Annotated in this window: 54 protein-coding genes, 2 tRNA genes and 1 pseudogene; 30 read left to right on the top strand and 27 right to left on the bottom strand. The window is 68.0% G+C overall.

What is annotated here, in order from left to right; translation table 11 throughout:
• The 9 genes and pseudogenes from D620_RS0108525 to D620_RS0108480 all read right to left on the bottom strand — a co-directional run.
• Positions 1-346, bottom strand: a pseudogene (locus D620_RS0108525) (hypothetical protein); the annotation flags it as partial.
• A 315-nt stretch (positions 347-661) separates the two neighbouring features.
• Positions 662-1,615, bottom strand: a complete 954-nt coding sequence (locus D620_RS0108515; protein ID WP_017665378.1) for a carbon-nitrogen hydrolase family protein — start codon at positions 1,613-1,615, stop codon at positions 662-664.
• A 22-nt stretch (positions 1,616-1,637) separates the two neighbouring features.
• Positions 1,638-2,465: a TIGR04222 domain-containing membrane protein gene (locus tag D620_RS0108510; RefSeq protein ID WP_017665377.1), complete on the bottom strand. Its 828-nt coding sequence runs from the start codon at positions 2,463-2,465 to the stop codon at positions 1,638-1,640.
• Complete coding sequence (locus tag D620_RS0108505; RefSeq protein ID WP_017665376.1) at positions 2,465-3,013, bottom strand: glycine-rich domain-containing protein; 549 nt, start codon at positions 3,011-3,013, stop codon at positions 2,465-2,467. Before D620_RS0108505 ends, D620_RS0108510 begins: the two co-directional genes overlap by 1 nt.
• Positions 3,014-3,017: 4 nt before the next feature.
• Positions 3,018-3,521, bottom strand: coding sequence for a ribosome maturation factor RimM (rimM, locus tag D620_RS0108500; protein ID WP_017665375.1), 504 nt, complete (start codon positions 3,519-3,521; stop codon positions 3,018-3,020).
• Between the two features lie 3 nt (positions 3,522-3,524).
• Positions 3,525-3,998, bottom strand: coding sequence for a 30S ribosomal protein S16 (gene rpsP, locus D620_RS0108495; RefSeq protein ID WP_017665374.1), 474 nt, complete (start codon positions 3,996-3,998; stop codon positions 3,525-3,527).
• A 55-nt stretch (positions 3,999-4,053) separates the two neighbouring features.
• On the bottom strand, positions 4,054-5,541 hold the full coding sequence (gene ffh / locus D620_RS0108490) for a signal recognition particle protein (protein ID WP_017665373.1): 1,488 nt from the start codon (positions 5,539-5,541) through the stop codon (positions 4,054-4,056).
• A 133-nt stretch (positions 5,542-5,674) separates the two neighbouring features.
• Positions 5,675-5,750, bottom strand: a tRNA-Ala gene (locus tag D620_RS0108485).
• Positions 5,751-6,006: 256 nt separating this feature from the next.
• Positions 6,007-6,348 (bottom strand): TIGR02300 family protein, encoded by a 342-nt coding sequence (locus D620_RS0108480; RefSeq protein ID WP_017665372.1) that lies wholly within the window; start codon positions 6,346-6,348, stop codon positions 6,007-6,009.
• Between the two features lie 171 nt (positions 6,349-6,519).
• Between D620_RS0108480 and aroA the strand changes: the two genes are divergently transcribed.
• Entirely contained in the window at positions 6,520-7,851 is a 1,332-nt protein-coding gene (gene aroA, locus D620_RS0108475; RefSeq protein ID WP_017665371.1) for a 3-phosphoshikimate 1-carboxyvinyltransferase, read from the top strand.
• A complete protein-coding gene (locus D620_RS0108470; RefSeq protein WP_017665370.1) occupies positions 7,848-8,120 on the top strand; it encodes a CBU_0592 family membrane protein in 273 nt (90 codons plus the stop codon). The genes aroA and D620_RS0108470 overlap by 4 nt, the downstream gene beginning before the upstream one ends.
• Here D620_RS0108470 and D620_RS0108465 read toward each other — a convergent pair.
• Complete coding sequence (locus D620_RS0108465; protein ID WP_017665369.1) at positions 8,117-8,641, bottom strand: hypothetical protein; 525 nt, start codon at positions 8,639-8,641, stop codon at positions 8,117-8,119. The genes D620_RS0108470 and D620_RS0108465 overlap by 4 nt on opposite strands.
• 114 nt (positions 8,642-8,755) lie before the next feature.
• On the opposite strand from D620_RS0108465, the gene D620_RS0108460 reads away from it, so the two are divergent.
• The 5 genes from D620_RS0108460 to D620_RS0108440 all read left to right on the top strand — a co-directional run bounded on the left by D620_RS0108460 (position 8,756) and on the right by D620_RS0108440 (position 13,741).
• Entirely contained in the window at positions 8,756-9,382 is a 627-nt protein-coding gene (locus tag D620_RS0108460; protein ID WP_017665368.1) for a (d)CMP kinase, read from the top strand.
• Positions 9,383-9,775: 393 nt separating this feature from the next.
• Positions 9,776-11,485, top strand: a complete 1,710-nt coding sequence (gene rpsA / locus D620_RS0108455; RefSeq protein WP_017665367.1) for a 30S ribosomal protein S1 — start codon at positions 9,776-9,778, stop codon at positions 11,483-11,485.
• A 178-nt stretch (positions 11,486-11,663) separates the two neighbouring features.
• Positions 11,664-12,419, top strand: a complete 756-nt coding sequence (gloB, locus tag D620_RS0108450; RefSeq protein WP_017665366.1) for a hydroxyacylglutathione hydrolase — start codon at positions 11,664-11,666, stop codon at positions 12,417-12,419.
• A gap of 3 nt (positions 12,420-12,422) precedes the next feature.
• The gene (locus D620_RS0108445; RefSeq protein ID WP_017665365.1) at positions 12,423-12,761 is read left to right on the top strand and encodes a DOPA 4,5-dioxygenase family protein; all 339 of its coding nucleotides are present in this window, start codon (positions 12,423-12,425) and stop codon (positions 12,759-12,761) included.
• Positions 12,761-13,741: an NADPH:quinone oxidoreductase family protein gene (locus D620_RS0108440; protein ID WP_017665364.1), complete on the top strand. Its 981-nt coding sequence runs from the start codon at positions 12,761-12,763 to the stop codon at positions 13,739-13,741. Before D620_RS0108445 ends, D620_RS0108440 begins: the two co-directional genes overlap by 1 nt.
• Before the next feature lie 61 nt (positions 13,742-13,802).
• Here the strand turns inward: D620_RS0108440 and D620_RS0108435 are convergent, their stop codons facing one another.
• The 8 genes from D620_RS0108435 to D620_RS0108400 all read right to left on the bottom strand — a co-directional run bounded on the left by D620_RS0108435 (position 13,803) and on the right by D620_RS0108400 (position 20,793).
• On the bottom strand, positions 13,803-14,336 hold the full coding sequence (locus D620_RS0108435) for a hypothetical protein (RefSeq protein WP_017665363.1): 534 nt from the start codon (positions 14,334-14,336) through the stop codon (positions 13,803-13,805).
• The gene (locus D620_RS0108430; protein WP_017665362.1) at positions 14,329-14,823 is read right to left on the bottom strand and encodes a hypothetical protein; all 495 of its coding nucleotides are present in this window, start codon (positions 14,821-14,823) and stop codon (positions 14,329-14,331) included. The genes D620_RS0108435 and D620_RS0108430 overlap by 8 nt, the downstream gene beginning before the upstream one ends.
• Positions 14,824-14,912: 89 nt before the next feature.
• Positions 14,913-15,137: a F0F1 ATP synthase subunit C gene (locus D620_RS0108425; RefSeq protein ID WP_017665361.1), complete on the bottom strand. Its 225-nt coding sequence runs from the start codon at positions 15,135-15,137 to the stop codon at positions 14,913-14,915.
• A gap of 65 nt (positions 15,138-15,202) precedes the next feature.
• On the bottom strand, positions 15,203-15,964 hold the full coding sequence (locus D620_RS0108420) for a F0F1 ATP synthase subunit A (protein ID WP_033376522.1): 762 nt from the start codon (positions 15,962-15,964) through the stop codon (positions 15,203-15,205).
• A 102-nt stretch (positions 15,965-16,066) separates the two neighbouring features.
• Positions 16,067-16,414, bottom strand: a complete 348-nt coding sequence (locus D620_RS0108415) for an AtpZ/AtpI family protein (protein WP_017665359.1) — start codon at positions 16,412-16,414, stop codon at positions 16,067-16,069.
• A gap of 457 nt (positions 16,415-16,871) precedes the next feature.
• Positions 16,872-17,258, bottom strand: a complete 387-nt coding sequence (locus D620_RS0108410; RefSeq protein ID WP_017665358.1) for a YdbL family protein — start codon at positions 17,256-17,258, stop codon at positions 16,872-16,874.
• Between the two features lie 62 nt (positions 17,259-17,320).
• The gene (locus tag D620_RS16000; RefSeq protein ID WP_233992030.1) at positions 17,321-17,524 is read right to left on the bottom strand and encodes a YnbE family lipoprotein; all 204 of its coding nucleotides are present in this window, start codon (positions 17,522-17,524) and stop codon (positions 17,321-17,323) included.
• 71 nt (positions 17,525-17,595) lie between these two features.
• Positions 17,596-20,793, bottom strand: coding sequence for an intermembrane phospholipid transport protein YdbH family protein (locus D620_RS0108400; RefSeq protein ID WP_017665356.1), 3,198 nt, complete (start codon positions 20,791-20,793; stop codon positions 17,596-17,598).
• Between the two features lie 77 nt (positions 20,794-20,870).
• Here D620_RS0108400 and radC point away from each other — a divergent pair, with 77 nt between their 5' ends.
• The 13 genes from radC (at position 20,871) to D620_RS0108335 (ending at position 32,413) form a co-directional block, all read left to right on the top strand.
• Positions 20,871-21,605: a RadC family protein gene (gene radC, locus D620_RS0108395; protein WP_017665355.1), complete on the top strand. Its 735-nt coding sequence runs from the start codon at positions 20,871-20,873 to the stop codon at positions 21,603-21,605.
• 1 nt (position 21,606) lies between these two features.
• On the top strand, positions 21,607-23,517 hold the full coding sequence (locus D620_RS15775; protein WP_017665354.1) for an acyltransferase family protein: 1,911 nt from the start codon (positions 21,607-21,609) through the stop codon (positions 23,515-23,517).
• A gap of 58 nt (positions 23,518-23,575) precedes the next feature.
• Positions 23,576-24,886 (top strand): adenylosuccinate lyase, encoded by a 1,311-nt coding sequence (gene purB, locus D620_RS0108385; RefSeq protein ID WP_017665353.1) that lies wholly within the window; start codon positions 23,576-23,578, stop codon positions 24,884-24,886.
• A 76-nt stretch (positions 24,887-24,962) separates the two neighbouring features.
• Positions 24,963-25,352 (top strand): hypothetical protein, encoded by a 390-nt coding sequence (locus D620_RS14965; RefSeq protein WP_017665352.1) that lies wholly within the window; start codon positions 24,963-24,965, stop codon positions 25,350-25,352.
• Complete coding sequence (gene pyrF, locus D620_RS0108375; protein WP_017665351.1) at positions 25,349-26,023, top strand: orotidine-5'-phosphate decarboxylase; 675 nt, start codon at positions 25,349-25,351, stop codon at positions 26,021-26,023. Before D620_RS14965 ends, pyrF begins: the two co-directional genes overlap by 4 nt.
• Positions 26,024-26,037: 14 nt before the next feature.
• Entirely contained in the window at positions 26,038-26,481 is a 444-nt protein-coding gene (locus D620_RS0108370; protein ID WP_033376514.1) for a hypothetical protein, read from the top strand.
• A gap of 4 nt (positions 26,482-26,485) precedes the next feature.
• Positions 26,486-26,848 carry a bleomycin resistance protein gene (locus D620_RS0108365; protein ID WP_017665349.1) on the top strand — a complete coding sequence of 121 codons (363 nt, stop codon included), beginning with the start codon at positions 26,486-26,488 and terminating at the stop codon, positions 26,846-26,848.
• A 2-nt stretch (positions 26,849-26,850) separates the two neighbouring features.
• Complete coding sequence (locus D620_RS0108360; protein ID WP_017665348.1) at positions 26,851-27,366, top strand: GNAT family N-acetyltransferase; 516 nt, start codon at positions 26,851-26,853, stop codon at positions 27,364-27,366.
• A 10-nt stretch (positions 27,367-27,376) separates the two neighbouring features.
• Positions 27,377-28,009, top strand: coding sequence for a phosphoribosylanthranilate isomerase (locus tag D620_RS0108355; protein ID WP_017665347.1), 633 nt, complete (start codon positions 27,377-27,379; stop codon positions 28,007-28,009).
• On the top strand, positions 28,006-29,253 hold the full coding sequence (gene trpB, locus D620_RS0108350; RefSeq protein ID WP_017665346.1) for a tryptophan synthase subunit beta: 1,248 nt from the start codon (positions 28,006-28,008) through the stop codon (positions 29,251-29,253). Before D620_RS0108355 ends, trpB begins: the two co-directional genes overlap by 4 nt.
• A complete protein-coding gene (gene trpA, locus D620_RS0108345) occupies positions 29,250-30,029 on the top strand; it encodes a tryptophan synthase subunit alpha (RefSeq protein ID WP_017665345.1) in 780 nt (259 codons plus the stop codon). Before trpB ends, trpA begins: the two co-directional genes overlap by 4 nt.
• Before the next feature lie 82 nt (positions 30,030-30,111).
• Positions 30,112-30,963 carry an acetyl-CoA carboxylase, carboxyltransferase subunit beta gene (gene accD / locus D620_RS0108340; protein WP_017665344.1) on the top strand — a complete coding sequence of 284 codons (852 nt, stop codon included), beginning with the start codon at positions 30,112-30,114 and terminating at the stop codon, positions 30,961-30,963.
• 109 nt (positions 30,964-31,072) lie between these two features.
• Entirely contained in the window at positions 31,073-32,413 is a 1,341-nt protein-coding gene (locus D620_RS0108335) for a bifunctional folylpolyglutamate synthase/dihydrofolate synthase (RefSeq protein WP_017665343.1), read from the top strand.
• 218 nt (positions 32,414-32,631) lie between these two features.
• Here the strand turns inward: D620_RS0108335 and D620_RS0108330 are convergent, their stop codons facing one another.
• Positions 32,632-33,951 (bottom strand): AmpG family muropeptide MFS transporter, encoded by a 1,320-nt coding sequence (locus tag D620_RS0108330; RefSeq protein ID WP_017665342.1) that lies wholly within the window; start codon positions 33,949-33,951, stop codon positions 32,632-32,634.
• 92 nt (positions 33,952-34,043) lie between these two features.
• Between D620_RS0108330 and D620_RS0108325 the strand changes: the two genes are divergently transcribed.
• The 3 genes from D620_RS0108325 to rsmD are packed head-to-tail and all read left to right on the top strand — an operon-like array spanning position 34,044 to position 36,569.
• The gene (locus tag D620_RS0108325; protein WP_033376512.1) at positions 34,044-35,183 is read left to right on the top strand and encodes an aromatic ring-hydroxylating oxygenase subunit alpha; all 1,140 of its coding nucleotides are present in this window, start codon (positions 34,044-34,046) and stop codon (positions 35,181-35,183) included.
• A 19-nt stretch (positions 35,184-35,202) separates the two neighbouring features.
• Positions 35,203-35,997: a pseudouridine synthase gene (locus D620_RS0108320; protein WP_017665340.1), complete on the top strand. Its 795-nt coding sequence runs from the start codon at positions 35,203-35,205 to the stop codon at positions 35,995-35,997.
• Positions 35,994-36,569 carry a 16S rRNA (guanine(966)-N(2))-methyltransferase RsmD gene (rsmD, locus tag D620_RS0108315; RefSeq protein ID WP_017665339.1) on the top strand — a complete coding sequence of 192 codons (576 nt, stop codon included), beginning with the start codon at positions 35,994-35,996 and terminating at the stop codon, positions 36,567-36,569. The genes D620_RS0108320 and rsmD overlap by 4 nt, the downstream gene beginning before the upstream one ends.
• Here the strand turns inward: rsmD and D620_RS15770 are convergent.
• Positions 36,566-37,069: a hypothetical protein gene (locus D620_RS15770; RefSeq protein WP_051020574.1), complete on the bottom strand. Its 504-nt coding sequence runs from the start codon at positions 37,067-37,069 to the stop codon at positions 36,566-36,568. The two genes, rsmD and D620_RS15770, sit on opposite strands and share 4 nt — an antisense overlap.
• Before the next feature lie 272 nt (positions 37,070-37,341).
• Here D620_RS15770 and D620_RS0108305 point away from each other — a divergent pair, with 272 nt between their 5' ends.
• Positions 37,342-39,648: an ATP-dependent helicase gene (locus D620_RS0108305; RefSeq protein WP_017665337.1), complete on the top strand. Its 2,307-nt coding sequence runs from the start codon at positions 37,342-37,344 to the stop codon at positions 39,646-39,648.
• Positions 39,649-39,652: 4 nt separating this feature from the next.
• On the opposite strand, the gene D620_RS0108300 is transcribed toward D620_RS0108305, so the two are convergent.
• The 4 genes from D620_RS0108300 to D620_RS14955 all read right to left on the bottom strand — a co-directional run bounded on the left by D620_RS0108300 (position 39,653) and on the right by D620_RS14955 (position 43,272).
• Positions 39,653-40,477: a sterol desaturase family protein gene (locus D620_RS0108300; RefSeq protein WP_017665336.1), complete on the bottom strand. Its 825-nt coding sequence runs from the start codon at positions 40,475-40,477 to the stop codon at positions 39,653-39,655.
• Positions 40,478-40,539: 62 nt separating this feature from the next.
• A complete protein-coding gene (locus D620_RS0108295) occupies positions 40,540-41,085 on the bottom strand; it encodes a hypothetical protein (RefSeq protein ID WP_017665335.1) in 546 nt (181 codons plus the stop codon).
• 13 nt (positions 41,086-41,098) lie between these two features.
• Positions 41,099-42,547 (bottom strand): DEAD/DEAH box helicase, encoded by a 1,449-nt coding sequence (locus D620_RS0108290; RefSeq protein WP_017665334.1) that lies wholly within the window; start codon positions 42,545-42,547, stop codon positions 41,099-41,101.
• 146 nt (positions 42,548-42,693) lie between these two features.
• Entirely contained in the window at positions 42,694-43,272 is a 579-nt protein-coding gene (locus tag D620_RS14955) for a hypothetical protein (protein ID WP_017665333.1), read from the bottom strand.
• A gap of 179 nt (positions 43,273-43,451) precedes the next feature.
• Between D620_RS14955 and D620_RS0108280 the strand changes: the two genes are divergently transcribed.
• The gene (locus D620_RS0108280) at positions 43,452-44,921 is read left to right on the top strand and encodes an FAD-binding oxidoreductase (RefSeq protein WP_017665332.1); all 1,470 of its coding nucleotides are present in this window, start codon (positions 43,452-43,454) and stop codon (positions 44,919-44,921) included.
• Between the two features lie 110 nt (positions 44,922-45,031).
• A complete protein-coding gene (locus D620_RS0108275; RefSeq protein WP_017665331.1) occupies positions 45,032-45,826 on the top strand; it encodes a SapC family protein in 795 nt (264 codons plus the stop codon).
• 66 nt (positions 45,827-45,892) lie between these two features.
• Here the strand turns inward: D620_RS0108275 and D620_RS0108270 are convergent, their stop codons facing one another.
• Entirely contained in the window at positions 45,893-46,870 is a 978-nt protein-coding gene (locus D620_RS0108270; protein WP_155800083.1) for an N-formylglutamate amidohydrolase, read from the bottom strand.
• A 138-nt stretch (positions 46,871-47,008) separates the two neighbouring features.
• On the opposite strand from D620_RS0108270, the gene cpdR reads away from it, so the two are divergent.
• The 4 genes from cpdR (at position 47,009) to D620_RS0108250 (ending at position 50,886) form a co-directional block, all read left to right on the top strand.
• The gene (cpdR, locus tag D620_RS0108265) at positions 47,009-47,398 is read left to right on the top strand and encodes a cell cycle two-component system response regulator CpdR (protein WP_017665329.1); all 390 of its coding nucleotides are present in this window, start codon (positions 47,009-47,011) and stop codon (positions 47,396-47,398) included.
• Positions 47,399-47,487: 89 nt separating this feature from the next.
• Positions 47,488-47,562 (top strand) — tRNA-Val (locus tag D620_RS0108260).
• A 220-nt stretch (positions 47,563-47,782) separates the two neighbouring features.
• Positions 47,783-49,006 carry an NADP-dependent isocitrate dehydrogenase gene (locus tag D620_RS0108255; protein WP_017665328.1) on the top strand — a complete coding sequence of 408 codons (1,224 nt, stop codon included), beginning with the start codon at positions 47,783-47,785 and terminating at the stop codon, positions 49,004-49,006.
• 104 nt (positions 49,007-49,110) lie between these two features.
• Positions 49,111-50,886, top strand: coding sequence for a cation:proton antiporter (locus tag D620_RS0108250; RefSeq protein ID WP_017665327.1), 1,776 nt, complete (start codon positions 49,111-49,113; stop codon positions 50,884-50,886).
• Between the two features lie 2 nt (positions 50,887-50,888).
• Here the strand turns inward: D620_RS0108250 and alaS are convergent, their stop codons facing one another.
• Positions 50,889-53,549 (bottom strand): alanine--tRNA ligase, encoded by a 2,661-nt coding sequence (gene alaS / locus D620_RS0108245; protein WP_017665326.1) that lies wholly within the window; start codon positions 53,547-53,549, stop codon positions 50,889-50,891.
• Positions 53,550-53,778: 229 nt separating this feature from the next.
• Entirely contained in the window at positions 53,779-54,846 is a 1,068-nt protein-coding gene (recA, locus tag D620_RS0108240) for a recombinase RecA (RefSeq protein WP_026092051.1), read from the bottom strand.
• Positions 54,847-55,020: the final 174 nt, after the last annotated feature.

Raw genomic sequence — 55,020 nt, 5'->3', positions numbered from 1 at the left:
GGGGGGGGGGGGGGGGGGGGGGGGGGGGGGGGGGCTCGGCGGTTGAGGGGAATGAGCGACCTTCCAGCGCCGCCCCCCCATCCCCAACCCCTTCCCCAAGGGGAAGGGGCTCTCCGATCACACTGTCCAAAGCCCGCGCCAGAACGTCGCACTTCAACACCATCCCCGCCCCGCCGCCCGCAGGGGTATCGTCGACCGTGCGGTGCTTGTCGGTGGCGAAGTCGCGGATCTGCACCGTCTCGCAGTCCCACTTGCCCTCAGCCAGCGCGCGCCCCGCGATGGAATGCCCGAGCGGCCCGGGGAACATCTCCGGGTAGAGCGTGAGGATGGTGGCGGCGAAGGTCATGGTTTTGCCAACCGCCTGGCGACCACGACCCAGCAGATGACGAAAATGACGATGTAGAAGGGCAGCCCGAACACGAACGCTATAACTGCACCGGCGCCATCCAACCGGCTTCCGCCCGCTGCGAATCTGGGAGCCTGTCCAGCAAGGTCGAGGCCATATAGCGCCAACAGCACTGCGACCACGGGCAAGGCCAATGCCATGAGCAAACGAAGCACCTTCGGCACACGCTGCAGATGCCGGGAAAGAAGGTAGGCTCCTAGGAACGCGGTTAGCAAACCGAAGGCAAGTGGAACCAAGAAGAGCGAAGCTACCGCCCTATCCATTCCAAGTCACCCCATCCTTCGCCCGCGTATCCACCGTCAGTTCAAACACATCTGGCCTTGAATAATGCCCGTCGGTATCGAGGTTTGTCAGCCCCTCGGCCACCTCGGCAAGATCGAGCTCGGCGAAAAGCGTCTCCTCACCCTCGCCCGCCTGTGCCAGCACGCGGGTGTCGGGGGCGGCGATCAGGGAGCCGCCGCGGTTGAGCACCTCGGCGGGGATCGCTTCGAACAACTCGCGCGCGGCGGCATCGCCACCCACCCGCTCCAGCCCCTCGAACAGATCGTCGCGCGTCTGCACCAGCCCCGCCGCCAGCACAAAACACCGGCCCTCCATCGCATAGCGCCGCGACGCGATCGCGTGGCTCTCGCGCACCGTCGGCCAGGCAGCGACGTGCACATCCTCGCCGAGATTATGCATTGCCGCGCGGGCGAGCGGCATCCAGTGCTCCCAGCAGATCAGCGAGCCCAAGCGGCCCCATTCGGCCTGATGCACCCCCAGCGTCGAGCCGTCGCCGCGCGTCCAGATCAGGCGTTCGCCGTGGGTCGGGACCAGCTTGCGGTGATCGAGCACCGGCAGGCCCGGCCGGAAAGTCAGCTGGTTGTTGACGAGGCTGCGCCGCACCCGTTCATGCGCGCCGATGGAGATGATCGCCCCGCTCGCATCGGCCAGTTCCTGCAAGGGCAGCAGCCGCTCGTCATTGGCCACCACCGCCTGCTCGAGCATGATCCGGTGCAGCGCCTTCGCCCCCGGGTGATCCCACAAGGCCGCGCCGGGCGCCTCGTCAAGCCACAGCGGATAGCCGCCCAGAAAGGTCTCGCCGAAGGCGACGACCTTCGCGCCGCTCTCCACCGCTTCCCGCGCAAGGCGGACGGCCTTGTCGATCCCGCCCTGGAAATCGAGCGGGACAGGCGCGGCCTGGACAACGGCGACATTCAATTTCGTCATTCCCGCCGCTTACGCCGGGAAGTCAGCCCCCGCAACCGCCGCAGCCGCCCCCGCCGCAGCCCGATCCGCCATCGCTGCTGCCACCATCGCCCCCGCCGCTGCCACCATCGCCTTCCTGCCTGCGCATGGCATGGACCGGCTCCCACGGGGTGCCGACCAGAACGCCGGTGCCAAACAGCGCGACCGCCATCGCCGCCTCGTCAGGCTGCGGCGCGCGGGCGGAGCGATCCTTGCGCGCGCGCAGATCGCGCACCGCCTCGATCCCCGCAATCGTGCGCGGGTCGACGGTGAAGAAGCGCACTGCGGCCAGGATCGCGGTGACGATCATCAGCGCCACCAGAAAGCCGGTCGGCTCGCCCAGCGCGTCACCGGCCCGCTGGCGGTAGAGGCCGAGCAGCAGGAGCGCGGCGAAGGGCGTGACCGAAAGCCAGCGCAGCCGCGTGAAGTCGCTGTCGCGCATCAGCAGCCCCGCACGCTGGAGCTTGGCCGCGATCCGGTCGGCATGGATGCCCAGCGCCTTCCTCGCATCGGCGAGGCTGAGCGGCTCGCGCGCCGCCTGCAATATCCTGGCCGCCTCCGAGACCGGCACAGTGCGGTCGGCGAACAGCAGCTTGCCCTTCTCGCCCTCGGCCAGCGCGCCGTGGACGTAGAGTTCGGCCAGCACCGAATCGGCAAGCCGGCTCTGCCCGCCGGCGAGCAGCGCGACGCTTTCGCTGTCATCGGGACTGGCGCGGCGGCCCGGCTCGCGCAGGAGCGCCGTCATCCACCATGCTCCCGCCAGCGCAAAGGCCAGCAAGACGCTGTAGAACAGCAGGAAATCGCTGCCCGTCCAGGACGAGAACAGCTCCATCACATTATCCTTCCTGCGAGCCATCCCCCGGCGACGAGGAAGAGGCCCAGTGCCTGTGCGACCCGGCGTTCGAGAACAATATCATGCCAAAGGTTAATGCGCACTCCCCGCGGATCGACGGCAAAGCGCCGATGCGCGCCCGGCCAGATCGCGGCAGGCGGCGCGCTGCCGAAAGCGGCCTCGTAAGCGGCGAGGGTTGCGGCGTATTGATGGTAGTAGCGGTCCCGCTCGACCGGGCCGCCTTGCGTCGGGCCATGGTGCAAATCGCGCCCGAGCACCTCGGGGCAGAAGGTCTGCCAGTAATCGCGGCTGTAGGTGAGGTGGAGATGCCAGGCCTGATCGACCGCATCGGACGGCGTCACCTCGCGGCCCGCCGTCATCGCCAGATAGCAGAAGCGCTTGTATTCCCCGATCACGCGCTCGGCGTGGGCGGCGCTCCAGCGGTTTTCGCGCGCGAGACGAGCGGTAAAGGAAAGCGATGCGTCCGCCGGGCCGATGTGGTGGTCGGCGATGCGCTGCCAGAGAGTCTCGTCGACGGGCGAACTCACGCCGTCAATTATCGGCGAAATCCGCGCTGATGACAAGCTTGGTGTCGTCCCACGCGATCACCGCCGCGGGGACCATCGGGACCATGAAGGTTTTCGGGCCCTTGGCCGGGGCGGGGTCGAGCGCGATCTCGATGATGTCGGTCGCGCCGAAGTTCTCGATGGCAAGCACGCTGCCGATCGCGTCGCCCGCGTCGGTCACGACCGGAAGGCCGAGGAGGTCGGCGTGGTAGAACTCGCCCTCGCCAAGCGGGGGCAGCGCCGCGCGCGGGACGCTCAGCACTGTGCCGCGCAGGCGTTCTGCATCGGCGCGCGAGCTGCTCTGGGCGAGCCGGGCGATGGCCCCGCCCTTCCCGTCCTCGCGGATCTTCACAAGAGTAAGCGCGCCGTCATTGAAGCTCTTCTGCTGGGCGAGGGTCGCAATGCCCTCGCCGAACAGCTTGAGGCGCACCTCGCCCGCCACCCCGTGCGCGCCGGCGATGGCGGCAAGGGTGACGGGCTTGGGGCTCATGGCTTAGCCTTCGGCCTGCTCTTCGGCGGCAGCTTCTTCGGCGGCAGGCGCTTCTTCAGCGGCGGGCGCTTCTTCCTCGGCAGGCGCTGCGGCAGCGGCCTTGGCTTCTTCTTCAGCGGCGCGCGCGGCTTCTTCGGCCTCGGCGATCTTGGCGGCACGCTCTTCGGCGCGCTCCTTGGCCTTCTCGCCCGGTTCGCCCTTCTTGGGGTTCACGCGGGCCGCACGCTCCTTGATGCCGGCGGCATCGAGGAAGCGGGCAACGCGGTCGGTCGGCTGCGCGCCGACGCCGAGCCAGTAGCGGGCGCGGTCTTCGACGAGCTTCACGCGGTCGGCCGAATCCTTGGCGAGCAGCGGGTTGTAGGTGCCGATCTGCTCGAGATACTTGCCGTCACGCGGGCTACGGCTGTTGGCGACGACGATGCGGTAATAGGGACGCTTCTTGGCGCCGCCGCGCGAGAGCCGGATGGAAATGGACATGAGATGTTACCTTTCGAGTGAATTGAACTTTAGAACTGAACCGATTGACTTGAAACTATTTCTTGAACCGCGGGGGGCCGCCGAGACCGGGCAGGCCGCCCTCCAAGCCGGGCATGCCGCCGGGGCCGCCAAGGCCCGGAAGGCCGCCGGCGCCGCCACCACCAAGACCGCCCATGCCGCCCATCGGGCCGCCGCCTCCCATGCCGCCGCCGAACATCGCGGCAAGGCCCTTGAGGCCGCCCATCTTCTTGATCTGCTTCATCGCACGGGCCATTTCCTGGTGCATCTTGAGCACCTTGTTGACCGTCTGCACATCGGTCCCGCTGCCCGCTGCAACGCGCTTCTTGCGCTTGGCGTTCATCAGATCGGGATTGGCGCGTTCCTTGGCGGTCATCGAGGAGATGATCGCCTCCATGTGAATCAGCACCTTGTCGTCCATGCCCGAGTTGGCCATCGCGGCCTTGGCCTTCTTCATGCCCGGCATCAGCCCTGCGAGCATCCCGATCCCGCCCATGTTGCGCATCTGGCGCAGCTGCATGGCGAGATCGTCGAGGTCGAACTTGCCCTTTTCGAGGTTGCGGGCGAGCTTTTCGGCCTCTTCCTCCTTGATCGTCGCCGCCGCGCGTTCGACGAGGCTGACGACGTCGCCCATGCCGAGGATGCGGTCGGCGACCGAGCCGGGGCGGAACGGCTCGATCGCGTCGAGCTTTTCGCCGGTGCCGGCAAACTTGATCGGCTTGCCCGTCACGGCACGCATGGACAGCGCCGCGCCGCCTCTGGCGTCGCCGTCCATGCGGGTGAGGACGACACCGGTCAGCGGCACCTCGCCGCTGAAGCTCTGGGCGACGTTGACCGCATCCTGCCCGGTCAGGCTGTCGACCACCAGCAGCACTTCATTGGGCGCCGAGACGCTGGCGACGGCCTTCATCTCGGCCATCAGCGCATCATCGACATGCAGACGGCCCGCGGTATCGAGCAGCAGCACGTCGAAATTCTGGAGGCGCGCCGCTTCCATCGCCCGGCGCGCGATATCGACCGGCTGCTGGCCGGCGATGATCGGCAGGGTCGCCACATCGACCTGCCCGCCCAGCACCGCCAGCTGCTCCTGCGCGGCCGGGCGGTTGACGTCGAGCGAGGCCATCAGCGCCTTCTTGCCATGGCGTTCGCGGATCAGCTTGGCGAGCTTGGCGGTGGTGGTGGTCTTGCCCGAGCCCTGGAGGCCGACCATCATGATCACGACCGGGGGCCTGGCGTCCAGCTTGAGGCCCTCGACCTCCATCCCACCCAGCGTTGCGACCAGTTCGTCATGGACGATCTTGATGACCATCTGGCCGGGCGTAACCGACTTCAGGACATCCTGGCCGACCGCCTTTTCGGTGACGGCATCGATGAAGCGGCGGGCGACGGGCAGCGCGACATCGGCTTCGAGGAGGGCAATGCGCACCTCGCGCATGGCATCGCGCACGTCCTGCTCGCGCAGCGCACCGCGACCCTTCAGCTTGTCGAAAACGCCTCCCAGACGGTCGGACAGCGTGTCGAACATCGCTCACTTCTCCTCGCGCCGCAGGTGCAGGCGCATAATGCGAAAAACGCCGGCGGACGAAACCTCGTCGGCCAGCGTTGCGAAAAGCGTCCCCCCGGGGGAACCGGACCTTTCGACTTTGATCAATGGTGACTGGTGGAGCCTAGCGGGATCGAACCGCTGACCTCAACACTGCCAGTGTTGCGCTCTCCCAGCTGAGCTAAGGCCCCGAGCCAGTCATCATGCGAGCAAGGCGGGTGCCCTGCTCGCGGGAGGCGGCCATTAGATGGGCCGCCCTCCCCTTGCAAGCGAAATTTGATCGACCCGGACCAAAATCCGGAAACGGGATCAGTGGCGGTGACTTCGGTCGCAAAGCGACCGCGAGGCCACGCGGCCGAGCCGCAGGTGCCATCGCCCTCAAGCAGCAAAGCGGTAGGGCAACAGGAACGCACCAAGGATGGGCCTGCGGAGGCAGGCCCACCAACATCAGCTTTCGTCGTCCTCGTCATCGCCCGAGGTGGCAACGCCGAGATCGTCGTCACCGCCGAGGTCGACGTCACTATCGGGCGAATCGCCGTCCTCGTCGATGTCCTCGATGTCTTCGAGATCGCCCAGATCATCGTCACCGCCGAGATCCGCATCCGCCTCGGCATCAACCTTCTTCTCGACTTCCTCGAAGGGAATCGGCTGCTTGGACTTGAGCACCGGCTCGGGCGTCCAGGTCTCGCCGCATTCGATGCAGGCGACCGGGTCTTCCTTGCCGAGATCGTAGAAACGTTCCCCGCACTTCGGGCAGGTACGCTTGGTACCCCATTCGGGCTTGGCCATTGTCATTCCTCAATTCGGGCCGCCCGTGGCGCGGGCGGACATATCGGCTGCGAGAATCGCAGGCGGCTTGATCGCAAAAGGTGGGCGCGGCAAGCCCTTTATCAAGAGCCCGGCGGCGACGCGCGGCGCGCCTTGCCAGAAGCGCGGGGCGCTGTCAAAGACCGCCGCCTTATGACCAGCCCCCAGACTAGCCACCGCTTCACTCCGCTCGGCCCCCTGACGGGCGCGATCCGCGTTCCGGGCGACAAGTCGATCAGCCACCGCTCGCTGATGTTCGCAGGCCTCGCGGTCGGCCGCAGCCGGATCACCGGGCTGCTCGAGGGCGAGGACGTGCTCGCCACGGCGGCCGCGATGCGCGCCTTCGGGGCGCAGATCGCGCGCGGCGAGGACGGCACCTGGGAGGTCGACGGCGTGGGCGTCGGCAGCCTGCTCGAACCGAAACAGGCGCTCGACATGGGCAATTCGGGCACTTCGACGCGGCTGCTGATGGGCCTCGTCGCCAGCCACGCCATCACCGCCACCTTCACGGGCGATGCGAGCCTGTCGGGCCGTCCAATGAAGCGCGTGATCGATCCGCTCAGCCTGATGGGCGCAAGCTTCGAGGCGAGCGCCGGGGGCACCCTCCCCCTGATGCTGCGCGGCGCTTCGCCGGCCGTGCCGATCACCTACCGGCTCCCCGTGGCGAGCGCGCAGGTCAAGAGCGCGGTGCTGCTCGCCGGGCTCAACACCCCCGGCATCACCCGCGTGATCGAGCCTGTCCCGACCCGCGACCACACCGAACGGATGCTGACCGGCTTCGGCGCGCGGCTCGAAGTGGGCGAGGAGAACGGCGAGACCGTCATCGCCATCCACGGCGAGGCGGAACTCGCCCCGATGGACGTGACCGTGCCGGGCGATCCTTCTTCCGCCGCCTTCTTCATGGTCGCGGCCACGCTGGTGCCGGGGAGCGATCTTGTGATCGAGAACGTCGGCCTCAATCCGACCCGCGCCGGGCTTCTCCACGTGCTGCGTCAGATGGGCGCGGACATCGCGGAGATGAACCCCCGCGAAGTCGGCGGCGAGCCGGTCGCCGATCTGCGCGTGCGCCATGCGCAGCTCTCCGGCGTCGAGGTCGACCCGGCGATTGCCCCCGCGATGATCGACGAGTTTCCGGTGCTGTTCGTCGCCGCCGCCCTCGCAAGCGGCACCACCGGCACCACAGGCCTTGAAGAACTGCGCGTCAAGGAAAGCGACCGCTTGGCCGCGATGGCCGCCGCGCTCACGGCTGCGGGCGCTCAGGTTGTGGAGCACGCGGACGGCCTCACCATCCACGGGACCGGCGGCGATCCGCTGCGGGGCACCGGCAAGGCCCACGTCAAATCGCTGCTCGATCACCGCATTGCGATGAGCATGGCCGTCGCGGGATTGGTGAGCGAGGGCGGCGTCGAGATCGACGACATTTCGCCGATCAACACCAGCTTCCCGACCTTCATGGGGCTGCTCGACGAGGCGGCGGCGGCGTGAACACCCCGCTCGACTGGCCGAGCATCATCGGCCTTTGCGGCACGGCCTGCATCATCGGGGCCTATGCCTATCTGACGCTCGCCCGCGCGACCAATCCCTTCCTGCTCCACGGCACCAACCTCTTGGGCGCGGCGCTGCTGACGGTCAGCCTCGTCTTCCACACCAACTGGGCGAGCCTGGTGCTCGAATTCTTCTGGGCCTCGATCGCCATCATCGGCCTGGTGCGCGCTTGGCGGGCGCGCGGAGATACCGAAACGGAGCCGCGCTAGCGGCACAGGCCCTGTTCGCCCCCCTGCATCGGCGGCATCGCGCCGCGGGTCCAGTGCAGGCGGCTGAGGCCCTGCGTGTCGGTGGTGACCGAGAGCATCAGGCTATTCCCGTCCTTGCGCGCCAGCACCTGACACAGGCGCGCGCTGCGCGGCGGGACTTCGGGCAGCGCGACCGTCAGGTGCATCGGGCGCACCTCCCAGCCCGCCGCCGCGAGCTTTTGGGCATAGGCCGCTTGCAGTGCCGCCGGATCGTCGAAGCCGCCAAGTTCGGCATAGCCCGTCTCGGCCTGGCTGGCGGCGGGGCCGAAATGGGCGCGCACGGTAAAGCGCGCGCCATCGGGGCGCAGCGCCCATTGCGGCCAGAAGCTTTTGGGCCCGATCTCGGCCTGCTGCACGCTGCCGTCGGCGAGCCCGACCCCGAATGGCGAAGCGCCGGTCTCCATGTCCCACAGCACCTTGGCAGCGGGCCACGCCCCGCCGAGCACGCCTGCGGCAATGATCAGCCCCGTCACCCAGCGCATCGCCCGGCCCTCCTGTCGCTTGCCCGCCCGCATAGCCCGCGCGGCGTGAAGGAGGGGTAAACCGGGCGCGCGGGCGCTTGCCAAGCGCGCCCCGCTTTGCCACGCACCGCCACCATGATCATCGCAGTCGACGGCCCCACCGCGTCCGGCAAGGGCACCATCGCCAAGGCGCTCGCCGCGCATTTCGGCCTGCCGCATCTCGATACCGGGCTGCTCTACCGCGCGGTCGGGCGGCAGGTGCAGCTGGCGGGCGGCGACCCCGACGATCCGCACGCGGCGCTCGCCGCCTGCGACTTTCCCGAGCGCCTGCTGGATGACGAGATCCTGCGCTCCGAAGAGGTCGGCGGCTATGCGAGCCGCGTTTCGGTCCACCCGGGCGTGCGCCATGCGCTCTACCAGCGCCAGCGCGCGTTTGCCTTGCAGGAAGGCGGCGCGGTGCTCGACGGGCGCGATATCGGCACGGTGATCGCGCCCGAGGCCGGGGTGAAGCTGTTCGTCACTGCCAGCCCGGCCGAGCGCGCGCGGCGGCGCTGGCTGGAGATGAGCGCGCGCGGGATCGCGGTGGAGCTTGCCGCGATCGAGGCCGACATCGCCGCCCGGGATGCGCGCGACACCGGCCGCAAGGATGCGCCGCTGCTTGCCGCGGCAGACGCGGTGGTGCTCGACAACACCGAACTCGGCCGCGATGCGGCGATTGCCGCCGCGCTAGCCGCGGTGCGCCGGCGCGCGGGCCTGGGCTGAAAGCACTTTCCTACACGCCGCCAATGCGCGATGATGCGCGGATGAAGAGCCTGCCGCCTTACCCCCCGTCATACCCTTGCCGGGGCGATCTGCGGGCAGCGGGCTTTTTTCGCTCCTGGACAGTGTCTCATTGTCTCCTACAGACCCGCCCCCGCTGGCGCTGCGGGCGGGCCCCAAGGGGCGTTTCTCCTTGCAATTCGGGCAAGCCTCGCCTAGGCGCGCGGCCGTTCTCACCAATCATCACTGGTTGTACGGAACCCGCTCGCCAGCATGGGGCTGCGCGCGGAAGTCTGCCTCTTGCCCCGCCAGCCCGCGCAATGGTGCACGGGAAGCGGTGAAAGACCCCGGAAAAACCGGTGGCCGGTAGCACAACGAAACAGGACTGCTGAACCTATGGCGAGCACTGCCAACCCCACCCGCGCCGATTTCGAGGCGCTTCTCAACGAACAGCTCGGCGGCGCCGGCGAAGACGGCTTCGAAGGCCGCGTCGTCAAGGGCACCGTCACCGCGATCGAGAACGGCTTTGCCGTGATCGACGTCGGCCTCAAGAGCGAAGGCCGCATCTCTCTCAAGGAATTCGCCCGCGGCGATGACGACCACGGGTTGACCGTCGGCGGCGAAGTCGAAGTCTTTGTCGACCGCGTCGAGAACGCCGATGGCGAAGCCATGCTGTCGCGTGACCGCGCCCGCCGCGAAGCCGCGTGGGACAAGCTGGAAAGCGAATTCGGCGAAGGCAAGCGCGTCGAAGGCCGCATCTTCGGCCGGGTCAAGGGCGGCTTCACCGTCGACCTCGATGGCGCCGTGGCCTTCCTGCCCGGCTCGCAGGTCGACATCCGCCCGGTGCGCGACGTCACCACGCTGATGGACGTGCCGCAGCCCTTCCAGATCCTCAAGATGGACCGCCGCCGCGGCAACATCGTTGTCTCGCGCCGTGCGGTGCTCGAGGAAACCCGCGCCGAACAGCGCAGCGAGCTCATCAATGACCTCGTCGAAGGCCAGGTGATCGACGGCGTCGTCAAGAACATCACCGATTACGGCGCCTTCGTCGATCTCGGCGGCATCGACGGCCTGCTGCATGTCACCGACATGAGCTACAAGCGCGTCAACCACCCCAGCGAAGTGATCGCCATCGGCGATACCGTGACCGTGCAGATCGTGCGCATCAACGCCGAAACGCAGCGCATCAGCCTCGGCATGAAGCAGCTCGAGAGCGATCCGTGGGATGGCGTGGCCGCCAAGTACCCGGTCGGCATGAAGCTGACGGGCCAGGTCACCAACATCACCGAATACGGCGCCTTCGTGGAGCTGGAAGCCGGGATCGAGGGCCTTGTCCACGTCAGCGAAATGAGCTGGACCAAGAAGAACGTCCACCCCGGCAAGATCGTCTCGACCTCGCAGGAAGTCGACGTGATGGTGCTCGAGGTCGACAGCGACAAGCGCCGCATCAGCCTTGGTTTGAAGCAGGCCCAGCGCAACCCGTGGGACGAGTTCGCCGAGAAGCACCCGGTCGGCAGCGTCGTCGAAGGCGAAGTCAAGAACGCGACCGAGTTCGGCCTGTTCGTCGGCCTCGATGGCGACGTCGACGGCATGGTCCACATGTCGGACATCGCCTGGGGCATCTCGGGCGAGGACGCGCTGGCGCTCCACCGCAAGGGCGAGATGGTCAAGGCCGTCGTGCTCGATGTGGACGTCGAGAAGGAGCGCATCAGCCTCGGCATGAAGCAGCTCGAAAAGGGCGCGCCTTCGGCTGAAGCGGCCTCGACCGGTTCGAGCCTGCGCAAGAACCAGACCGTCACCGTGACCGTGCTCGAAGTGCGCGACGGCGGCCTCGAAGTGCAGGTCGGCGAAGACGGCGCGACCGGCTTCATCAAGCGCTCCGACCTCGGCCGCGACCGCGACGAACAGCGCCCCGACCGCTTCCAGGTCGGCAGCAAGCTCGACGCGATGGTGATCGGCTTCGACCGTTCGAAGAAGCCCAACTTCTCGATCAAGGCGCGTCAGATCGCCGAAGAGAAGGAAGCCGTGGCGCAGTTCGGCTCGTCGGATTCGGGCGCTTCGCTCGGCGACATCCTCGGCGCCGCGCTCAAGAAGGGCAGCGAGTAAGGCGTTCCGGTGGCGCTCCCGCCTCCGCGGGAGCGTCCTCGGCTCGGCCGCGTGGCCTTGCGGCCCCTGCGGTGCCGCAACAGCGCTGACGATCCGATCTTGTAGGAATTGAGGCCCGTTTGCTCACCCGAGCAGGCGGGCCTTTCCTATTCGGGATCGCAGGCGTAAACCCGCCCCCATGATCCACGTTCACCAGTTCCCCTGTCTCAGCGACAATTACGGCTATCTCCTCCACGATACCCAAAGCCACGAAACCGTCGCCATCGATACGCCCGATGCGAGGGAATATCTGCGGCAAGCGGACCTCAAGGGCTGGCGCATCACCCAGATCTGGAACACCCACTGGCACCCCGATCACGCGGGCGGCAATGCGGCGATCCAGGAAGCGACCGGCTGCACGATCCTCGGGCCGGCCGAGGTCGCGGGCAAGTTCCCGCTCGACCGCGCACTCGCGCATGGCGAGGTCGTGACGATCGGCGCGGTGCAAGCGCAGGTGATCGACGTCTCGGGCCACACCAACGGCCACATCGCCTTCCATCTTCCCGCAGCGGGCCTCGCCTTTGTCGGCGATTCGGTGTTCGCGCTGGGCTGCGGGCGGATGTTCGAGGGTGAGCCGGGGCAGTTCTGGGAGAGCCTCAGCCGCATCAAGGCGCTGCCGCCGGAAACCCTGCTCTACTGCGCGCACGAATACACCGCGTCGAATGCGCGCTTCGCGCTCCACGCCGATCCCGGCAATGCCGCGCTTCAGGATTACGCCGACGAGATCGCCGCCAAGCGCGAGCGGGACGAGCCGACCGTCCCCGCCGCCCTCGCCCGCGAGCTCGCCACCAACCCCTTCCTGCGCGCCGACGACCCCGCCATGCAGGCCCGCTGGGGCGGCAGCACCCCGGCCGAGACCTTTGCCGCCCTGCGCGCCGCCAAGGACAGCTTCTGAACCATGCAGAATACGGGGGCGATCCGGGGTTTTCACGCCCACATCTACTATGACGCCGACGAGGTGGAGACCGCCAGAGCCTTCGCCGAGCGCGCGCGGGCGCAGTTCAAGATCGCGGTCGGGCACTTCCACCTCGCCCCTGTCGGCCCCCATCCGCGCGGATCGTGCCAGCTGTCGATGGCGCCGGAGACCTTCGCTGCCTTCACCTTGTGGGCGCTGCACGAGCGCGGTGATCTGACGATCTTCGCGCACGGCCTATCGGGCAACGATCTGGCCGATCACACCCGCTACGTGGTGTGGCTGGGCCCTTCCGAACCGCTCGACCTGTCGATCTTCGGCTGATGCAGGCGCTCGTTGTCGAACGCCTCTCGGGCGACCTGTCGGGCGTGATGCTGGCCGACGTGCCCGCGCCCCTGCGCGCTGCGGGCGAGGTGACGGTGCGGGTCGCGGCGGCGTCGCTCAACTTCCCCGACCTGCTGATGACCCGCGGCGAATACCAGTTCAAGCCCGAGCCACCCTTCACCTGCGGCCTCGAATTTGCCGGCGAGGTGCTGGAGGCCGATCCTGACAGCGGCTTTGCGCCCGGCGACCGGGTGATGGGCGGCAACAAGACCGGCGCCTTTGCCGAGGTCGCCTGTGTGCCGGCGGGCAAGCTCTCCCCCGTGCCGAAGGGCATGGACTTTGCAGCCGCCGCCGCGATGGGCGCGGCCTATTCCACCGCCTTTACCGGGCTGGTCGAGCTCGGCGGCCTCGAGGAGGGCCAGTGGGTGCTGGTCCACGGTGCCAGCGGCGGGGTGGGCCTTGCCGCCTGCGACCTGGCCCGCGCGCTGGGTGCGCGGGTGATCGCCACGACCGGCTCGCCCGCCAAGGCGGGAGCCATTGCCGCTCTCGCCCGCCCCGAGGCGGTGATCGCGGCCGAAGGACGCTTCCGCGAGGAAGTCGCACGGCTCACAGACGGGGCGCTCGCCGACATCGTGTTCGATCCTGTCGGCGGCGACGTGTTCGACGAATCGATCCGCTGCGTCGCCTTCGGCGGCAAGCTGGTGGTGGTGGGGTTCACCAGTGGGCGGATCGCCAACATACCGGCCAACATCCCGCTCATCAAGGGCTTCGCCATCATCGGCCTGCGCGCCGGAGAATATGCGCGGCGCTTCCCCGAGCGCGGCAAGGCGATCAACCGCGCCGTCGCCCGGCTGGCCGAAGCGGGCGCGATCACCCCGGCGATCGGCCGCACCCTCCCCCTCTCCCGCTGGCGCGAGGGCTTCGCGGCAATGGCGCGGCGCGAACTGGTGGGGAAGGTCGTGTTCGTGCCGGGGGCATAAGGGCCAAGCAAAAAGGGCGGCCCGGCAGGACCGCCCTTGAATGTTCCCTATTTTTGGCCGGTCAGAGCGAGGCGATGACCTCGTCGGCGAGCTTCTTGTCGGCCTCACCATCATGCGCCTGCGCGATGAGCACCTTCGAGGCTGCCGCAGCGGCGGTAACCGCGCGGACCTTGACCTCGGCGAGCGCGGCGCGTTCGGCCGCGGCGATCTTGTCTTCGGCCATCTTCTGGCGGCGGGCGACCATCACTTCGCTGTCGGCCTCGGCCTTGGCGAGGATCGCGTCGGCCTCCTGCCGGGCGCCGGCCAGCATCGCTTCGGCATCCTTCTCGGCGCCCGCGATCTTGGCGGCATATTCGGCGCGCAGGGCCTCGGCCTCGGCGCGCAGGGTCTTGGCCTCTTCGAGTGCGGAACGGATCGCGGCGATCTTGGCATCGAGCCCGCCGGTGATGATGCCGGGGACCTTCTTCCAGATGAACACGCCGATCAGCACCGCCATCGCCAGTGCGACCCACTGGTAGGTGTCGATGCCGAAGACGCTGGGCTCGGCATGGTGCCCTTCGGCACCGCTGGCGAGCAGGGTCAGGATATCAGCCATGCGCCATCACCTTCTTGACCGCAGCCTTGGCGGTTGCGGCTTTGATATTGGCCCCGGCGACGCGTGCGACGATGTCGCGCGCGGCATCGGCGGCGACGCCTTCGATCTCGGCCATCGCGCTGCTGCGCGCGGCGGCGATGGCGGCCTCGGCCTCGGCAAGCTGCGTATCGAGCTTGCCCTGGGCCGCGGCGAGCCTGGCCGCGCTCGCGGCGGCCGCCTTGGCCTTGGCTTCGCCGATCAGCGCCTGCGCGGCGGCACGGTTGGCGTTCTCACGCGTGCGCCATGCCTCTTCCTCGCCCGTCGCCGCATCGCGCGCAGCCTGGGCCGCGGCGAGATCGCCCGCGATCTGGTTGTCGCGCAGCTCCACCGTGCCGAGGATCTTGGGCACCATCCCCAGTCCGACAAGGACGAAGGTGAGGCCGAAGAACACCAGCAGCCAGAACACCTGGCTCGTCAGGGTTTCGGAGAGTTGTTCGATCTGGGGCATGTCGGACCTTTAGCCGGAACGCGGGTACTGGTGGCCCCGCGCCGGGCAGGAGGATTGCCCCCTGTCCGGCGCGGACCTCACGTCTGGTCTTAGCTGAAGATCAGCAGAACCGCGATCACGAAGGCCAGCAGGCCGAGAAGTTCGGCAGCCGCGAAGCCGATGAACAGACGGCCCTGCTGGCTGTCGGCAGCACCGGGGTTGCGCAGCGCGCCTTCGAGGAACGAGGCAAAGACGTTGCCCACGCCGAGCGCGGCAAGGCCGGCGCCGATCGCCGCGAGACCGGCACCGAGAAGAGCTGCTGCAGTAGCGTCCATGATATTAAACTCCGTTGAAATTCCGAGTGTTGTCGAGGGTAGTGAAGAGTGCCTGTCAAAGGCCCTCAGTGAAGGTTTTCCGCGTCGTTGATGTAGAGCGAGGTCAGAAGCGCGAAGACATAGGCCTGGATGCCGGCGACGAGGATTTCGAGCGCGCTGATCGCGACCATCAGCACGAAGCTCGGCACGCCGACCAGCACGCCAAGCCCGAGGCCCGCGCCGCCGCCGGCGATCACGAAGCTCGCCAGCACCTTGAGGAGCACGTGCCCGGCCATCATCGCCACGAACAGTCGCAGCGCCAGGCTGAAGGGGCGGACCATGAAGGAGACGAGCTCGATGAGGCTGATCGGCGCGGCCAGGAACCACGGGGTGTTCGCAGGCCAGAACAGCGAGAAGAAGTGCGGGCCATGCTTCCAGAAGCCGACGATCAGGACGATCGAAAAGCTCATGATCGCCAGCACGCCGGTGGCGGTGAAGTGGCTGGTGAAGGTGAAGGCGTGAAGGCCCGGGATTAGCCCCACCGGCACGAGGCCCAGCAGGTTGCCGAACAGGATGAACATGAACAGCGTGAAGATGTAGGGCACATACTTGCGCCCGGCCTTGCCGACATTGGCTTCGAGCAGGTCGTCGATGAAGCCGGTCATGGTCTCGACCGCCATCTGCCAGCGGCCCGGGACGAGCTGGCGCTTCATGCCGCCCGCGACGAACACCCAGACCAGGACGGCGGTGATCGCCATCCACAGCGCGGAATTGGTGAACGCGATGCTGATCCCGTCGCCCAGCTGCCAATCGGACCCCAGCAGGGGTTCGATGGTGAACTGCTTCATCGGATCGACCTTGCCTTCTTCGGCTGCCACGATCGAAAGATCCCCAAATGGTTACATCAAGCGCGCCCCAGGGCGGGGCCTCTCGCCGGGAGTTGCGGGGGCCTAGCCCTCGCGGTTCCGGTCTTCGGCCTCGTCTGCGGGGCGCGTATTCGCGCTCAAAATAATGCTTCTGAAAGCCGATGCCGTTCCGAGGAACAGCCCGCCTAACAGGCCCCAGGGCGCGATATCCAGCAATGCGTCGATCGCAAAGCCGATCACCAGGCCGCCGATAATCCCGCCCAGGAGGCTGGCCAGAGCGCGGTTGCCGCTGCGGTAATTCGCATCGACACCCTTCACCTGTGGCCGGTTGCGCTGCTCTTCGCGCTCGCGTGCGGCCTTGAGCCGCGCTTCGAGCGCGTCGATCCGCGCATCCTCGTGAATGGGTTCTCGGGCGGGTTTCTCGTCGCTCATGCCATCGCCTCTAAACGCAAGGCCAAGCCACATGCAACAAGGTGCCCGCCGAGGGCGCCGCCCCCTTAGAAGGGGGGCACATATGTGTCAACATCGGCAGGGGAGAGATTTGTGCAGGTGCGAAGCTGTTCGCATGCCCGCCTGTGCTAGTCCCTGATTTCCGCAGCGCCTGCGCGCTGCAGAATCCTCGCTCATGCGGCAGTTGCTTGTTTTGCGTCCGCGCCTGCGCGCGGACATCCTCGGCGCTGCCCCTCCGCTTTGCTCCGGGCACCTGCGGGCGGCCGGTCGGCCTTGCGGCCCGTCCGCTGGCGGGCCGGCCGACGGCAACCCTCAAGGTTGGGAAATTGTATCGGTCGCTTAGCGACCGCGAGCGCACGGCGAGAGCCGCAGGCGCCCCGGAGCGAAGCGGAGGGATTAGCGCCGAGGACGCAGCCGCGCAGGCGGCTGCGCAGTCAAATCACGGACAACGCGCGTCCCGGATCGGCGGGGCGCTGGTGCGGGTTTGCCAGCTGCCGTCAGGGGCGCGGTATTTCTCGCCCGGGACAGTCCGCGCGATCGCCTGACAGCCTGCGGTCAGCGCATAGGCTTCAAGCGTCGCGCTGTTTTCCTTCGCCTTTTCGGCATAGACCGCGCGGCGCTTGATGTTGATGTCGTCAACCAGACGCTGCAACGCCGGATCGCTCGCGCCGACGATGCCGAGATAGCCGTCGGGCTGTTCGCCCACCTTGCCGTCGGCACGGGCAGCGGCATAGGCGGGATCGCGCTGCTGGGCGAGCGCGGGCACGGCTGCCGCGCCGGCAAGGGCAAGAGCGGTCAGTCCGGCAACAAGGGTCTTGCGCATCATCTCTTCTCCAATTCGCGGTCACGCCCCGCCTCAAGCAGCGAAGCGTTAGGGGTCAGGGAAATCTAGAAGATATCCCCGTTCTCCTCGATCGTGTTGGCCGCGTCCTCGGCGAGCCGGTAGATCACTTCCTGCCGGATGTTGATGTTGAGCTCGATCACGATCGGCTCGTCGGGCGCGGCGATGTTGATGCATCCGCCAAGCCCCGCCGAAAGCATCGCCGCCCCGGCCATCATCGCCCGGCGCCTTGCCTGTGCTGTCCGCCCCATCGGCGCTGCCCCCTTGCCCGTTGTCCGCGGGGATGTGGCAGCGCGCGCCGGAGCGGTCAATTCGTCATGCGTCATGGCTGGTCTTCGCTTTCGGGAGGTTGAACGGGTTGTTTGGCTGGCGGACGGATTGGCACGAGCCGCCCGCTGTCCTGCCGGAACAGGCCGAGATCCTCGGGCCTGCGCACGTAGTTCGCGTCCCAGAACGAGCGGACCATGGTGGCAAGGTCGTAGAAATTCTCCGACCGGACATTGACCTTGAAGAGGATCGGCAGCTTCGCGAGGCGGCGGGTCACGAAGTTGCGGCTGGCGCCCGCGCCCTGGCGCACCCCGTCGAATTCGAAGCTGGTGACGATCTCCCCGTCGAGCTGCCCGCCGAGGCCAACGCGCATCTGGCGATAGTCGAGCGAGCGCAGCGCCGCGAAGGCGTAATTGCCCATCGTGCCCAGGTCCTCGTAGCTCAGTTCGCCGATATAGGCGATGTTGCCCCCGCCTTGGCGCGCGACAAGAACGCCGTTGTCGATCCGCCCGCGGCCGGTCTTGTCGAAGACGATCGGCACGGTGCCGTCGAAGATGCCGGTGGCGGTGAGGTTCGAAAGCTCCATCTGCGTCACGAACTTGGCGGCATCGAGCCCGGCGATCTCGAAGACGTAGCGGCGTTCCTCGGGCTGGCTGAAGTCCATCACCAGCGGGCGCATGGCAAGCGTGCCGCCCATGAAGGGAAAGCGCGCGTCCTCGAGGGAAAGGAGGGTGCCGTCCTTGACCTCGAACTGCACCGTGCCCGCCAGCACCTCGACCCCCGGGTTGATCGCGGCGATGGCGACGCGCTGGTCGGGGGCGGTGGTGAGGTTCAGGAGGTCGGTGAACACCACCTCGCCCTGCAATCCGCGCACCGGGCCGAAGGCGGCGGCAAAATCGAGGCCGGCGGTGCCGAAGGTGCCGCTGCTGGTGAGCTTGTCGCCCTGCCAGTCGATCCGCCCGGTGCCGGTCACGGTGCCATCGGCAAAGGCGACGACACCCTTGGCGAGCCAGGAGAGGTCCTCGGGCTGGAAGCCCTTGTCGAAGACCAGCGCGGGAACGGCGAGGCGGGCGCTGCCGGCGGCGGTGTCGAGATCGTGGGCGATCGCCACGGTGGCGACGGCGCGGCCCGATTCGCGGTGGACGAGCCGCGCGTCGGCGGTGATGCGGTTATCGGCGAGCCGCAGCGTCGCGCCGCTGGCCACCAGCGCAGTGAAGCGCGGTTCGGGATTGGCTTGGCCGGTGCGGTCGGAGAGCGTGAAGCTCGCGCCGGCAAGGCCCAGCGCGCCATCGGCGTAGGACCAGCTCCCGGCGATGGCACCGAGATCGAAGGGCACTGCGGCAAGCCTTGCCGAGCCCCCGGCAAAATCGCCCGCAATCGCCGCGCCGAAGCGGCCCGTCAGGCTGGCAGCGGCTAGGCGCACCTCGCTGTCGCCCGTGCCGATCCGCGCCGCCAGACCCTCGACCGCGAAAGGCTGCGGATAGCGCAGGCTGACGCCCGCCGCCTCGAAGCTCGCCGGATTTTCGCCGAGCGTGCCCGCCAGCTTGAGCGGCCCGGTGCGCGCCGCAAGCCGCAGGTCGCCGCCATAGGCGAGGATCGGGGCGCGTCCCTCGGGACACAGCGTGATCTGCTCGCCCGCCAGCGTCAGGCCCGACAGCGCGAGCTTGCCAAAGCGCAGCGGCGTGCACGCCGTGCCCAGCGCCAGCCCCGCGCCTTGCGACCACGTGCCCTCGATCGGCACGGTGAGGTCATTGACCCCGCCGCCGGGCAGATCGCCGCTCGCCTTGACCAGCCCCTCGAAGGAAAGCGCACCTCCCGAGCCGCTGCGCAAGGTGAGGCGCGGGATGGCGAGGCGGTTGGCCCCTGCGGCGTAATCGGCCATGGCAAGGCGCGCGCTCCAGCCCCCGCCTTGCTCCTGCGCGATCCGCCCGTTGACGGAAGGCAGGCCCTCGCCGCCCGCGAGAAGATTGCCGGAAAGCCCGCTCACCCCCGCCGGGCCGAGGCTTGCCCCGAGCCGCGAGAGGGCCAGCACCCGGGTGCCGCGCGCGCTGGCAAGGCTGGCCTCGGGGATCACCAGCGAGGCGGCGGCACCCTTGTGGCGGACAATCGCATCGCTGCGGAAGCTCGCCCCCTCGAGCGCCTTGCCAAGGCCGGTGCGCGCGCGCGCCACCAGCGGGGCGATCAGCGTGCCGGCCGCGCCGCGTTCGATGGCGGCGAGGCTGGCGGCAAGATCGCTGGCCGGCGCAAGGCCCGCGCCGCGCAAGCTGCCCTCCCACTGGCCGCTCGACCCGTCGGCAGCGCCGCGCCAGTCGCCTGTCGCTCCGAGCCGCGCAAGGCGCCCCTGCGGCGCAGCAAGGCCGGTCAGCGCCAGATCATGCCCGAACGCGAGGCGGCCCTCAGACCAGCCCAGTTCGGCGCTGCCGCCAAACCCCGCGGCGGTCACGCCGCCGGCCGCGATCCCCCCGCCCTCGATCCGCAGATCGGCGCGCGCGGCGGCAAAACCGGGAGCAAGGCTCGCCGTGGTGCCGATATCGGCCCGCGCCAGACGCGCGCCGCCGCAGGCGAGCTCCGCAACCCGCAGCGGTCCGGCAAAGGCAGGCGCGCCGCCTGACGTGGTGAGGCTGCCGTAAAGCGTCACGCTCCCGGCGCGGCAGCCCGCGGTGCCGAGGCCCGGCGCGGTCGCGGCGAGCACGCCGGCAAACCCGTCGTCGAGCCGGCCCTTGCCCTCGAGCTTGAACCCGGCACGGCCATAGTCGCTCTCGATGAGCCCGCGCGCGTCGGTCAGCACCACGTCGATCGCGGGCAGCGCGGGGGGCTCGGCCGAACCGGTGAAGACCAGCGGATCGAGCTTGCCGAGGCTCAGCCTGCCGCCCTTGTATGTCGCAAACACCCGCGCGCCTGCCAGCGACACGCGCCGCACCTCGGGCCCCTGCCAGCCCGCGCCAAGCTCGATCACCATGCGCCGCACCGTCAGGTCGGGCCGCGCGGGATCGCCGATCACGAGGTTCTCGATCACCTGGTATTGCGGGGTCAGGCTGACGATGTCGTAGGTCGCAGGCACGCCGCGCTGGCCGAGATAATCGTCGATCAGGTCCTGCGCGATTCGCTCGCGCGAGAGCCATGCGGCCGATCCCGCCACCAGCGCCGCTGCGGCAACGCCGAGCCCGGTCGCGGTGCGCCAGCGGCGCGGGCGCGAAGGCCCGCTCAAGCCGTCCTGCGGCCCCTCCACCATGTCAGCCTCAGCCTGCCGCATCGTCTCCAACTCTTGCGCGTATCCCCTTCCAAAGGCAATGAGACACGCAGAAGCAAACGCTTTTCCGGGGGGCCGCATTGCCGGAAGCTGAAGACAGTTTCGATTTCCTCGACGGCGCGGTGCCCGATTGGGACGCGGGCAAGGCCGCGGGCGACGGACACCGCGCAAGGCTGCGCACCCGGCTGCTGACCGGCGGGGCCGAGGCGCTCGCCGATTACGAGGTGCTCGAATACCTCCTCTATGCCGCGATCCCGCGCGGCAACACCAAACCGATGGCCAAGGCCCTGCTCGCCCAGTTCGGCAGCCTTGCAGGGGTGATGAACGCCGATCCCAAGGCCTTGCAGCGGGTCAAGGGGATCGGCGAGAACTCGGCCGCAGCCTTGAAGGCGGTCGCCACGGCGGCGCGGCGCATGGCGCGCGGCGAGATCATGGGCAAGCCGGTGCTGTCGAGCTGGCAGGCGCTGATCGACTATCTCACCACCGACATGGCGCATCTCACCATCGAGCGCGTGCGGGTGCTCTATCTCGACACCAAGAACCGCCTGATGGAGGACCACCATGTGGGCGACGGCTCGATCGACGAGGCCGCGATCCACCCGCGCGAGGTGATCCGCCGGGCGATGGACGTGGGCGCCTCCGCGATGATCCTCGTCCACAACCACCCCTCCGGCTCGCCCGAGCCCTCCCGCGCCGACATCCAGATCACCCAGCGCCTGGCCGAGGCCGGGCGGCACATGAGGGTCACGGTCCACGATCACGTCATCATCGGGCGCGAGGGGCATGTCAGCCTCAGGGCGAAGGGCCTGATCTGAGATGACCGCGCCCGCGCCGCCGGGGCCGCCCGCAGGCGGCCACCGGCCCGAGATCGACGGGCTGCGCGCACTCGCCATCGTCCCCGTGGTGGTGCACCACGCCGCGCCCGCGCTGCTGCCCGGCGGCTTTGCCGGGGTCGATATCTTCTTCGTCATCAGCGGCTATCTGATCACCGCGATCATCCTGAGGGAACTGGCCGAGGGGCGCTTCACCCTCCTCGCCTTCTGGGAGCGGCGCGCGCGGCGGATCGTCCCGGCGCTGGCGGCGATGCTGATCGCAACCCTCGCGGCCGCATGGGCGGTGATGACGCCCGAGGATTTCGCGCGCTTCGCCAAGGCGCTGGTCGCCGCCTCGGTGTTCGCTTCCAACGTCCACTTTGCGGGCGGCACCGGCTATTTCGACGGGGTGGAGGGCGCGCTGCCGCTGCTCCACACCTGGACGCTGGGGGTGGAGGAGCAATTCTACCTGCTCTTCCCGCTGATGGTGCTGGCCGCGTGGCGCTGGCGGCGGGCCGCGGTGCTGCCGATGATCGCGACCGCGGGGCTGGCGAGCCTGGCGCTGGCGCTGTTGCTGGCGGTGTGGCTCGCCCCGCGCATGCCGCTTGCCGCCTTCTATCTGCTGCCGACACGGATGTGGGAGCTGATGCTGGGCGCGCTATGCGCCGCCCTGCCCCGCGCTCCGCGTGCCAATGGCCGGCTGGCGGCGGGAGGCGTCGCGCTGGTCGCGACGGGCTTTGCGGTGATCGGCCCGGCCACCCCCGCGCCGGGGCCTGCGTTTCTCCTCCCGACACTGGGCACCGCGCTGGTGCTGCTGTTCGCTTGCGGCGAGACGCGCACCGGCCGGGCGCTGGCATGGCCGCCGCTGGCGGGGCTGGGGCTGATCTCCTTCGGTCTCTATCTGTGGCACCAGCCGGTCCTGGCGCTGGCGGGCTATGTCCACTTCGGCCCGCTGCCGCCGCTGGTGCTGGTCGCGGCGATCGCGCTCGCGCTCGCGCTGGCGGCGGCATCGTGGCGGTGGATCGAGCAGCCCGTCCGGCACCGCCGCATGCTCGAGCGCCCGGCGCTGCTGGCAGGCGTGTGTGCCGCTGCGCTGGCGGTGCCGCTGGCGGCAGGCGCGCTCGGCTTTGCGCGGGTGCTGCTGCCTGCCTCTGCCGCCGAGGCGCAGCTGCTCGGCGCGCTGCGGCCCGCGGGCGCGGACAACACCGTGATCGTGCCCGCTTCCGGTAGGCCCGCCTTCGTGCTCTACGGCGACAGCCATTCCGGGCAGTATCTCGCAGCCGCCGAGGCGCGCCTGGGCACCGGCGCGCTGCTCAGCGAGGCGGGCTGCCTTGCCGCAGACGGCATCACCAACTGGCACCCTGCGACCGCCAAGGGGCGGACGTGCACGGCGCAGGTCCGCAAGCTGATCGAACTGATCCGCGAGCGCCGGATATCGACGCTCATCTGGGCCCAGCGCTGGGACCGCGACCTGCTCGATGCGGCGAGCGGGGCGGCGCTTGGCGCAAGCTCGGGCAGCGGCGAGGCGGCGCTGCGCGCGGGACTGCTGCGGACCATCGACCGCCTGCCGCCGGGCACGCGGGTGATCCTGATCGGCAACGCCCCCACCTCGGCGGCCGGGGGCGCGGCGGTGGCGCAAGGCTGGCTGCGCTGCCGTGCGTGGCGCAATACCGCTTGCCCGGAAAGCTACCCCGCAACCCTTGCCGAAGGGCGCAAGGTCAGCGCCATGCTGCGCGCACTTGCCGCAAGCGATCCGCGCATCACCTATGTCGATGCCGCCGCCCCGCTATGCCCGGACGGGCGCTGCCTGCTGATGCAGGAGGGCAGGCTCAACCACTGGGACGCGAACCATCTCGCCTCCCACGCCGCCGCGCGGGTCATCGCCGCGATCCCTCGCGCGCCGATCTTGCCTTGACCGGTCCCCTTCCCTAGGCGCCGCGGCGAGTGACAATCCCTCTCGTCCGGAGTCGAACATGGTCCCCCGCTACGCCCGCCCTGCCATGACCGCCCTGTGGGAGCCGGAGGCGAAGTACCGCATCTGGTTCGAGATCGAGGCCCACGCGACGCAGAAGCTCGCGGACCTTGGCGTGGTGCCGCAATCCGCGGCCAAGGCGCTGTGGGACTGGTGGGCGACGTCCCCTGCGATCGACGTCGAGGCGATCGACGCGATCGAGGCGGTGACCAAGCATGACGTGATCGCCTTTCTCGACTGGGTGGCGCGGGAAGTGGGCGAGGAAGCGCGCTTCATGCACCAGGGGATGACCTCCTCGGACGTGCTCGACACCACCTTGTCGGTGCAGCTGGCGCGGGCGAGCGATATCCTGCTCGCCGATCTCGACGCGCTGCTGGCCGCGATCAGGACGCGTGCCGAGGAGCACAAATACACTCCCACCATCGGCCGCAGCCACGGCATCCATGCCGAGCCGGTGACCTTCGGCCTCAAGCTTGCCGAGGCCTATGCCGAGTTCAGCCGCTGCCGCGCCCGGCTGGTGGCAGCCCGCGCGGAAATCGCCACCTGCGCCATCTCGGGCGCGGTCGGCACTTTTGCGAACGTCGATCCGCAGGTCGAAGCCTATGTGGCCGAACGGCTGGGCCTCGCAATCGAGCCCGTCTCCACCCAGGTCATCCCGCGTGATCGGCACGCGATGTATTTCGCCACCCTCGGCGTGATCGCGAGCAGCATCGAACGCCTCGCCACCGAAATCCGCCACTTGCAGCGCACCGAGGTGCTCGAGGCCGAGGAATATTTCTCCCCCGGCCAGAAGGGTTCGAGCGCTATGCCGCACAAGCGCAATCCGGTGCTGACCGAGAACCTCACCGGCCTTGCGCGCGTGGTGCGCAGCGCCGTCACCCCCGCGCTCGAAAACGTCGCCCTGTGGCACGAGCGCGACATCTCGCACTCGTCGGTCGAGCGCTACATCGGGCCCGATGCCACGATCACGCTCGATTTCGCCCTCGCGCGGCTGACCGGCGTGGTCGAGAAGCTGCTGGTCTACCCTGCGCGCATGGAGAAGAACATGAACCGCATGGGCGGGCTCATCCATTCGCAGCGGGTGCTGCTGGCGCTCACGCAGGCCGGGCTGACCCGCGACGAGAGCTACCGGCTGGTGCAGCGCAACGCCATGAAGGTGTGGGAATCCGACGGCGCGCTTTCGCTGCTCGATCTGCTCCAGGCCGACCCTGAGGTGACCGCCGCCCTCACCCCCGAGCAGCTCGCGGAGAAATTCGATCTGGCCTACCACTTCAAGCATGTCGACACGATCTTCGCGCGGGTGTTCGGGTGAGCCCGGCGATGCTGGACTTGCGGGCCGAATGGCCTAGTCTTCCCCCGACAAGGGACGCAGGGGAGAGCCACGCCTCGTGAAAACGCTTCGCACCATCATCTGGGTTCTGGCCGCGCTCGGCTTTCTGGTCTTTGCCATCTACAACTGGCAGCCGGTCGAACTGCGGCTGTGGCAGAACCTCGTGCTCGAAACCAAGGTGCCGGTGCTGGCGCTGCTGGCCTTCACCGCCGGCTTCCTGCCGATGTGGGCGGTGCACCGCAGCATGATCTGGAGCCTGAACCGCCGCATCCGCATGCTGGAGAACTCGCTCAAGAACACCGCGATGACGCAGCGCGCGGACATTGCCGCTGCGGCTGACAGCCCTGTGGACAAGTCCGGCAAAGACGGGGGAGAAGGGCCCGACGCCTTCGACATTACGGACGCAGACGCCGGTTCGGCAGGCGATGGCGGGAGCGGCGGCGAATGAGCAATCCCATCTATCTGGCGCTGGACGTGCCGCAGCTCGAACCGGCACGCGCGCTGGTCGAGAAGGTCAAGGCGCATGTCGGCGGGGTCAAATTGGGCCTCGAATTCTTCTGCGCCCACGGCGCGCACGGGGTCCACGAGATCGCCCATTGCGGGCTGCCGATCTTCCTCGACCTCAAGTTCCACGACATCCCCAACACCGTCGCCGCCGCGATGCAGGCGATCCACGTCTACGAGCCCGCGATCGTCACGGTCCATGCGAGCGGCGGGCGCGCGATGATGGAGGATGCCAAGGCGGCCGCCGCCAACGGCACCAAGGTGGTCGCGGTGACGATGCTCACCAGCCTCGATGCGAACGACCTCACCGCCACCGGCGTCTATGGCAGCGCCGAGACGCAGGTGATGCGCCTCGCCGAGCTGGCCCATGCGGCGGGATTGGACGGGATCGTGTGCTCGGGGCAGGAGGTCGGCATGGTCAGGAAGGCATGGAAGGACGGCTTCTTCGTCGTCCCCGGCCTGCGCCCTGCGGGGGGCGGCACCGGCGACCAGAAGCGCGTCGTCACGCCCAGAGCGGCGCGCGACAATGGCGCGAGCGTGCTGGTCATCGGCCGCCCGATCAGCCGCGCCGAGGACCCTGCGGCTGCCGCGCGGGCGATCGAGGCGACGCTTTGAAAGAGGGCCGGTCAATGCAGAATCGCGCGAAATTCCTCCTGCTTGGCGCCGCTTTCGCGGGTCTCGGACATGCCGCGTCAATGGCGGCGCAAGTGAACGAGGTTGCCGTGCTCCCGGCCGCAGAGGACGCCCGGATCGCGGATCTCGCCCGCGACTTTTTCGCTGGCATGGCGAAGAATGGCATCGAGGCTGCGATGCGCGCCAAATTTGCCGGCAGCGACGAAGTGGTGTCGGCCGCGAACCTCGAAAACTACCGCCTGATCGATGCGCAATGTGGCCGCCTGTCGGACGTGGAACTGATCGAGCGCAAGGATTTCGGCTCCCGGGCGGCCCGGCGCAGCTATGTGTCGTCGCACGGCACGTGCCTGCTCAAATGGGATTTCACTTTCCAGCGCACCGAGAAGACGTGGTCATTCGTCGGCTTCTCATTCAAAACGCTGGACGGCAACAACTGGTAGGCCTGTGGCAGACCGCGCCACTCCCAACCTGCCCGCGCGCGATTTTGCCGCGACGGCAGGGTTCTACGCCACGCTCGGGTTCGAGGAGGACTACCGCTCGGACGGGTGGATGATCCTCTCGCGCGGTTCGGCGAGGCTGGAATTCTTCCCCTACCCCGATCTCGATCCCTACCAGTCGTCCTTCAGCTGCTGCCTGAGGCTCGATGATCTGGGCGCGATGATGGCGCTGGTCGAGGCCAGCGGCGTGCCCGATGCGCGCACCGGCATCCCGCGCTATCATCCGCCCGCGCCCGATCCGAGCGGCCTCACCATCGCCTACCTGATCGACCCTGACGGAACGCTGCTGCGCCTGATCCAGAACGACTGACCATGCCCGACACGCTCGCCATCGCCGCCGCCACGCCCGCCGACGCGCCTGCCCTCAAGGATCTGCTCGAAGCCGCCTATCGCGGCGATTCGGCGCGGGCCGGGTGGAACCACGAGGCCGACATCCTCGACGACGAACGCATCGCGCCGGGCGAGCTGGAGGCGATGCTTGGCGATCCGGCGGTGACGATCCTCGCCGCGCGCGATGCCGGGGCGCTGGTCGGCTGCGTTGCCGTCACCCGCAAGGACGCGAGCCTTGCCTATCTCGGGATGCTGTGCGTGCTGCCCACGCTGCAATCCTCCGGGTTTGGCCGAAAGCTGCTCGATGCGGCCGAGGACCACGCCCGCGCCATCGGCATCGCGCGCATGGAGATGACGGTGATCGACAGCCGGACGAGCCTCATCGCCTGGTACGAAAGGCGCGGCTATAGCGTCACCGGCGAGACCCGCCCCTTTCCCGTGCCGCGCGATCCGCCGGTCACCTTCGTGGTGCTGGAAAAGCCGCTTCTCCCCGCGTAAGGCCCGCCGCATGGCTGGCACACTCGTGAAAATCTGCGGGCTCTCGACCCCCGAAACCCTCGCCTCCGCAGTGGGCGCGGGGGCGAGCCATGTCGGCTTTGTCCATTTTCCCAAAAGCCCGCGCCATCTTGCGCTGGCCGATGCGGCGATGCTGCGGCGGCAGGTTCCCGGCCACGTCAAGGCAGTGCTGCTGCTGGTGAATGCGGACACGGCCCTGCTGGCCGAAGCGGTGCGCACCGTCGCGCCCGATGTCGTCCAGTTCCACGGGGCCGAACCGCCCGAGACCCTCGCCCGCTTCCGCGCCGAGACGGGGCGCGAGGCTTGGCGCGCGCTGGCGGTCCGCGATGCCGAAAGCCTCGCGCAGGTCGCCGCTTTCCGCGGTGCGGCGGACCGCGTGTTGCTCGATGCCCCCGCCACCGCGCTCCCCGGCGGCAATGGCACCGCCTTTGACTGGAGCCTGCTGGCGGGCTGGCAAGCGCCGCTCGCCTGGGGCCTTGCGGGCGGGCTCACCCCCGCCAATGTCGGCGAGGCCATCCGCCTGACGGGCGCGCCGCTGGTCGACACCTCCTCCGGGGTCGAGCGCGGCCCGGGCATCAAGGACGTGGACAAGATCGCCGCCTTCTGCAAAGCCGCGCGGCTATGAACACGCCCCTCAACTCCTTCCGCAATCTTCCCGACGAACGCGGCCATTTCGGCCAGTTCGGCGGGCGCTATGTCGCCGAGACGCTGATGCCGCTGGTGCTCGATCTCGAGCGCGAATACAGGAAGGCGCAGCAAGACCCGGCGTTTCAGGCCGAGTTCGACGACCTGCTCGAACACTATGTCGGCCGCCCCAGCCCGCTCTATTTCGCGCCGCGCCTCACCGAAGAACTCCGTTTGTTGGCGGCTTCCCAAGGGAAGCCTGAGTGCGGCGCACAGGTGTGGTTCAAGCGCGACGAATTGAACCACACCGGCGCGCACAAGATCAACAACTGCATCGGCCAGATCCTGCTCGCGATCCGCATGGGCAAGACCCGCATCATCGCCGAGACTGGCGCAGGGCAACACGGGGTGGCGACCGCAACCGTCTGCGCGCGCTTCGGCCTGCCTTGCGTGATCTACATGGGCGCCGAGGACGTGAAGCGCCAGTCGCCCAACGTCTTCCGCATGAAGCTCTTGGGCGCCGAGGTGATCCCCGTCACCAGCGGCGGGGCGACCTTGAAGGACGCGATGAACGAAGGCCTGCGCGACTGGGTCGCCAACGTGCACGACACCTTCTACATCATCGGCACCGCGGCCGGCCCCCACCCCTATCCCGAGATGGTGCGCAACTTCCAGAGCGTGATCGGCAAGGAAGCCCGCGCCCAGATGCTCAGCCGCACCGGACGCCTCCCCGACCTGCTGGTCGCGGCGATCGGCGGCGGATCGAACGCGCTGGGGCTGTTCCATCCCTTCCTCGATGATCCTTCGGTGAAGATGCTCGGCGTCGAAGCGGCGGGCCACGGGCTCGATGGCGACGAGCACGCCGCAAGCCTGCTCGGCGGATCGCCCGGCGTGCTCCACGGCAACCGCACCTATCTGTTGCAGGACGAAGACGGCCAGATCACCGAGGGTCACTCGATCAGCGCCGGGCTCGATTACCCCGGCATCGGGCCGGAGCACGCGTGGCTGAAGGAGAGCGGCCGCGTCGATTACACCGCCGTCACCGACGAGGAGGCGCTGGATGCGTTCCAGCTGCTGTGTGCGACCGAGGGGATCATCCCCGCATTGGAACCCTCGCACGCCATCGCGGCGGTGAAGAAGGTCGCCCCTACGATGCCCAAGGACAGCATCATCCTCGTCAACCTGTGCGGGCGCGGCGACAAGGACATCTTCACCGTGGCCGAGAGGCTGGGGGTGGAGCTGTGAGCCGCTTCGCTTCGGCTTTTGGCAAGCCCGCTCCCGCGCTCGTCTGCTTCATCACTGCGGGCGATGGCGACACCGCGGCCAATCTCGATGCGCTGGTGGAAGCCGGGGCGGATGTGATCGAGCTGGGCATGCCCTTCACCGATCCGATGGCCGATGGCCCCGCGATCCAGAGCGCCAATCTGCGCTCGCTGGGCGCGGGGACGACCACGGCGGACGTGCTGCGCTACGCCGCCGATTTCCGCGCCCGGCACCCGCAGGTGCCGCTGGTGCTGATGGGCTATGCCAACCCGATGGTGCGGCGCGGCCCCGAGTGGTTCGCCGAGGCGGCGGCGGCGGCAGGCGTTGACGGCGTCATCTGCGTCGACATTCCGCCTGAAGAAGACGACGCGCTCGGCCCGGCCCTGCGCGCGCATGGCATCGCCCCGATCCGCCTTGCCACCCCCACCACCGATGCGGCGCGCCTGCCGCAGGTGCTCGAAGGGAGCGAGGGCTTCCTCTACTACGTGTCGGTCGCCGGGATCACCGGCAAGCAGCAGGCGCAGATCGCCAGCATCGAAGCCAATGTGGCGCGCATCAAGCAATCCACCGGCATTCCGGTCGCGGTCGGCTTCGGGGTGAGGACACCCGAACAGGCGGCCGAAATCGCGAAAGTTGCCGACGGCGTGGTGGTAGGCTCCGCGCTGGTCGAGATCTGCGGCCAGCATGGCGCCGAGGCTCCGCAGCACCTCAAGGCCCTCACCGCTGCGCTTGCCGAGGCGGTGCATTCGGCCCGCTGAGGGAACTGCAAAGCCATCCTGTGGATTGCTCCCATGCCCGCCCATCTCGCCATGACGGGGAAACCCGGCTAAGGACTTGCCCATGAACTGGTTCACCCGCGTCCGCAATTCGCTGGGCTTCGCGCCCGAGAAGAAGTCCACCGAGAAGGATCTGTGGATCAAGTGCCCCTCCTGCCAGGAGATGCTGTTCGTCGCCGATTACGAGGCGAACCTCAGCGTCTGCCCCAAGTGCGAGCATCACGGCCGCATCGGCGCCGATGCGCGGCTCGCGCTGCTGCTTGACGAAGGCTTCGAGGTGCTCCCGCTCCCCAAGGTCACCGAGGACCCGCTCGGCTTCAAGGACACCAAGAAATACACCGACCGCCTCAAGGCCGCGCGCGCCGCCAACCCGCATGAGGATGCCTTCGTGGTCGGATCGGGCTTCATCGACACGCAGCCGGCGGTGGTCGGGGTGCAGGACTTCAGCTTCATGGGCGGCTCGATGGGGATGGCCGTGGGCCAGGCCTTCTGCAACGGCGCGCAGAAGGCATTGGATCGCGGCTGCGCCTATGTGGTGGTGACCGCGGCGGGCGGCGCGCGGATGCAGGAGGGGATTTTGAGCCTCATGCAGATGCCCCGCGCGACGGTGATGACGCGGCGGCTCAAGAACGCAGGGCTTCCCTATATCGTCGTCCTCACCGACCCGACCACCGGCGGCGTCACCGCAAGCTACGCGATGCTGGGCGATATCCACATTGCCGAGCCGGGCGCATTGATCGGCTTTGCCGGCCAGCGCGTGATTCAGGACACGATCCGCGAGCAGCTGCCCGAAGGCTTCCAGCGCGCCGAATATCTCCACAAGCACGGCATGGTCGACATGGTCGTCCCCCGCCACGAGCTGAAGGCGACGCTGGCGCAGGTGCTGGGCTATCTGGCGCCCGTGAAGGCGGCGTAAGCTCTCCCCTCCCGCTTGCGGGAGGGGCCGGCGGTGGGCAAGTGCGAGCCATGTGCGCGCGTGATTCGTTCCCACCCCAAACCCCTCCGGCAAGCGGGAGGGGCTTCCTGTGAGAGACTTCGGCACATCCGACGACCCGCGCGTCCAGGCGCAGCTTGATCGCCTTGGCCAGCTGAGCCTGCCGCAGGGGCGCTTGGGGCTCGACACCATCCGCGCACTGATGGAGCGCCTCGGCAATCCGCACCGAAGCTTGCCGCCGGTGTTCCATGTCGCGGGGACCAACGGCAAGGGATCGACCTGCGCCTTCCTGCGCGCAATGCTGGAGGCGCAAGGCTACAAGGTCCACGTCACCACCAGCCCGCATCTGGTGCGCTACAACGAGCGCATCCGGCTGGCGGGCGAGCTGATCCCGGACGCGATGCTCGCCGATGTGCTGGAGGAGGTGCTCGACGCGGGCGAGGACCTGGGCCCGAGCTTCTTCGAAGTCACCATCGCCGCCGCCTTCCTCGCCTTTGCCCGCACGACTGCCGATGCCTGCGTGGTCGAAGTCGGCATGGGCGGGCGCTTCGATGCGACCAACGTTCTGGAACCCGACGCGCTCGCCGCCTGCGGGATCGCGGCGCTGGGCCTCGATCACGAACGCTTCCTGCTCGCGCCCGAGGAAGGCGTGCCGCAGGAGCCGATGGCGCGGATCGGCTTCGAGAAGTCGGGGATCGCCAAGCGCGGCGTGCCGCTGGTGACGATGGGCGAACTCCACCTGCCGCAATCAAAGGCGGCCATACAGGGTGTCGCGGCTATCGTCGGCGCGCCGCTGTTTCCGGCGGGCCTTTACGGCGCATGGGCCGCCAAGCCGACCGGCAGCAACTCCGTGCTGGTCTACGGCGAAGGGCAGGCGTGCTACTTCCACGCCCCGCTGGGCCTGACGGGACGGCATCAGGTCCAAAATGCGGGCCTCGCGGTCGCGATGCTGCGGTTTCAGGACAAGGTGACGGTGAGCCAGGCGGCGATGAAGGCGGGCCTCGCCGCGGCCCGCTGGCCTGCGCGGATGCAGCGCCTGTCCCCCGGCCCCCTCACCGGGAGCCGCGAAGTGTGGCTCGATGGCGGACACAATCCCGATGCCGGGCAGGCGATCGCCCGCATGTTTGGCGCAGGCGCGCCCGATCCGGCCAATCCCCTGCGCCGCCTCCACCTTGTGCTCGGCATGCTCGAGGGCAAGGACCCCGCCTCGCTGATCGGTCCGCTCGCCCCCGCCATCGCCAGCATCACCGCCGTTCCGGTGCCGGGGCACGACTGGCACCCGGCGTCCGCCTTCGGCCCCTCGGCGCGCGCGGCGCCCGATGTGCCGAGCGCGCTGGCGATGATCCCGGACGAAGGCCTGCCGATCCTCATCGCCGGATCGCTCTACCTTGCAGGCGAGGTGCTGCGATTGAACGACGAGCTGCCGGACTAGGGCCCCCGGCTCCAAAGCGTTTTCATACACAGCCCGGGCGCGGTAGAACCGATGCTGCTCTTTCGCATCGTCGGCCCCCTTGGCAGCGCGCCGGCAACGCGAAAAAACGCCGCGCATTGTGTGAACTTCGCTTTTGCCAGGCAACCCACAGGAATTAATATGGAATTCCTGTAGGATTGCACAATTTGCAATGTGAACTTCGTGAACTTCGCGCGGCCTCAGCCCTCGCCCCCTGCGGTGCCCGCCGTGCCGATCGACGCATCGATCAGCCCCGCGCGCATCATCAGCCAGAACAATACGATCCCCGGCAGTGCGACAATCGTGGTGAAGATGTAGAAGTTCACATAGCCGAAGCTCTCGACCAGCGCGCCCGCCGTCGTCCCGGTCAGCACCCGGCCGACGATGCTCGCCGCCGCCGAGATCAGCGCATATTGCGACGCGGTAAACCTCAAATCCGTCAATGCGGCGAAATAGGCGACCACCGTGACCCCGCCGATCCCGCTCGCGACGTTCTCGAACAGGAAGGTCGCGGCAAGGCCCGCATTGGTCTTGTCCGCCATCGCCAGCAGCGCGAAGCTGAAGTTGGAAACGCCCATCAGGACAAGGCTCAGCAGCACCGATCGCTTCATCCCGAGCCGCGTGTAGAGCACCCCGCCGATGAAGATCCCGATCAGGAAGGCCCAGAAGCCCACGCCCACATCGTACAGCGCGATCTCGTCATTGGTGTAGCCCTTGTCGTCGAGCAGCAGGCGCACGGTGAGGTTTGCGAGCGTGTCGCCGATCTTGTGGAGGAGGATGAACAGGAGCACGAGCAGCGCGCCCTTGCGCATGAAGAATTCGGTGAAGGGGCCATAGATTGCCCGAAGCGCCTCGCCGATACCCTTGGCGCGTTCAACCACGCGGCGGCGGGCGGGCTCGCCCAGCACCAGCGCGGTCAGCATCGCCGGGAGCGCGAAGGCGGCGCAGGCCAGGTAGGCGACCTCCCACCCCGCGCGCGCCGCCACCACCAGCGCCAGCGCGCCCGCGCCCGCCGATCCGATGCGCCAGCCATATTGGGTCATGCCCGATCCGACGCCGAGCTGGTCGGGGCGCAGCGTCTCGATCCGGTAGGCGTCGATGATGATGTCGAAGGTCGCCCCCGCGATGCCGACGAGGATCGCCGAGGTCGCGACCCAGGCGATGTCCGCCGCCGGATCGACCAGCGCGAGGTTGGCGACCGCTGCCATCACCAGGACGCCGACCAGCAGCATCCAGGAAACGCGCTGCCCGAGCGCGCCGATCACCGGCAGCCGCACGCCGTCGATCACCCAGGCCCATAGCCACTTGAGGTTGTAGGCGAGGAACACCAGCGTGAAGGCGGTCACGGTCTTCTTGTCGATCCCGTCCTGCGCGAGGCGGCTCGTCAGGGTCGCGCCGATCAGCGCGTAGGGAAAGCCCGAGGACACGCCGAGAAAGAAGGCGGCGAGCGATTCCTTCTCCAGATAGGGCTTGATCGCGCTCACCCAGCCCTGCTGCGGGGCGGCTGCGGTCTCGGTCATGCGTGGCGGTCCTTTTGATTGGTCGCGAAGTCTGCCACACTAGGCAGGGATGAGAGGATGAGAAAAGAGCGATGAACGCTGCCACAACAGATATGCCCACTTTGCGACCCACACCCGGGCAACTGGCGCTCGCCGAGGCGATCGGCGAGGGCCGCGCCAAGGTTGCGGGCGGGATCCAGACCGTGCCCGCGTCGAACTACACCTGCCCCGATCACTTCGCGCGCGAAAAGGCGGCGCTGTTCGACCGGTTGCCGCAGGTGATCTGCCCCTCCGCGCTGCTGCCCGAGCCCGGCATGGCCGTGCCGCACGATGCGACCGGCCGCCCGCTGCTGATCACCCGCGACGCCGGGGGTAAGGCCCACGTCTTCCTCAACGTCTGCCGGCACCGCGGCACGCGGCTGGTCGAAGGCAGCGATGTGCAATGCGCCCGGCGGCTGGTGTGTCCCTATCACGCCTGGACCTACCGGCTCGACGGCGGTCTGATGGCGCTCCCCCGCCCCGAGACCTTCCCGGGGATGGACAAGGCCGACTTCGGCCTCGTCGAACTGCCCAGTCTCGAGGCAGGCGGCCTCATCTGGTTCGCGCCGGCCGAGGGTGCGGATTTCGGCGCGGCCCAGCAATTGGGCAGCGACTTCGACGCCTTCGGCCTTGGGGCTGCGCACCTGTTCCGGCGCAAGCTGCACACGGTGAAGGGCAACTGGAAGCTGATCATGGACGCCTTCCTCGAAAGCTACCATGTGACGCGGCTGCACGCGGCGACGATCGGTCCGTTCTTCAAGGACGGGATCACCGCCGGCGACCAGATCGGGCCGCACCAGCGCAGCGCGGTCGGGCGGCTCGAGGAAATGGAGGGCGTCGATCTCACCGACATGGCGCAGCTCAGGCGCGTGGTGACCTTCGCCTACCAGCTGCTCCCCGCAACAGTGATCGTGCCGAGCCCTGACTATGTGAACATCATGGTGCTCATGCCGCAGGCCGCCGACCTGACGCTGGTCGAGGACTTCATGCTCATTCCCGAGGCACCGGCGAGCGAGAAGGCGCTGGCGCATTGGGAGAAGAGCTGGAACCTGCTCGATGGCGGGGTGTTCGCGGGCGAGGATTTCCGCGCCGCCGAGCTCGGCCAGCAGGGGCTGTCCTCGGGCGCGGTGGAGCATGTCACGCTCGGCACGCTCGAAGGCGGGATCGCGCGCTTCGATGCGATCGTGAGCGAAGCCTTGCGGGCAGCCCCGTGAGCGCCTAGGCGCGGCCCCCATGCCCACCCAGCCCCCCCGCTCAGACAATCGCCCCGAGGGTGACCGCCCGAAAGGCGAAAGAATAGCCAAGCTGCTCGCCCGCGCCGGGGTTGCCAGCCGCCGCGAGGTCGAGCGGATGATCGCCGAGGGCCGCGTCGCGCTCGACGGCAAGGTGCTCGATACGCCCGCGACGATCCTGCCGAGCCTCAGGGGCGTGAGTGTCGACGGCAAGCCCGTGACCGCGGCCGAGGCGACCCGGCTGTTCGCCTTCCACAAGCCGACCGGCCTGATCACCGCCGAGCGCGATCCGGCCGGGCGTCCGACGATCTACACCGCGCTGAGGAATGCCCTGCCCAAGAATGCCGGGCGGGTGATGCCGGTCGGGCGGCTCGACCTCAACACCGAAGGGCTGCTGCTGCTCACCAATGACGGGGCGGTGAAGCGGACGCTCGAACTGCCCGCCAGCCGCGTGCCGCGAACCTACCGCGCGCGCGCCTTCGGCGATGTGACGCAGGCGCAGCTCGAGGACCTGATCGAAGGCGTCGAGATTGACGGGATGCGCTACGGACCGATCGATGCGAACCTCGAACGCTCCTCGGGCCGCAACCTGTGGATCGAGATGACCATCACCGAAGGCAAGAACCGCGAGGTGCGGCGCGTGCTCGAGCATCTGGGGTTGCAGGTGAACCGCCTGATCCGCGTCGGCTACGGCCCGTTCAACCTCGGCGATCTGCCGCGCGGTCAGGCCGTGGAACTGAAGGGCAAGCCGGTCGACCGCTTTCTTGCGGAGCTTGCCAGAGGCCCGCTCAAGTGAGGATCATCGCCGGACAGTGGCGCGGGCGAAAGCTCGCCGCGCCCAAGGGCGAAGCGACGCGGCCGACGGCGGACCGGGCGCGCGAGACGCTGTTCGCGATGCTCACCAGCCGGCTGGGCAATTTCGAGGGTCTGGCTGTCGCGGATCTCTTCGCGGGATCGGGGGCGCTCGGGCTCGAGGCCCTGTCGCGCGGCGCCGAAAGCTGCCTGTTCGTCGAACAGGACCGTGCAGCGGTCGACGTGATCCGCGCCAACATCACAGCGCTCGGCGCCGGTGCGCGGGCCCGGGTGGAGGCGGGTTCGGTGATGGCCCTGCGCGCAGCCGCCAAGCCGCTCGATCTCATCCTTGCCGATCCGCCCTACCGGTCGGGTGCCGGCGAGGTCGCGCTCGACCGCCTGATGCGCCTCGGCTGGATCGGCCCCGAGACGTGGATCGCGCTCGAGACTGCCTTTACCGAGGACATCGTCATCAAGGGCCTCGTTGCCGATACCGAGCGCCGGGTCGGCAAGGGGAAGCTCCACCTCTTGCGGCTGGATGCTTCCCCTGCGGCTGAGCCCGATCCTGACGCCTAGCCGCGCGGCGGAGTGACCCGGGCTTCGATCTGCGCCCAGGTCGTTTCGCGCTGGGCATCCGGCATCTGGCTGAGCGTCACCTTGTCACTGTCCGACAGTGCCCAGAAGATGTCCTGACGCTCCTTGCTGAGCGACCAGAAATAGCTCTGGGTCTCGGTCGGCCAGGCCTTGAACCCGGCCTGACGATCCGCCGGCCAGGCCTTCATCATCGCGTCCTGCTCGGCAGCCGGCGGGGTGCTGGCGGGATCGGCGGGCGTGGTCGGTGTGGTGGGTGTGGTGTTCTCGTCCCACTGCTGCTCGGTCGAGGGGCTCGTATCGGGCATCGAGGGCGATGTGGTCTGCGGCATGCCGTCGTTGGTCTGGCCGGGGCTTGTCTGATCCGGCGCGGTCTGATCCTGGGTCTGCCCGGGCATCTGTTCCTGGGCAGAGACAAGCGCCGGGGTCATGGCAAGCGCCATGGCCGAACCGGCAAGGACGAGGGTTTTGAGAGACTTGTGCATGGGTAACTCCATCATTGACTGACCCAAGCACGACGAACGCGAAATCACCTGTCAGGCCGCACGACCCCTCGCAAACCGGACCCCTTCAATATGGGGCAGCGCCCGGCCGGGGCAATCACGCGAGTGCCTGCGCGTCCTGCCAGCGGCCCGCCCGGGCGGCAAATGTGGCTGGAAGACGGCAGTCCGAAATTCGGCCCACCGCAAGCCTGTGTCCGCGGGAGCCTCGCGGCTTGCTCCGGACGCAATTGTTCCCTACCTGTTCGCATGAAGCGATGAGCAAGACCTTGCCCTCCCCTGCCACTCCGGTCGAGTCGGTGCCTGCCTATGCCGCGCGATTGAACCCGCCGCAGCGCGCCGCCGTGCTTACGACCGAGGGCCCGGTGCTGATGCTGGCGGGCGCCGGGACCGGCAAGACCGCCGCGCTCACCGCCCGTCTTGCGCATCTGGTGGCAACGGGCCGCGCCTACCCCTCGCAAATCCTGTGCGTGACCTTCACCAACAAGGCGGCCCGGGAAATGCGCGAGCGCGTGGCGCACCATCTCGGCCCGGCGGCGGAGGGGCTGCCGTGGCTCGGCACCTTCCATTCGATCTGCGCCAAGATGCTGCGCCGCCATGCCGAGCTGGTCGGCTTGCAGCACAATTACACCATCATCGACACCGACGATCAGCTGCGGCTTCTCAAGCAGCTGATTGCCGAGGCCGAGCTTGACGAGAAGCGCTGGCCCGCGCGCCAGCTCGCCGGGCTCATCGACCGCTGGAAGAACCGCGGCCTCGGCCCGGCCGACCTCGATGCCACCGAAAACGAGGCCTATGCCAATGGCAAGGGCACCGCGCTCTACGCCCGCTATCAGGAGCGGCTGCGGCAATTGAACGCCTGCGATTTCGGCGATCTGATGCTGCACATGGTCACGATCCTCAAGACGCACCGCGACATCCTCGCCGATTACCAGCGCCGCTTCCGCTACATCATGGTGGACGAATATCAGGACACCAACGCGGTCCAGTACCTGTGGCTGCGGCTGCTGGCGCAGGGGCACAGGAACATCTGCGTCGTTGGCGACGATGACCAGTCGATCTATTCATGGCGCGGTGCGGAGGTCGCCAATATTCTCCGCTTCGAGAAAGATTTTCCGGGCGCGGAAGTGATCCGGCTCGAACAGAACTACCGCTCCACCCCGCACATCCTCGGCGCGGCATCGGGGCTGATCGCCGAGAATTCGCAGCGCCACGACAAGACCCTGTGGACCGAGGTCAATGGCGGCGAGAAGGTCAAGGTGATCGGCGTGTGGGATGCGCCCGAGGAAGCGCGCCGGGTGGGCGAGGCGATCGAGCGGCTGGAGCGGGAGGGCGCGGGGCTCGACCAGGTGGCGATCCTCGTGCGCGCGCAGTATCAGACCCGCGAGTTCGAGGACCGCTTCATCCAGATCGGCATCGCCTACCGCATCATCGGGGGTTTCCGCTTCTACGAGCGCGCCGAAATCCGCGATGCGCTGGCCTATCTGCGCCTGATCGCGCAGCCGCAGGACGATCTCGCCTTCGAGCGCATCCACAATGTCCCCAAGCGCGGGCTCGGCGCCAAGGCGCTGGAGGCGATGCACACCCACGCACGGCGCACCGGACTGCCACTGGCGGCGGCCGCGCTGCAACTGGCCGACAGCGACGAGCTGCCCAGGCGCTCCGCCATCACGATCGGCGGGCTGATGCGCCAGTTTCTGCACTGGCGGCAGCAGGCCGAAACTCTCAGCCCGGCGGACCTGCTGCGGCTGGTGATGGAGGAGAGCGGCTACAACGCCATGCTCGCCGCCGACCGTTCGCCGGAAAGCGCAGGCCGCGCCGAGAACCTCTCCGAACTCGCGCGGGCGATGGAGGAGTATCTGACGCTCGGCGATTTCCTCGAACATGTCAGCCTCGTCATGGACAATGACCGCGCCAATGAAGGCGAGACGGTGACGATCATGACGATTCACGCCGCCAAGGGCCTCGAATTCGACAACGTGTTCCTGCCCGGCTGGGAGGAAGGCGTCTTCCCCTCGCAGCGCGCCATCGACGAAGGCGGGCTTGCCAGCCTCGAGGAGGAACGCCGCCTCGCCTATGTCGCGATCACGCGGGCGCGGCGGCATTGCACCATTTTCCACGCCGCCAATCGCCGGATCTATGGCCAGTGGACCAGCTCGATCCCCTCGCGCTTCATCGACGAATTGCCCGCGGAGCATATCGACAGCGAGACGACACTCACCGGCGGCGCATCGCTGTGGCGGGCGAACTGGAGCGAGCAGGACGACCCCTTCGCACATGTCGCGCGTGACCGCCCCGAGCGCGCCCAGCAGCGCGGCCCCGGCTGGCAGCGCGCGATCGCCAGCGGATACGACGCGCGGCCCGCCCGCATTCCCGAAAGCACGCGGTCAGCGGCCAGCTTCGCCGCGCCCGCGCGCTCCGACATCGCCATCGGTGCAATGGTCACCCACGCCAAGTTCGGCACGGGCTGCGTGATCGATCAGGAAGGCAACAAGCTCACCATCCTCTTCGAAGAGGCGGGCGAGAAGCGGGTGCTGGATTCGTTTGTGACGGTGTTGGGCTGAAGGCTCAGCCCGCCGGCTGCTCGGCCGATGGCGCTGCGGCCTTGCGCCAGTAGCGCGCCTCGAACGGGCGGGCGAGTTCGCCCAGCGCGTCGCGGGTGCCTTCGGCGATGCCGGTCTCGCAGTTCACGTAAGGCTTGGGGTCGACATAGGTGCCGAACACCTGGTCCCACAGGGTCAGCATGTTGCCGTAGTTGCTGCCCATCAGCTCCTCGTCGCGGATGTGGTGCAGGCGGTGTGCGGCGGGCGAGATCAGCACCTTGCCGAAGATGCCCAGCGTCCACGGCACGTCGGCATGGATGAAATACCCCCACCAGCTGCGCAGCAGGAGGCCGACCCCGATCGCCCAGAACGGCAGGCCGAGGAGGATCACCGCGAGATTGTCGATCAGCAGCGCGATCGCCTCGCCCAGCGGGTGCTTGCGGCGCACGCTCAGCCAGTTCATCGCCTCGTCCGCATGGTGCGTGGCATGGACCGGCCAGAGCATCGGGATATGCTCGAGCCGGTGACGCCAATAGGCGGCAAACTCCATCAGCACGATGGCGCCAAGGATCGCGGCCCAGGCGGGCACCTGCTCCCAGAAGACGACCAGCACGCCGGCGCGCGGCAGCAGCGAGTGTCCGGTGAGGATCGGCACTGCGATGAGCGGCACCACGATCAGCGCGTTGACCAGCAGCAGGACAAGATTGGTGACGATCTCGGGCCGGGCGCGCCGGACCGCCGCAACCAGCGCATCGCGCTTCGTGACATAGGCAAGCGCGCCGAACAGCACGGCGAGCGGCGCGACATTGCCGATTTCGGTGCGCAGGGCTTCAAGAAGGGTCTCGATCACGCGCGGATGTTACGCCCGGATCGACCAAGAATTGGTTAAGCCCGAACTTGCGCAGGGGCAGCTCAGGCCCAGAACAGCGAGAGCGGATACAGCGCGATCAGCCAGCAGATGCATCCCAGCACGATCCCCCGCTCGCGCGCGACGATCGCCACTAGGGTCACCGGAAGCAGCGACCACGTGATGACGATCTGGCGCGCGCCGAAGAGGTTGTCGGTGCCGACGATGCTCGCCACCCACGCGATGAGCGCCATGTTGCAGATCATCACCCCTGCCAGCACGAAACGGTAATTGGCGGCAAAATGGGCCTCGTGATCCTCCTCGGGACTGGCGGGAAAGATCAGCGATGCGGCGACGAAATAGATGCCGGTGACAATGAAGCCGGCGAACATCACCGGCCAGCTTGCCGTGACGAACTGGCGCATCTGCCAGCCATAGACCCAGAAGGTCACGACATCGCAGGCGACGAGAATGCCGAGCAGCGCGGTCGACCAGCCGATCCGCACATGGTGCCGGGATTTGAGGGCACGGGCGAGACCCGCCAGCGCCTCGGTCAGCGCGAGGCCCAGCAGCAGTCCGAACAGCGTAACGGCATAATCGAACTCCTGCATCGCGGGAGGGGCCTCAGCCGAAGCCGATGTCGAGGAAGCTCGGGCGCGGGCCGTTCCATTCGCCGGCGGGGACGGGTTCGTCATCCTCATGGTAGCGGCGCGGGCGGCGATCGGCGTTCCGGTCAGGGCGCTCGGCGCGTTCGCGGCGGGGGCGGTCCTCGCGGGGCTCTTCGCGCGGGGGACGTTCCTTGCGCGGGCGCTCGCCGCGTTCGAGGCGGTCCTCGCGGGCGCGGCGGGGCTTGCGCTCCTCGCTCACGGCTTCGTCGGCGTCATCGGCGGGCGTGGCAGCGGCAGCGGCCTTGGCGGCTTCGGCCCGGGCCAGCACCTCCGACAGGTCGACGCGCACGTCGTCCTTGCCGAACACCTTGATCGCGCTGCCGGTCAGCTTCTCGACATTGGCGATCGCCTCGGCGTCTTCTTCCGCGACGAAGGTGAAGGCCCGCCCCTTGGCTCCCGCGCGCCCGGTGCGGCCGATGCGGTGGACGTAATCGTCAGGGTGCCACGGCGTGTCGAAGTTGAAGACGTGGGAGACGCCCTTGATGTCTAGCCCGCGCGCGGCGACGTCGGAGGCGACGAGGATGTTGACCTCGCCGTTCTTGAACCGCTCGAGTTCCTTGATCCGGCTCGACTGGTCCATGTCGCCGTGGATTTCGCTCGAACGGAAGCCGTGGCGGTTGAGGCTCTGGTTGAGCTCGCGCACCGTGGTCTTGCGGTTGGCGAAGATGATCGCGTTCTCGACCAGATCGTTCTCGAGGAACCAGCGCAGCGTCTCGCGCTTCGAGCGCGACTTTACCGGCACCTTGAAGGCGGTGATGTCGGCATTGGTGGTTGCCGCGCGCGCGGTTTCGATGCGCTTGGGGTTGTTGAGGAACTTCTTGGCCAGCTTCTCGATCGGCGCGGGCATGGTGGCCGAGAACAGCATGGTCTGGCGGGTTTCGGGGAGCTTCGAGCAGATGAACTCGATATCGGGAATGAACCCCATGTCGAGCATCCGGTCGGCCTCGTCGATCACCAGCAGTTCGCAACCGTTGAGCATGATCTTGCCGCGTTCGAACAGGTCCATGAGCCGGCCCGGGGTGGCGATCAGCACGTCGACGCCGTCGGACAGCGCCTTGAGCTGGTCACCCATCTGCACGCCGCCGATCAGCAGCGCCATCTTCAGATCGTGGTTCTTGCCGTATTTCTCGAAATTCTCGGCGACCTGCGCGGCCAGTTCGCGGGTCGGCTCGAGGATCAGCGAGCGCGGCATCAGCGCGCGGCGGCGGCCGGCGGCCATCACGTCGATCATGGGGAGCACGAAGCTCGCGGTCTTGCCCGTTCCGGTCTGGGCGATGCCGATGAGGTCCTTCATCATCAGCACGGTCGGGATCGCTTGCGCCTGGATCGCGGTCGGCGTGGTGTAGCCCGCATCCTCCACGGCTTTGAGCAATTCGGGCGAAAGGCCGAGATCGGCGAAGGTCATGCGGTTTGTGGTGTCCGAGAATAGCGGGCAGGGTTGCTGCCGGGATTGCCGGCCTGCCGCGCGCGAAGGCGCGAGCGTTGAGGCCGCCGCGCCTTTCCCGCAAACGGGGGCAAAAGTCAAGGAATCGCGCCTTGCGGCCCGCTGTATCAGCCCCGGACAGCGACGAGCTGGCGCATCGTCTCGATCTCGCAGCGCGCGCCGGTGCGCGATTGCAGCTTGTCGCGCGACACACACAGCTGCCCGTCCTTGTTCTTCTCGACATAGAAGCCGGCATAGAAATCGCGGGCGCGGCACGCCTTTTCGAGGTTCACCGACAGCATCTTGCGATCCCTCAGGAACAGCACCAGACGGTTGCCGCTGCCCGTCTGCACCCCGGCAATGCCCTGGAGTCCGACGCATTTTTCCTTGCCGCGCTCCTCGAACCGCGGGGCCGAAGCGCGCGGCGGCAGATCGGCGGCGAGGTTCTGGCGGGCGGCGGGCGGTGCCGGCGCGATGCGGATCACCACGCGCTGATCGATGCGCACCTGCTGGGCAACCGAGGACTGGCGCAACGCGACCAGCGGGTTGATCCCGGGCCGCGCGTCCCCTCCTCCAGCATCCGGGGCGTCGGACCGAGGCGCAGCGAATTCCTCTGCACTCGCGGGTGGATCGGCCACGTCCACCGCTTCGGCCACCAGCGGCAGCATCAGCGCTACCGGCGCTGCGAAGGCGAACAGGCTGTGCATCGGCGAGGGTCGCTCTCTCCTTGCGCGAAAGGCGGATCGGTCAGGCTGGCCGGGGAACCTGCGCGCAGGCTTCGGTCGGTGTCACCTATCATCCGCGTTTGAACCATGGCTTAACTGGCGCGCGAGGGGCCAGCGAAAGGATTGGCAATTTCCTCGGCCACTGTGGCATGGAGGCAACAATGAATCACCCCGCCCCGCCTCCTCGCCCCGCCCTTTGTGCCGACACCTTCCTTGCCGATGCGCAGGCGCTGTTGGGCGATAGGGGTCTGACCACCGATCCCGACCGGATGGACGCATGGCTGACCGACTGGCGCGGGCGCTATACCGGCCGCGCGCTGGCGCTGGCCGCACCGGCCTCGACCGAAGAGGTCGCAGCGCTCGTGAAGCTGTGCGCTGCGCACGGCGTGCCGATCGTCCCGCAGGGCGGCAACAGCGGCATGGCAGGCGGCGCGACCCCCGATGCAACCGGCACCGCCATCATCCTGTCGCTGCGGCGGATGAACGCGGTCCGCAGCCTTTCGGCAGAGGCCGGACAGGCCGTGTGCGAGGCGGGCGTGGTCCTTCAGACCCTTCACGAGGCGGCGGAGGCGGCGGGCTTGCGCTTTCCCCTTACCCTCGGCGGCAAGGGTTCGGCGACCATCGGCGGCCTCATCTCCACCAATGCGGGCGGCACGCAGGTCCTGCGCCACGGCACGATGCGCGCGCAGGTGCTGGGGCTGGAGGCGGTGCTGGCAACGGGCGAGGTGCTCGACCTGATGACCCCGCTCAAGAAGGACAACCGCGGCTTTGACTTGAAGCAATTGCTGATCGGCTCGGAAGGCACGCTCGGCATCGTCACCGCGGCGTGCCTCAGGCTGCTGCCGGCCGCCACCGGCCGCGCGACCGCCTGGATCGGGCTTGGCGGGATCGTTGAGGCGCGCACGCTGCTGCGCCGGATGGAGCGGGGCCTGCGCGATGCGCTCGAAGGGTTCGAGGTCGTGCCGGCCCATTGCTTGGGCAGCGTGCTCGCCCACCAGCCTTCGGCCCGCGCCCCGCTGGGGGAACGCCATGCGTGGAACGCGCTGATCGAGTGTGTTTCCAGCGCGCAGGATTCAGCCACCTTGCGCGAGATGCTGGAGAGCGCGCTCGGCGCGGCGCTCGAGGACGGGCTGATCGCCGATGCGGTGATCGCCGCCAATCACACCCAGGCCGAGGCCTTCTGGGCTTTGCGCGACGGCATATCCGCCGCCGAGCGCGCGCTTGGCCCGGCGATGCAGCACGATATCTCGGTGCCGGTCGAGGCCATGCCCGAATTCATCCTGGCCGCCGTGTCCGATGTCGAGGCCGCCTTCCCCGGCACGCGCGCGGTTGCCTTCGGGCATCTGGGTGACGGCAATGTCCACTTCCATGTCCTCGCCCCCGAAGGCGCAGTGCGGGGCGTGTGGGAAGAAGCCGATGGCAAAGCGGTCAGCGCGCGGGTCCATGATCTGGTCACCGCCTGGGGCGGATCGATCAGCGCCGAGCACGGCATCGGGCAGATGAAGATCGACGAACTCGCCCGCCTCCACGATCCGGTGGCGCTGGCGGTGATGGGGCGCATCAAGGCCGCGCTCGATCCGGACGGGCTGCTCAATCCGGGAAAACTCGTCCGCCTGCCCGGCCAGGCCTGATCGCCCCGGCTTGCGCAGGCCTGCACAAGGCCCTAAGGGCCGCGCTTTCGGCGGGGGAGGATTTTTTCCGCTGAGGGGATCATCCACTACCGTTTCTCGGAGACTTCGTCATGGCCAGCGCGCCGCAACCCCAACTTCCGCTGTTCTACAACGACCTTCTGCCGCTCAACAGCCGCGACCATGCCGACTGGCGTGTGGGCTCGCTGACCGATGCCTCCTATCTCGCCAAGACCCACGCGATCCCGCTGACTTCGGACGAATTCGTCGATGCCCAGCGCGATTTCCCGATCGTCTTCACCGCCGGCGACAGCCCCCTGCCGATCGCGCTGTTCGGCCTTAACGAAGGCGTCAACACCTTCGTGGGCGATGATAACAAGATCACCGATCCGGTCTATCTGCCCGCCTATGCGCGCCGCTATCCCTTCATCCTCGCCAAGCTCCAGCAGGGCAGCGACGACATGTCGCTGTGCTTCGATCCCTCGGCGGGTCTGCTCGGCAAGACCGAGGAAGGCATCGCCCTGTTCAATCCCGCCGGCGAGCCGACCGAATACACCCAGAGCGTTCTCGATTTCTGCCGCCGCTTCGAGGAAGCCGGCCAGCGCACCAAGCTGTTCATGGACGAACTGGCCAAGCTCGACATCCTGATGGATGGCGAAATCGCGATCACCCGCAACGACATGCCCGACAAGCCCTTCGTCTACCGCGGCTTCCGCATGGTCGACGAGAACAAGCTGCGCGAACTTCCGGCTGCGACGCTCGAGGAACTCGCCAAGAACGGCATGCTGATGCTGATCTACGCGCACCTCTTCTCGCTGAACCTGATGCGCGTCGTGTTCGAGCGCCAGCTGGCGCAGGGCAAGGTGCCGATGACCGCCGACGGCTCGCCGGCCCCGGCGCTCAACTGATCCTGTCGCAATGACACACGGCGGGCGGGTGGACTTCGGTTCGCCCGCCCGTTTTGCATCCTGCGCCTACTCGGCAGCCTGGCGAAGTCCGTCGGCTCCGCCCAGCAGCGCAGCTTCCGCGCCCAGCTCGCGCACCAGATCGGCGAGCATCGCGGCAACCGCGGGAAGGCCTGCGCCGGGCTCTGCAAGGTGCCGGTCAAGATAGGTCGCGCGGCACACCTCGATCTGCACGGCATGCACACCGGCGCGCGGCACGCCATGCCGGTCGAGCACATAGCCCCCCGAATAAGGCCGGTTGAGCGCCGCCGGTACGCCGTGCGCCTCGAGATGCGAGAGCCCGCGCGCGACCAGGGCATTGTGGCACGAGGCACCGAAGCGGTCGCCGAGCACCACCACCGGCGCGCGCGTCTCGCCCTCGCCCGCGCGCAGCGGCGGCATCGAATGGAGATCGACCAGCAGCGCTGCGCCCCACTCACCGCAGATCCGCGTCAGCACTTCATCAAGCGCGGTGTGGTAGGCGCGGTGGATGCCCTCGATCCGCGCGGCCAGCTCTGCCGCGGCAAGCCGCCCGCGCCAGATCTCGCCCGATCCCGGCAGTCGCCGCGGCACCAGCCCGAGGCCGCTGCGCGCGCGGGCATTGCTGCGCTGACCCGACTGCAAGGGCGCCATGTCGGCAGGACGGCCGCCTTCGATCATGTCCCAATCGACATCATCCTCGGCGCGGTTGAGATCGAGCAGGGCGCGCGGCGCATGGGCGACAAGCAGCGCCGCCCCCGTCTCGCGCGCGATGGCAACGCCGAGCCGGTCGACATGACGATCCTCGAGCCGCAGCTGGGCAACCTCCGCTTCGCGCATCCGCGCCGTCACCGCCGGGGGATAGGCGCGCCCGGCATGCGGCACCGCGACCAGCACCGGCAGCCTGAGGCGCGGCGGCATGGTCAGCGTGAAGGCGGGCGCCATGTCGAGCCCGGGCACGACGCCGCCGCTGGAGGCGGTGCGCTGGGCCGCTTGGCCGGTCCGGGAGGGGCGCTCTGGTCGGGACATCGAGATACTAGCTGACGGCTTTGCGCGAGGGTGTCAAAGCCTGATCGCTCCGCCAGCGCCGCAATCGGCACAGCCCCCGATGCGCTTCGTGCAAGACGGACAAAGATTTCTTAAGCCGGGTCTGCTACACCCCCACGCATGACAGCGACACGCACCCCCCGGATCCTGCTCGCCGAAGACGAGCAGGCGATGCGCGCCTATCTCGAACGGGCGCTGACCAATGCCGGCTACGAAGTGAGCGCGGTCGATCGCGGCACCGATGCCGTGCCCCTGCTGGCAACGGGCGATTACGACCTGCTGCTGTCGGACATCGTGATGCCGGAAATGGACGGGATCGAGCTTGCCCAGCGCTGCGCCGAGATTTCCCCGCACACCAAGGTGATGTTCATCACCGGCTTTGCCGCCGTCTCGCTGCGTGCAAGCCGCGAACAGCCCGCCGCCAAGGTGCTCTCCAAGCCCTTCCACCTGCGCGATCTGGTGCTCGAAGTGGAGCGCGTCTTCGAAGAAGCGGACGCGGCGCGCATGTGAATTGGGGGTGGGCTCGAATCGCTTGCACCTTCCAGAGGGCTGCGATAAAGGGCCGCTCCGCGCTCGAAAGGGCGCATCTCCGATGGTGCGGGCGTATAGCTCAGTGGTAGAGCACTATGTTGACATCGTAGGGGTCGCAAGTTCAATCCTTGCTACGCCCACCATCGGCCGAACCGAAAGCGCCCGCCCCTCACGGCGGGCTTTTTTGTGCCTGCGCCGCGGCGCAACGGCTGTTGCGTTTCATTCGCAGCCCCCGCGCTTGCAAGCCCCCGCGCCTCTGCTAAAGCCGCGGCGGGATCTATGGGCCTCGGACGGGCCCGCACACTTCCTGTCGATCACACCTAGCCGCGCATCAGACGTGGCAAGAAGGATAGGGCAACACGCATGAACAAGATCAAAGTCGCCAACCCCGTCGTCGAACTCGATGGCGACGAGATGACGCGCATCATCTGGCAGTGGATCCGCGAAAGGCTGATCCTGCCCTACCTCGATATCGACCTGAAGTATTACGACCTGTCGATCGAGAACCGCGATGCGACCGACGACCAGGTCACCGTCGACAGCGCCAATGCGATCAAGCAGTATGGCGTCGGCGTGAAGTGCGCGACCATCACCCCGGACGAACAGCGCGTCGAGGAATTCGGCCTCAAGAAGATGTGGAAGAGCCCCAACGGCACGATCCGCAACATCCTGGGCGGTGTGGTATTCCGCGAACCGATCGTGATCGACAACGTGCCGCGCCTGGTGCCGGGCTGGACCGATCCCATCGTGGTCGGACGCCATGCCTTCGGCGACCAGTACAAGGCGACCGACACCCTGATCCCCGGCCCCGGCAAGCTGCGGCTGGTGTGGGACGGCGAGAATGGCGAAAAGATCGACCTCGACGTGTTCGACTTCCCCAGCGCCGGCGTCGCGATGGCGATGTACAACCTCGACGATTCGATCCGCGACTTCGCCCGCGCGAGCTTCAACTACGGCTTGAACCTCGGCTGGCCGGTGTACCTTTCCACCAAGAACACGATCATGAAGGCCTATGACGGGCGCTTCAAGGACCTGTTCCAGGAGGTCTTCGACAACGAGGGCTTCGCCGAACAGTTCAAGGCCAAGGGCATGGTCTACGAACACCGCCTGATCGACGACATGGTCGCCAGCGCGCTCAAGTGGTCGGGCAAGTTCGTCTGGGCCTGCAAGAACTACGACGGCGACGTGCAATCCGACACCGTGGCGCAAGGCTTCGGCTCGCTCGGCCTGATGACCTCGGTGCTGCTCTCGCCGGACGGCAAGACCGTCGAGGCCGAAGCCGCCCACGGCACCGTCACCCGCCACTATCGCCAGCACCAGCAGGGCAAGGCGACCTCGACCAACCCGATCGCCTCGATCTTCGCCTGGACCCGCGGCCTGATGTATCGCGGTCGCTTCGACGGCACCCCCGAGGTCGTGAAGTTCGCCGAAACGCTCGAGAAGGTCTGCGTGGCGACGGTCGAGAAGGGCCACATGACCAAGGACCTCGCGCTGCTGATCGGCCCGGGCCAGGCATGGCAGACCACCGAGCAGTTCTTCGAGACCGTGGCGCAGAACCTCGAGAAGGAAATGGCCGGCTGGGCCTGATCCTCACGCAATGAACGGGAAGCCGGGCGGCCTTGCGGCCCGCCCGGCTTTTTATTGTCCGCCGCAAGGGTGACAGGCCAGCCCCCGCCCGTTAAGCCTTGGGTGTGGCTGGCGAACTGACCTTATCCCCCGTCCTGTCGGACGCGCTGGTGATCCTCGGCTCGGCGGGCATTGTCATCCCGCTCTTCGCCCGCTTCCGCATCACCCCGATCATCGGCTTTATCCTGATCGGGGTGCTGGTCGGCCCGTCCGGCCTCGGCTCGCTGGTCGACGAGCATCCATGGCTATACTACATCACGATCACCAACGTGGTAAGGCTGATCCCCTTCGCCGATTTCGGGATCGTGCTGCTGCTCTTCGCGATCGGGCTGGAGCTGTCGTTCAACCGGCTGTGGCAGATGCGCCGCCTCGTGTTCGGGCTCGGCGCGCTCGAGGTGATCATCAGCGGCGCTGCCCTTGCGCTGTTCGTCGGGCTGGCAAGCGGCCTCTCTTTTACCGCAGCACTGGCACTGGGCTTCGCGCTCGCCTTCTCCTCGACCGCGATCGTCCTGCCGATTTCGGGCACCCGCTCGCCGGTCGGGCGCGCGGCGCTCTCGATGCTGCTGTTCGAGGACATCATGATCGTGCCGATCATCTTCGTTCTCGGCGCGCTTGCCCCCAATGCCGCCGATGAAGGCTGGGCGGGCATTGTGCGCACCCTGTGGCAGGGGGGCCTCGTCATTGCCGTGCTGCTGGTGGTCGGCCGCCTCGCCCTGCCCCGGCTGTTCGCGCAGGCCGCGCGCACCAAGAGCCCCGAACTGTTCCTCTCCACCTCGCTGCTCGTCGTCATCGGCGCGAGCCTTGCCACCGCGCTCGTCGGGCTTTCCCCCATCGTCGGCGCGCTGATCGCCGGGCTGCTGATCGCCGAGACCGAATATCACACCGAAGTCGAACTGATCATGGAGCCCTTCAAGGGCCTCGCGCTCGGAGTGTTCCTGATCACGGTCGGCATGAGCATCAACCTTGCCGAAATCGCCGGCGAGATCGGCGCGATCGCCTTGGCGGTAACCGGCGTGGTGGTGTTCAAGGCGCTGGTGACAGGCGTGTTGCTGCGCCTCATGGGTGCGCGCCGCAGCACCGCGGCCGAGACCGGTCTGCTGATGGCCTCTCCGTCCGAGACAACGCTGATCATCCTTGCTGCGGCGACCAGCGCGCTGGTGCTCGACGCCGAGACCGCGCGCTTCTGGCAGACGGTCACTGCGATCGGCCTCACCATTACGCCCCTGCTCGCCAAGCTCGGTGCGGTGATCGCCCGGCGGGTTGACGGCATCATGCACGTCCCTGCCGAAGACGAAGTCGACGCCGCGCGCACCATCATCGTCGGCGGCGGCCGCGTCGGCCGGCTTGTCGCCGACATGATGCGCACCCACGCCCGGCCCTATGTCATGATCGATTCCAACCCCGATCTGATCGAAGCCGCCAAGCGCGACGGTTACCGCGCGACTTTCGGCGATGCGGCGCGCGGCGATACGCTGGCCCGGCTCGGGGTCGAAACCGCGCCCGCGGTGGTGCTCACCATGGACGAGCCTGTGCTCGCCCAGCGGCTGGTGGGCAAGCTGCGCCGCGATTATCCCGACCTGCTGATCGTCGCCCGCGCGCGCGATCCCGATCACGCCGCCGCCATGTACCGCGCCGGCGCGAGCCATGCCGTGCCCGAGACACTGGAAGCCTCGCTCCAGCTATCGGAAGCCGTGCTGGTCGACATCGGCGTGGCCATGGGCCCGGTGATCGCCTCGATCCACGCCAAGCGTGACGAGTTCCGCGAACAGCTCGAGCGCGACGGGGGGCTGAGCGAAAAGCCGCTGCTCAAGACCAGCAGCTTGCGCGAACATGGGGCCTAGCCTCAGGCCGTCGCGGCGAGCACCGCCTTCACCGCCGCCAGCGCGTCTGCCGCCTTGCTGCCGTCCGGCCCGCCGCCCTGCGCCATGTCGGGCCGGCCGCCGCCGCCCTTGCCGCCGAGCGCTTCCACGCCTGCGCGGACCAGTTCGACCGCGCTGAATCGGGCCGTCAGGTCGTCGGTCACCGCCGCAGCGATGCTCGCCTTGCCGTCATTGACCGCGATCACCGCCGCCACGCCGCTGCCGATGCGCTGCTTGGCCGCATCGAGCAGCGGGCGCAGCTCCTTGGGGTCGAGCCCTTCGAGCACCTGCCCGCTGAAGGTGATGCCCGCGACGGCCTCGTCGGCGGTGGCCGCAGCGCCGCTTGCGCCGCCGCCGAGCGCGAGAGCCTTCTTCGCCTCGGCCAGCTCCTTCTCGAGCCGCTTGCGCTCGTCGAGCAGCGCGGCGAGCCTGGCGGGGACTTCCTCCGGCGTCGCACGGATCACGCTCGCGGCGCTCTTCAGCGCTTCCTCGCGCGCGACCAGCCACTGGCGCGCGCCCTCGCCGGTCATTGCCTCGATGCGGCGCACGCCCGAGGAGACCGCGCTTTCCGAGACGATCCGGAAAATGCCGATATCGCCGGTCGCGCGCACATGGGTGCCGCCGCACAGCTCGACCGAATAGTTGCGCCCTTCCTTGCCGGCGCGGCCCATCGCGAGGACGCGGACCTCGTCGCCATATTTCTCGCCGAACAGCGCCAGCGCGCCTGCCGCCACGGCATCGTCGGGGGTCATCAGGCGGGTCGAGACCTGCTCGTTGGCGCGGATTTCAGCGTTCACCTCGGCCTCGATCGCGGCGATGTCTTCCGGGCTGAGCGGGACCGGGTGCGAGAAGTCGAAGCGCAGGCGGTCTTGCGCGACCAGCGAGCCCTTCTGGGTGACGTGGCCGCCGAGGCGTCCGCGCAGCGCGGCGTGGACGAGGTGCGTGGCCGAATGGTTGGCGCGGATACGGTCGCGCCGCTCGGCATCGACCTTCAGTTCGACCGTGTCGCCGACGCTGACCGCGCCTGCCTCGATCCGCACCTGATGCGCGTGGAGGCGGCCCAGCGGCTTGGAGGTGTCGGTGACATGCGCGCGCAGCCCGCCGAGGCTGGCGATGGTGCCCGCATCCCCGGTCTGGCCGCCGCTTTCGCCGTAAAACGGGGTCTGGTTGGTGAGGATCACGACCTCGTCGCCGGCCGATGCGCTGGCGACTTCGGCCCCGCCCCTGACGATCGCGACGACCTTGCCCTCGCCGCTGGTCGAAGCGTAGCCGGTGAATTCGGTCGCGCCTTCACGCTCGGCGATGTCGAACCACACTTCGCCCGAAGCCGCTTCACCCGAACCCTTCCACGCGGCGCGCGCGGCGGCCTTCTGGCGCGCCATCGCAGCATCGAACCCTGCGCGGTCGACCCCGATGCCGCGCGCACGCAGGGCATCCTCGGTAAGGTCATAGGGAAAGCCGAAGGTGTCGTAGAGGCGGAAAGCGACCTCGCCGTCGAGCTCGCCGCCGGTGGCCAGATCGCCGGTCGCCTCGTCGAGGAGCTTCAACCCCTTGTCGAGCGTGCGGCGGAACTGGGTTTCCTCGCGCTCGAGCACTTCGGCGATCAACGCCTGGCCGCGCACCAGTTCGGGATAGGCCTGGCCCATTTCGGTGACGAGCGCAGGGACGAGGCGATGCATCAGCGGTTCGCTCGCGCCCAGAAGGTGCGCATGGCGCATCGCGCGGCGCATGATCCGGCGCAACACGTAGCCGCGGCCTTCGTTGGAGGGGAGCACGCCGTCAGCCATCAGGAAGCTGGTCGAGCGCAGGTGGTCGGCGATGACGCGGTGCGAAGCGGCGGTCTCACCCTCGGCGGCAACGCCGGTGAGGCTTTCCGACGCCGCGATCAGGGCCTTGAAAGTGTCGGTATCGTAGTTGTCATGGACCCCCTGGAGCACGGCCGCGACGCGTTCGATCCCCATGCCGGTATCGATCGAAGGCTTGGGCAGGTCGATCCGGGTGCCGCCGGCCTGCTGCTCGTATTGCATGAACACGAGGTTCCAGATCTCGACGAAGCGGTCGCCGTCTTCATCGGGGCTCCCGGGAGGTCCGCCGAAGATGTGATCGCCGTGGTCGTAGAAGATTTCCGAGCAGGGCCCGCAAGGGCCGGTATCGCCCATCGACCAGAAATTGTCCGAGGTCGGGATGCGGATAATGCGGTCTTCGGGGAGCCCGGCGATCTTCTTCCACAGATCGAAGGCCTCGTCATCCGTGTGGTAGACGGTGACGGTGAGCCGGTCCTTGGGCAGGCCCCACTCGCTGGTCAGCAGCGTCCAGGCGTGGGTGATCGCCTGCTCCTTGAAATAATCGCCGAAGGAAAAATTCCCCAGCATCTCGAAGAAGGTGTGGTGCCGCGCGGTATAGCCGACATTGTCGAGGTCATTGTGCTTGCCCCCGGCGCGCACGCATTTCTGGGCCGAGGCCGCGCGCGGTGAGGGCGGCGTTTCGAGCCCGGTGAAGACATTCTTGAACGGCACCATCCCGGCATTGACGAACATCAGGGAGGGATCGTTGTAGGGCACGAGCGGCGCGCTCGGGGTCGCGGCGTGGCCGGCCTTGCTGAAATAGTCGAGGAAGGAGCGGCGGATTTCGTTGGTCGACGTCATGGCCGTGCAGTTAGGCAAAGCGAAGGGCTAAGGCAATGGAGCGCGCGCAATCGAGGGCGCTGGCCGGGACGCAGGAGCCCGGAAACCCGGATAAGCGATAGGCCCCGGACGCGAAAGGCCGGTGCGTGCCTGGGGAGAGCACGCACCGGCGTTCCGCTTGTCCGGGCGCTATTGGGGACAGCCGGGCCGGAGCGGGACACTCCGGACGCAGGCAGCGCCCGCTTGGGAATCACATGTCCGTATCCGCGTCCGGCCCGGTCATCATCTCCCCGGCGACCTGATCGGTGCGGCTGCGGATCGCAGCTTCCAACCGGTCGCAAACTTCAGGATTGTCCTTTAGATAGGTCTTGGCGTTCTCGCGCCCCTGCCCGATGCGGATCGAATCGTAGGAGAACCAGCTCCCCGATTTCTCGACGAGGCCCGCCTTGACCCCGAGATCGAGGATCTCGCCGATCTTGGAGATGCCCTCGCCATACATGATGTCGAATTCGACCTGCTTGAAGGGCGGCGCCACCTTGTTCTTGACGACCTTCACCCGGGTGGTGTTGCCGGTGATTTCGTCGCGTTCCTTGATCTGGCCGGTGCGGCGGATGTCGAGACGCACCGAGGCGTAGAACTTGAGCGCATTGCCGCCGGTGGTGGTTTCCGGGTTCCCGTACATGACCCCGATCTTCATGCGCAGCTGGTTGATGAAGATCACCATGCAGCGCGAGCGGCTGATCGAGCCGGTGAGCTTGCGCAGCGATTGGCTCATCAGGCGCGCCTGGAGGCCAACGTGGCTGTCACCCATCTCGCCTTCGATTTCCGCACGCGGCACCAGCGCCGCGACCGAATCGACCACCAGCACATCGATCGCGTTCGAGCGCACCAGCGTGTCGGTGATCTCCAGCGCCTGTTCACCGGTATCGGGCTGCGAGACGATCAGCTCATCGATGTCGACGCCGAGCTTGCGGGCATAAACCGGATCGAGTGCGTGTTCGGCGTCAACGAAGGCAGCGGTGCCACCCGCCTTCTGCGCTTCGGCGATGACGTGCAGCGCCAGCGTGGTCTTGCCCGAGCTTTCCGGGCCATAAACCTCGATCACCCGGCCGCGCGGCAGGCCGCCGATGCCAAGCGCGATATCGAGGCCCAGCGAGCCGGTGGAGATCGCTTCGACCTGCATCGTCTCCTTCGAGCCCAGCTTCATCGCCGAACCCTTGCCGAAAGCCCGATCGATCTGCGCGAGAGCTGCTTCCAGAGCCTTTTGACGGTCCACGGCCTTCTTGTCCTCTTCCACCAATTTCAATTGGGTAGCCATCGCACGCGCTCCTTCGCTTGCCTAGAGGCAGAAAGCAGTTTTCCGCCGCCTGTTAAGGAGCATGTATCGCATTTGTTCTCATGGAACAAGTAGGGAACATAAAATTATTTGGGGTGTATCCCCTTGACATACGTAACGCGGTCGGCATATGAATTTGCATGACGAAGCCGCTCA

It is taken from the genome of Porphyrobacter sp. AAP82, from assembly GCF_000331285.1.
Taxonomy (GTDB): domain Bacteria; phylum Pseudomonadota; class Alphaproteobacteria; order Sphingomonadales; family Sphingomonadaceae; genus Erythrobacter.
The sequence above is the reverse complement of the archived record's forward strand: the minus strand, read 5'-3'. Positions and strand labels throughout refer to the sequence as shown.

Bases quoted from the DNA above. Each gene is read 5' to 3' on its own strand.
- D620_RS0108515 (WP_017665378.1), bottom strand. From the start codon at position 1,615: ATGACGAAATTGAATGTCGCCGTTGTCCAGGCCGCGCCTGTCCCGCTC.
- D620_RS0108510 (WP_017665377.1), bottom strand. From the start codon at position 2,465: ATGGAGCTGTTCTCGTCCTGGACGGGCAGCGATTTCCTGCTGTTCTAC.
- rimM (WP_017665375.1), bottom strand. From the start codon at position 3,521: ATGAGCCCCAAGCCCGTCACCCTTGCCGCCATCGCCGGCGCGCACGGG.
- rpsP (WP_017665374.1), bottom strand. From the start codon at position 3,998: ATGTCCATTTCCATCCGGCTCTCGCGCGGCGGCGCCAAGAAGCGTCCC.
- ffh (WP_017665373.1), bottom strand. From the start codon at position 5,541: ATGTTCGACACGCTGTCCGACCGTCTGGGAGGCGTTTTCGACAAGCTG.
- D620_RS0108480 (WP_017665372.1), bottom strand. From the start codon at position 6,348: ATGGCCAAGCCCGAATGGGGTACCAAGCGTACCTGCCCGAAGTGCGGG.
- aroA (WP_017665371.1), top strand. From the start codon at position 6,520: ATGACCAGCCCCCAGACTAGCCACCGCTTCACTCCGCTCGGCCCCCTG.
- D620_RS0108465 (WP_017665369.1), bottom strand. From the start codon at position 8,641: ATGCGCTGGGTGACGGGGCTGATCATTGCCGCAGGCGTGCTCGGCGGG.
- D620_RS0108460 (WP_017665368.1), top strand. From the start codon at position 8,756: ATGATCATCGCAGTCGACGGCCCCACCGCGTCCGGCAAGGGCACCATC.
- rpsA (WP_017665367.1), top strand. From the start codon at position 9,776: ATGGCGAGCACTGCCAACCCCACCCGCGCCGATTTCGAGGCGCTTCTC.
- gloB (WP_017665366.1), top strand. From the start codon at position 11,664: ATGATCCACGTTCACCAGTTCCCCTGTCTCAGCGACAATTACGGCTAT.
- D620_RS0108445 (WP_017665365.1), top strand. From the start codon at position 12,423: ATGCAGAATACGGGGGCGATCCGGGGTTTTCACGCCCACATCTACTAT.
- D620_RS0108440 (WP_017665364.1), top strand. From the start codon at position 12,761: ATGCAGGCGCTCGTTGTCGAACGCCTCTCGGGCGACCTGTCGGGCGTG.
- D620_RS0108435 (WP_017665363.1), bottom strand. From the start codon at position 14,336: ATGGCTGATATCCTGACCCTGCTCGCCAGCGGTGCCGAAGGGCACCAT.
- D620_RS0108430 (WP_017665362.1), bottom strand. From the start codon at position 14,823: ATGCCCCAGATCGAACAACTCTCCGAAACCCTGACGAGCCAGGTGTTC.
- D620_RS0108425 (WP_017665361.1), bottom strand. From the start codon at position 15,137: ATGGACGCTACTGCAGCAGCTCTTCTCGGTGCCGGTCTCGCGGCGATC.
- D620_RS0108420 (WP_033376522.1), bottom strand. From the start codon at position 15,964: ATGAAGCAGTTCACCATCGAACCCCTGCTGGGGTCCGATTGGCAGCTG.
- D620_RS0108415 (WP_017665359.1), bottom strand. From the start codon at position 16,414: ATGAGCGACGAGAAACCCGCCCGAGAACCCATTCACGAGGATGCGCGG.
- D620_RS0108410 (WP_017665358.1), bottom strand. From the start codon at position 17,258: ATGATGCGCAAGACCCTTGTTGCCGGACTGACCGCTCTTGCCCTTGCC.
- D620_RS16000 (WP_233992030.1), bottom strand. From the start codon at position 17,524: ATGGGGCGGACAGCACAGGCAAGGCGCCGGGCGATGATGGCCGGGGCG.
- D620_RS0108400 (WP_017665356.1), bottom strand. From the start codon at position 20,793: ATGCGGCAGGCTGAGGCTGACATGGTGGAGGGGCCGCAGGACGGCTTG.
- D620_RS15775 (WP_017665354.1), top strand. From the start codon at position 21,607: ATGACCGCGCCCGCGCCGCCGGGGCCGCCCGCAGGCGGCCACCGGCCC.
- purB (WP_017665353.1), top strand. From the start codon at position 23,576: ATGGTCCCCCGCTACGCCCGCCCTGCCATGACCGCCCTGTGGGAGCCG.
- pyrF (WP_017665351.1), top strand. From the start codon at position 25,349: ATGAGCAATCCCATCTATCTGGCGCTGGACGTGCCGCAGCTCGAACCG.
- D620_RS0108370 (WP_033376514.1), top strand. From the start codon at position 26,038: ATGCAGAATCGCGCGAAATTCCTCCTGCTTGGCGCCGCTTTCGCGGGT.
- D620_RS0108360 (WP_017665348.1), top strand. From the start codon at position 26,851: ATGCCCGACACGCTCGCCATCGCCGCCGCCACGCCCGCCGACGCGCCT.
- D620_RS0108355 (WP_017665347.1), top strand. From the start codon at position 27,377: ATGGCTGGCACACTCGTGAAAATCTGCGGGCTCTCGACCCCCGAAACC.
- trpB (WP_017665346.1), top strand. From the start codon at position 28,006: ATGAACACGCCCCTCAACTCCTTCCGCAATCTTCCCGACGAACGCGGC.
- accD (WP_017665344.1), top strand. From the start codon at position 30,112: ATGAACTGGTTCACCCGCGTCCGCAATTCGCTGGGCTTCGCGCCCGAG.
- D620_RS0108330 (WP_017665342.1), bottom strand. From the start codon at position 33,951: ATGACCGAGACCGCAGCCGCCCCGCAGCAGGGCTGGGTGAGCGCGATC.
- D620_RS0108325 (WP_033376512.1), top strand. From the start codon at position 34,044: ATGCCCACTTTGCGACCCACACCCGGGCAACTGGCGCTCGCCGAGGCG.
- D620_RS0108320 (WP_017665340.1), top strand. From the start codon at position 35,203: ATGCCCACCCAGCCCCCCCGCTCAGACAATCGCCCCGAGGGTGACCGC.
- D620_RS15770 (WP_051020574.1), bottom strand. From the start codon at position 37,069: ATGCACAAGTCTCTCAAAACCCTCGTCCTTGCCGGTTCGGCCATGGCG.
- D620_RS0108305 (WP_017665337.1), top strand. From the start codon at position 37,342: ATGAGCAAGACCTTGCCCTCCCCTGCCACTCCGGTCGAGTCGGTGCCT.
- D620_RS0108295 (WP_017665335.1), bottom strand. From the start codon at position 41,085: ATGCAGGAGTTCGATTATGCCGTTACGCTGTTCGGACTGCTGCTGGGC.
- D620_RS0108290 (WP_017665334.1), bottom strand. From the start codon at position 42,547: ATGACCTTCGCCGATCTCGGCCTTTCGCCCGAATTGCTCAAAGCCGTG.
- D620_RS14955 (WP_017665333.1), bottom strand. From the start codon at position 43,272: ATGCACAGCCTGTTCGCCTTCGCAGCGCCGGTAGCGCTGATGCTGCCG.
- D620_RS0108280 (WP_017665332.1), top strand. From the start codon at position 43,452: ATGAATCACCCCGCCCCGCCTCCTCGCCCCGCCCTTTGTGCCGACACC.
- D620_RS0108275 (WP_017665331.1), top strand. From the start codon at position 45,032: ATGGCCAGCGCGCCGCAACCCCAACTTCCGCTGTTCTACAACGACCTT.
- D620_RS0108270 (WP_155800083.1), bottom strand. From the start codon at position 46,870: ATGTCCCGACCAGAGCGCCCCTCCCGGACCGGCCAAGCGGCCCAGCGC.
- cpdR (WP_017665329.1), top strand. From the start codon at position 47,009: ATGACAGCGACACGCACCCCCCGGATCCTGCTCGCCGAAGACGAGCAG.
- D620_RS0108255 (WP_017665328.1), top strand. From the start codon at position 47,783: ATGAACAAGATCAAAGTCGCCAACCCCGTCGTCGAACTCGATGGCGAC.
- alaS (WP_017665326.1), bottom strand. From the start codon at position 53,549: ATGACGTCGACCAACGAAATCCGCCGCTCCTTCCTCGACTATTTCAGC.
- recA (WP_026092051.1), bottom strand. From the start codon at position 54,846: ATGGCTACCCAATTGAAATTGGTGGAAGAGGACAAGAAGGCCGTGGAC.